At 49.5% G+C, this 57,671-nt stretch carries 47 protein-coding genes and 1 rRNA gene (1 of these 48 running past the window's edge); 13 read left to right on the forward strand and 35 right to left on the reverse strand.

Annotation, left to right across the window (positions count from 1 at the left end; all coding sequences use genetic code 11):
• From D328_RS0122715 to D328_RS0122775, 13 genes are all read right to left on the reverse strand, one after another.
• Positions 1-293: ribosomal RNA gene (locus D328_RS0122715) — 16S ribosomal RNA — on the reverse strand; the annotation flags it as partial.
• Between the two features lie 537 nt (positions 294-830).
• Entirely contained in the window at positions 831-2,384 is a 1,554-nt protein-coding gene (locus D328_RS0122720) for a response regulator transcription factor (RefSeq protein ID WP_018887353.1), read from the reverse strand.
• Positions 2,362-4,140 carry a cache domain-containing sensor histidine kinase gene (locus D328_RS0122725; RefSeq protein WP_018887354.1) on the reverse strand — a complete coding sequence of 593 codons (1,779 nt, stop codon included), beginning with the start codon at positions 4,138-4,140 and terminating at the stop codon, positions 2,362-2,364. Before D328_RS0122725 ends, D328_RS0122720 begins: the two co-directional genes overlap by 23 nt.
• Positions 4,141-4,367: 227 nt before the next feature.
• A complete protein-coding gene (locus tag D328_RS0122730; protein ID WP_018887355.1) occupies positions 4,368-5,237 on the reverse strand; it encodes an inositol monophosphatase family protein in 870 nt (289 codons plus the stop codon).
• A 165-nt stretch (positions 5,238-5,402) separates the two neighbouring features.
• Positions 5,403-6,404 carry a UV DNA damage repair endonuclease UvsE gene (gene uvsE / locus D328_RS0122735; RefSeq protein WP_018887356.1) on the reverse strand — a complete coding sequence of 334 codons (1,002 nt, stop codon included), beginning with the start codon at positions 6,402-6,404 and terminating at the stop codon, positions 5,403-5,405.
• Positions 6,405-6,527: 123 nt separating this feature from the next.
• Complete coding sequence (locus tag D328_RS0122740; RefSeq protein WP_018887357.1) at positions 6,528-6,851, reverse strand: hypothetical protein; 324 nt, start codon at positions 6,849-6,851, stop codon at positions 6,528-6,530.
• 367 nt (positions 6,852-7,218) lie between these two features.
• Positions 7,219-8,313: a D-alanine--D-alanine ligase gene (locus D328_RS0122745; protein WP_018887358.1), complete on the reverse strand. Its 1,095-nt coding sequence runs from the start codon at positions 8,311-8,313 to the stop codon at positions 7,219-7,221.
• 108 nt (positions 8,314-8,421) lie between these two features.
• Positions 8,422-9,435, reverse strand: coding sequence for an amidase domain-containing protein (locus D328_RS0122750; RefSeq protein ID WP_018887359.1), 1,014 nt, complete (start codon positions 9,433-9,435; stop codon positions 8,422-8,424).
• Between the two features lie 117 nt (positions 9,436-9,552).
• Positions 9,553-10,377, reverse strand: coding sequence for a helix-turn-helix domain-containing protein (locus D328_RS0122755; RefSeq protein ID WP_018887360.1), 825 nt, complete (start codon positions 10,375-10,377; stop codon positions 9,553-9,555).
• A 203-nt stretch (positions 10,378-10,580) separates the two neighbouring features.
• On the reverse strand, positions 10,581-11,084 hold the full coding sequence (locus D328_RS0122760; RefSeq protein WP_018887361.1) for a PTS sugar transporter subunit IIA: 504 nt from the start codon (positions 11,082-11,084) through the stop codon (positions 10,581-10,583).
• A 12-nt stretch (positions 11,085-11,096) separates the two neighbouring features.
• Positions 11,097-12,470 (reverse strand): glycoside hydrolase family 32 protein, encoded by a 1,374-nt coding sequence (locus tag D328_RS0122765; protein ID WP_018887362.1) that lies wholly within the window; start codon positions 12,468-12,470, stop codon positions 11,097-11,099.
• Positions 12,467-14,719 carry a beta-glucosidase BglX gene (bglX, locus tag D328_RS0122770; protein WP_018887363.1) on the reverse strand — a complete coding sequence of 751 codons (2,253 nt, stop codon included), beginning with the start codon at positions 14,717-14,719 and terminating at the stop codon, positions 12,467-12,469. The genes D328_RS0122765 and bglX overlap by 4 nt, the downstream gene beginning before the upstream one ends.
• A gap of 19 nt (positions 14,720-14,738) precedes the next feature.
• Positions 14,739-16,145: a sucrose-specific PTS transporter subunit IIBC gene (locus tag D328_RS0122775; protein WP_018887364.1), complete on the reverse strand. Its 1,407-nt coding sequence runs from the start codon at positions 16,143-16,145 to the stop codon at positions 14,739-14,741.
• A gap of 230 nt (positions 16,146-16,375) precedes the next feature.
• Here D328_RS0122775 and D328_RS0122780 point away from each other — a divergent pair, with 230 nt between their 5' ends.
• Both D328_RS0122780 and D328_RS0122785 read left to right on the forward strand, forming a co-directional pair.
• Positions 16,376-16,870 carry an RNA polymerase sigma factor gene (locus tag D328_RS0122780; RefSeq protein ID WP_018887365.1) on the forward strand — a complete coding sequence of 165 codons (495 nt, stop codon included), beginning with the start codon at positions 16,376-16,378 and terminating at the stop codon, positions 16,868-16,870.
• Positions 16,867-17,562, forward strand: a complete 696-nt coding sequence (locus D328_RS0122785) for a zf-HC2 domain-containing protein (RefSeq protein WP_018887366.1) — start codon at positions 16,867-16,869, stop codon at positions 17,560-17,562. Before D328_RS0122780 ends, D328_RS0122785 begins: the two co-directional genes overlap by 4 nt.
• Positions 17,563-17,967: 405 nt before the next feature.
• Here the strand turns inward: D328_RS0122785 and D328_RS0122790 are convergent, their stop codons facing one another.
• The 3 genes from D328_RS0122790 to D328_RS0122800 form a co-directional block, all read right to left on the reverse strand.
• On the reverse strand, positions 17,968-19,881 hold the full coding sequence (locus D328_RS0122790; RefSeq protein WP_018887367.1) for a beta-glucoside-specific PTS transporter subunit IIABC: 1,914 nt from the start codon (positions 19,879-19,881) through the stop codon (positions 17,968-17,970).
• 176 nt (positions 19,882-20,057) lie between these two features.
• A complete protein-coding gene (licT, locus tag D328_RS0122795) occupies positions 20,058-20,903 on the reverse strand; it encodes a BglG family transcription antiterminator LicT (protein ID WP_018887368.1) in 846 nt (281 codons plus the stop codon).
• Between the two features lie 180 nt (positions 20,904-21,083).
• Entirely contained in the window at positions 21,084-22,505 is a 1,422-nt protein-coding gene (locus D328_RS0122800; protein ID WP_018887369.1) for a glycoside hydrolase family 1 protein, read from the reverse strand.
• Between the two features lie 163 nt (positions 22,506-22,668).
• On the opposite strand from D328_RS0122800, the gene D328_RS0122805 reads away from it, so the two are divergent.
• The gene (locus D328_RS0122805; RefSeq protein WP_018887370.1) at positions 22,669-23,649 is read left to right on the forward strand and encodes a LacI family DNA-binding transcriptional regulator; all 981 of its coding nucleotides are present in this window, start codon (positions 22,669-22,671) and stop codon (positions 23,647-23,649) included.
• Positions 23,650-23,829: 180 nt separating this feature from the next.
• Here the strand turns inward: D328_RS0122805 and D328_RS0122810 are convergent, their stop codons facing one another.
• Together D328_RS0122810 and D328_RS0122815 are read right to left on the reverse strand one after the other, a co-directional pair.
• Positions 23,830-25,530 (reverse strand): S-layer homology domain-containing protein, encoded by a 1,701-nt coding sequence (locus D328_RS0122810; protein WP_018887371.1) that lies wholly within the window; start codon positions 25,528-25,530, stop codon positions 23,830-23,832.
• A gap of 208 nt (positions 25,531-25,738) precedes the next feature.
• Positions 25,739-27,199, reverse strand: a complete 1,461-nt coding sequence (locus D328_RS0122815) for a glycoside hydrolase family 1 protein (protein WP_018887372.1) — start codon at positions 27,197-27,199, stop codon at positions 25,739-25,741.
• Positions 27,200-27,716: 517 nt separating this feature from the next.
• Between D328_RS0122815 and acnA the strand changes: the two genes are divergently transcribed.
• The 4 genes from acnA (at position 27,717) to D328_RS31295 (ending at position 33,118) form a co-directional block, all read left to right on the forward strand.
• Entirely contained in the window at positions 27,717-30,431 is a 2,715-nt protein-coding gene (acnA, locus tag D328_RS0122820) for an aconitate hydratase AcnA (RefSeq protein WP_018887373.1), read from the forward strand.
• A gap of 223 nt (positions 30,432-30,654) precedes the next feature.
• Complete coding sequence (locus D328_RS0122825; RefSeq protein WP_018887374.1) at positions 30,655-31,605, forward strand: helix-turn-helix transcriptional regulator; 951 nt, start codon at positions 30,655-30,657, stop codon at positions 31,603-31,605.
• Positions 31,606-31,669: 64 nt separating this feature from the next.
• The gene (locus D328_RS0122830; RefSeq protein ID WP_018887375.1) at positions 31,670-32,521 is read left to right on the forward strand and encodes a zinc ribbon domain-containing protein; all 852 of its coding nucleotides are present in this window, start codon (positions 31,670-31,672) and stop codon (positions 32,519-32,521) included.
• Positions 32,522-32,971: 450 nt separating this feature from the next.
• Positions 32,972-33,118, forward strand: coding sequence for a hypothetical protein (locus D328_RS31295; RefSeq protein ID WP_018887376.1), 147 nt, complete (start codon positions 32,972-32,974; stop codon positions 33,116-33,118).
• A gap of 115 nt (positions 33,119-33,233) precedes the next feature.
• Here D328_RS31295 and D328_RS0122840 read toward each other — a convergent pair whose 3' ends face one another.
• From D328_RS0122840 to D328_RS0122850, 3 genes are all read right to left on the reverse strand, one after another.
• A complete protein-coding gene (locus tag D328_RS0122840; protein ID WP_018887377.1) occupies positions 33,234-34,037 on the reverse strand; it encodes a GNAT family N-acetyltransferase in 804 nt (267 codons plus the stop codon).
• 373 nt (positions 34,038-34,410) lie between these two features.
• On the reverse strand, positions 34,411-35,154 hold the full coding sequence (locus D328_RS0122845; protein WP_018887378.1) for an IclR family transcriptional regulator: 744 nt from the start codon (positions 35,152-35,154) through the stop codon (positions 34,411-34,413).
• A 366-nt stretch (positions 35,155-35,520) separates the two neighbouring features.
• Positions 35,521-36,078, reverse strand: coding sequence for a PadR family transcriptional regulator (locus D328_RS0122850; protein WP_018887379.1), 558 nt, complete (start codon positions 36,076-36,078; stop codon positions 35,521-35,523).
• Between the two features lie 224 nt (positions 36,079-36,302).
• Here D328_RS0122850 and D328_RS0122855 point away from each other — a divergent pair, with 224 nt between their 5' ends.
• Positions 36,303-36,776 (forward strand): tautomerase family protein, encoded by a 474-nt coding sequence (locus D328_RS0122855; RefSeq protein WP_018887380.1) that lies wholly within the window; start codon positions 36,303-36,305, stop codon positions 36,774-36,776.
• Between the two features lie 180 nt (positions 36,777-36,956).
• On the opposite strand, the gene D328_RS30860 is transcribed toward D328_RS0122855, so the two are convergent.
• Positions 36,957-38,861 carry a hypothetical protein gene (locus tag D328_RS30860; RefSeq protein WP_081625339.1) on the reverse strand — a complete coding sequence of 635 codons (1,905 nt, stop codon included), beginning with the start codon at positions 38,859-38,861 and terminating at the stop codon, positions 36,957-36,959.
• A gap of 545 nt (positions 38,862-39,406) precedes the next feature.
• On the opposite strand from D328_RS30860, the gene D328_RS0122865 reads away from it, so the two are divergent.
• Both D328_RS0122865 and D328_RS0122870 read left to right on the forward strand, forming a co-directional pair.
• Complete coding sequence (locus D328_RS0122865) at positions 39,407-40,441, forward strand: alpha/beta hydrolase (protein WP_018887382.1); 1,035 nt, start codon at positions 39,407-39,409, stop codon at positions 40,439-40,441.
• Positions 40,442-40,692: 251 nt separating this feature from the next.
• Complete coding sequence (locus D328_RS0122870; protein ID WP_018887383.1) at positions 40,693-41,805, forward strand: superoxide dismutase; 1,113 nt, start codon at positions 40,693-40,695, stop codon at positions 41,803-41,805.
• A 179-nt stretch (positions 41,806-41,984) separates the two neighbouring features.
• Here D328_RS0122870 and D328_RS0122875 read toward each other — a convergent pair whose 3' ends face one another.
• The 7 genes from D328_RS0122875 to D328_RS0122905 all read right to left on the reverse strand — a co-directional run bounded on the left by D328_RS0122875 (position 41,985) and on the right by D328_RS0122905 (position 48,291).
• Complete coding sequence (locus tag D328_RS0122875) at positions 41,985-42,824, reverse strand: lipoate--protein ligase family protein (RefSeq protein WP_018887384.1); 840 nt, start codon at positions 42,822-42,824, stop codon at positions 41,985-41,987.
• Positions 42,825-43,018: 194 nt separating this feature from the next.
• A complete protein-coding gene (folE, locus tag D328_RS0122880) occupies positions 43,019-43,612 on the reverse strand; it encodes a GTP cyclohydrolase I FolE (protein ID WP_018887385.1) in 594 nt (197 codons plus the stop codon).
• 54 nt (positions 43,613-43,666) lie between these two features.
• The gene (locus tag D328_RS0122885) at positions 43,667-43,918 is read right to left on the reverse strand and encodes a YneF family protein (protein ID WP_018887386.1); all 252 of its coding nucleotides are present in this window, start codon (positions 43,916-43,918) and stop codon (positions 43,667-43,669) included.
• Between the two features lie 105 nt (positions 43,919-44,023).
• Positions 44,024-45,052, reverse strand: coding sequence for an HD-GYP domain-containing protein (locus D328_RS0122890; protein ID WP_018887387.1), 1,029 nt, complete (start codon positions 45,050-45,052; stop codon positions 44,024-44,026).
• Between the two features lie 47 nt (positions 45,053-45,099).
• Positions 45,100-46,893 (reverse strand): tRNA epoxyqueuosine(34) reductase QueG, encoded by a 1,794-nt coding sequence (gene queG, locus D328_RS0122895; protein ID WP_051091196.1) that lies wholly within the window; start codon positions 46,891-46,893, stop codon positions 45,100-45,102.
• A 252-nt stretch (positions 46,894-47,145) separates the two neighbouring features.
• The gene (lepB, locus tag D328_RS0122900; RefSeq protein ID WP_018887389.1) at positions 47,146-47,739 is read right to left on the reverse strand and encodes a signal peptidase I; all 594 of its coding nucleotides are present in this window, start codon (positions 47,737-47,739) and stop codon (positions 47,146-47,148) included.
• 126 nt (positions 47,740-47,865) lie between these two features.
• Positions 47,866-48,291, reverse strand: a complete 426-nt coding sequence (locus D328_RS0122905) for a GNAT family N-acetyltransferase (protein ID WP_018887390.1) — start codon at positions 48,289-48,291, stop codon at positions 47,866-47,868.
• Positions 48,292-48,894: 603 nt separating this feature from the next.
• Between D328_RS0122905 and D328_RS0122910 the strand changes: the two genes are divergently transcribed.
• Entirely contained in the window at positions 48,895-49,506 is a 612-nt protein-coding gene (locus tag D328_RS0122910) for a superoxide dismutase (RefSeq protein ID WP_018887391.1), read from the forward strand.
• 229 nt (positions 49,507-49,735) lie between these two features.
• On the opposite strand, the gene mutY is transcribed toward D328_RS0122910, so the two are convergent.
• Together mutY and acpS are read right to left on the reverse strand one after the other, a co-directional pair.
• Positions 49,736-51,037, reverse strand: coding sequence for an A/G-specific adenine glycosylase (mutY, locus tag D328_RS0122915; RefSeq protein WP_018887392.1), 1,302 nt, complete (start codon positions 51,035-51,037; stop codon positions 49,736-49,738).
• Positions 51,038-51,064: 27 nt separating this feature from the next.
• Positions 51,065-51,463, reverse strand: a complete 399-nt coding sequence (gene acpS, locus D328_RS0122920) for a holo-ACP synthase (RefSeq protein WP_026281340.1) — start codon at positions 51,461-51,463, stop codon at positions 51,065-51,067.
• Between the two features lie 201 nt (positions 51,464-51,664).
• On the opposite strand from acpS, the gene D328_RS0122925 reads away from it, so the two are divergent.
• On the forward strand, positions 51,665-52,492 hold the full coding sequence (locus D328_RS0122925) for an alpha/beta hydrolase family protein (protein ID WP_018887394.1): 828 nt from the start codon (positions 51,665-51,667) through the stop codon (positions 52,490-52,492).
• A gap of 142 nt (positions 52,493-52,634) precedes the next feature.
• Here D328_RS0122925 and nadE read toward each other — a convergent pair whose 3' ends face one another.
• The 3 genes from nadE to D328_RS29620 form a co-directional block, all read right to left on the reverse strand.
• Positions 52,635-53,444 (reverse strand): ammonia-dependent NAD(+) synthetase, encoded by an 810-nt coding sequence (gene nadE / locus D328_RS0122930; protein WP_018887395.1) that lies wholly within the window; start codon positions 53,442-53,444, stop codon positions 52,635-52,637.
• Positions 53,445-53,669: 225 nt separating this feature from the next.
• Entirely contained in the window at positions 53,670-54,104 is a 435-nt protein-coding gene (locus D328_RS0122935; RefSeq protein WP_018887396.1) for a BrxA/BrxB family bacilliredoxin, read from the reverse strand.
• Positions 54,105-54,276: 172 nt separating this feature from the next.
• Positions 54,277-55,986, reverse strand: a complete 1,710-nt coding sequence (locus D328_RS29620) for an ATP-binding protein (protein ID WP_018887397.1) — start codon at positions 55,984-55,986, stop codon at positions 54,277-54,279.
• A 148-nt stretch (positions 55,987-56,134) separates the two neighbouring features.
• On the opposite strand from D328_RS29620, the gene D328_RS0122945 reads away from it, so the two are divergent.
• Complete coding sequence (locus D328_RS0122945; protein WP_018887398.1) at positions 56,135-57,406, forward strand: BaiN/RdsA family NAD(P)/FAD-dependent oxidoreductase; 1,272 nt, start codon at positions 56,135-56,137, stop codon at positions 57,404-57,406.
• Between the two features lie 230 nt (positions 57,407-57,636).
• On the opposite strand, the gene D328_RS0122950 is transcribed toward D328_RS0122945, so the two are convergent.
• Positions 57,637-57,671: the 3' portion of a hypothetical protein gene (locus tag D328_RS0122950; protein ID WP_018887399.1), read on the reverse strand. The gene runs 382 nt beyond the window's last position; the window shows 35 of its 417 coding nt (coding positions 383-417); its start codon lies off the right edge, out of view; it ends in the stop codon at positions 57,637-57,639.

A 57,671-nucleotide genomic window follows, 5' to 3' on the forward strand; every position in this document is an offset into this window, starting at 1 on the left:
ATCGTCGCCTTGGGGAGCCGTTACCTCTCCAACTAGCTAATGCGCCGCAGGCCCATCCTCCGGTGACAGATTGCTCCGTCTTTCCTCACTTCTCCATGCGAAGAAGTGAATTATCTGGTATTAGCTACCGTTTCCGGTAGTTATCCCAGTCCAGAGGGCAGGTTGCCTACGTGTTACTCACCCGTCCGCCGCTAACCATCAGGAGAGCAAGCTCTCCATCAAGTCCGCTCGACTTGCATGTATTAGGCACGCCGCCAGCGTTCGTCCTGAGCCAGGATCAAACTCTCCAATAATGTTATTGAAAAGAGCGATAGCTCATTTTGAATCTGACGAGATTTAATATCTCATTGTTTGAATCTCACTTGCGTGAAATCCGCTCACTCGTTGTTCAGTTTTCAAAGATCAACTTCGTTATTCTTTCCTGTCGTTTTTGCGACAGCTATAAGATCATATCATGTTTCCGAGAGAAGTGCAAGCTTTTTTTCAAAAACTTTTTACTTCTAACTCACTCGTTTGCCGCTCACTTTAACGGCAGAACATTAATTTATCATGTCCGCAGAATAAAAGCAAGCATATTTTAAAACTCTGACTCTGCCTCATCGCCCCGCCTCTATTCATATATGAGAATTCCCTTTAGGAAAAGGCTCCTGCAGCATAATGCCGTACGCCAGAGTTGATTTCCTTAACTTACTTTATCCTCTTTGCTCTATACAAAGAGCGTCTATGAACCACCAGAAACTTATTCCTGGTGGCCCACTTTTGACAAGTCGACAGTTTACATAACAATTATCTCTAAAGAATAAGCCCCATGACTCCCTCTCCTCATTCATTTACAGTTGGGACCTGATATACTCCGAGGGTGTCGTCCCGCTCCATTTCTTGAAGACCTGGCTGAAGTACTGTGCATTCCCACCAAAGCCGAACATCTCGGCCAGCTCGAACACTTTCACATCACCCTCTCGGCGGATATACTCGGCCGCACGCTCAATCCGGTAGCGATTCACATAATGAGAGAAGTTGTCCCCTGTGACACGTTTGAAGATCTTCCCGAGATAATCGGAGTTCATATATAGCATTTCATTTGCTACCCCATTCAGGGAGAGGTCTGATTTGTGATAGTTCTCCTCAATAATTCCGATCATTTTATCAACAGTTGAGGACTGACGATAGATATTACGCTTGTAATAGAGGGCTGTCAGGCGCTCAGCCGCATTCTTGACGAATTCCTGCAACTCGGACAGCGTATCCATCTCGGACAGGCTGGCCATCTGAGCCGTGAAGTCTGTTCGTTCCTCCTGAGGGCACAGTCGGATCATCGCCGCATAGAGCTGCAGTACGTAGGAACGGGTCACCGCAATCTCATGACGCTGTACTGCTAGAATGCTGAACAGACGATCCACTTCCTCTGCCGCTTTCTCCCGATTACCAGCCTTAATAAGCATGCACAGCTCCTCTACATCGAGATCCAGCTCATCGCCTTCCTTCAAGTCACTCGTTGCGAGATCATCCTTGGTGATCAGACTGCCTTCCCCCGTATAAAAGCGGTGACTCAGACACTCTAATGCCTCGCGGTACATCTTGCGCAGCTTTAACATGCGATCGGATTCAGTGACAGCAGCCGTGACCTCCAGCTTGTAAAATTTGTGAAAGGTGCTGCGAACCTCCTCCACTCCGCTCATTAGTTGACTCGACTCCTCAGGACTCTCCAGAACAATAAGCACCTGACCCTGAATCGTCGTGCTGAACAACACCTGGCCTAACACATCGGCGGCGATATTTTGAAGAGCGAACCAATGCTCTGGCTCATGCGGACCCTCCAGTCGCATTAGCACCATCTGCACCTGCTTGTTCTGCAGCTCCAGACCGAATAGGTTCTGATAATATTCCAGATCCCGGCTTCCATATGTCTTGTTCAGGATGAACTCACGCAGTACCTGCGATTTGACATGAGGTAGCATTTTCTCGAAATCCTGCTTCATCCGACTTACGAAGTCGTCCCGGTCCCTCTGCTCTTCACGTTCTATACGCAGTTCATTGATAGCATCACTGATCTGATTCTCATTACATGGCTTCAACAGATAGTGCTTCACACCATATTGCATCGCGCGGCAGGCATAGTCAAAATCCTTGTGGCCTGACAGCATGATGAACCGGATATCCGGATAGGCTTCATGAGTCTTCGCTACGAGGCCAAGACCGTCCAGTCCCGGCATAGAGATGTCGCTAATCACAATATCCGGCTGATTGCTCACAATCTGATCGTAAGCCTCCAGCCCATTGCGGGCCGTGCCTACCAGCTCGGCACCTGATTTTTGCCAATCCACCACTTGAGAGATGCCGTCCAGAATCATACGCTCATCATCAACCAACAGAACTTTGTACATGAATTTCCTCCCCCTTCACATATGGAATACGGACATGAACAGCAGTACCTTGGCCAGGACCACTCTCTAGGCGGATACCCCATGCTTGGCCGAAGGTTAGTTGAATACGTTCTTCAATATTAGAGAGACCGATACCTTGCCCTCGGGTCTTGACCTTGCCGCTATGCAGCCTGGTTATGAAGTCACTGGTCATCCCTGGACCATCATCCTCAACACAGATCTCCAGCGCAGAATCCTGCCGACGAACACGAATGACGATATGACAAGGCTCAATACGTGGTTCAAGGGCATAGTGAATGGCATTCTCCACGAGAGGCTGCAGGGTCAGCTTCGGAATAAGCGCTGTCTCTACTCCTTCTTCCAGATCAAGCTCGAAGTTCAGCCGCTCTTCAAAGCGCGTCTTCTGAATCGTTACATAGCTATGGACAATATCCAGCTCACGCTCAAGCGGAATCAGCTGCTCCTGCAGGTTCACGGCGTTGCGTAGCAGAAAAGCCAGCGCCTCCACCATTTCCGATATCTTGTCTTGCTTGTTCAATTTGGCGAGCCAGTTCACGGACTCTAAGGTATTGTATAGAAAATGTGGATTAATCTGAGCTTGAAGCGCTTTCAACTCTGTTTCACGAAGCAATAGCTGCTTAGCGTAATTCTCGTCGATCAGCTCACGAATACGCCGGATCATTTTAATATAGGTACGATAGAGCAGACTAACTTCATTATGAGATGGAGAAGGCATGCGGCCAAGGGATTCCTCCTTTAGCTTGTCGAGATTCCCTTGCTCGATCTTGCGCATATTCGCGATGAGCTGCTGTATGGGCCTGGTAATGCTGACAGAGAGCTTCGCACCGCATGCTAGTGCTACAAGCAGCATAAGTACGAACACCCCCATGACCAGATCCTTGATCACTTGGACTCTTTGGAACATTTCCTGAAACGGAGTCGTGTGCAAATAGGTCCAGCCTGTATAGCTTGAGGTAGCTTTAGCCGTAAAATAGCTCTCCTGGTCGTAGGATTCAATCCCATAAGGCAATGTGCGCTTCAATTCCGTGCTGATTCCTTTCGGGCTTAACAGGGGGACCTCAGGATAGATCAAGCGTTCTCCGTCTACAATCATCAGCTGTCCGCTATCCGCATCCTGCACGCGTTCATTGACGATCCTGTCGATACGCACCTTAAGCACCAAGGTACCCAATCCTTGCAGGGTAAAGGTCTGACCCGTGTAGGACTTGATCTGACGGGCTGCCAGCAGTGACGAGTCTCCTGGAGCGAACCAAGCATTGGAGCCGCTATTTTCCTGAGCAAGACGGACAAGATGAGAGCGCAGATCCTCAGGAATCCCTTCACGGTTCCCCGCCGCCATTACCTTCCCCTCGTTATCAATTAACAACATGGAATAAACATATTTCTCTGAACCAGCCAGAGAGATCAGGCGATTCGTGATCTTCTTGTGCAACACTGTGCGACCGTAGGAGGACTGCTCCTTCTCAAGCTGTCTGAGATGATCCTGCAGCGCTTGATCTGAGACGACATTGAACGTGAGACGCTCCACTTCCTTGAGCTGATTCTCTATATCTATGGATGACATGTTCAGCACCTGTGAGGTCTTCTTGTACATTTGATCATCATATATGTTGAAGACGTATGTCAGCACAGCAGCAAAAATGGCAAAGCTGGTCAGCATAAGCAGCGTAATGAGCAGCATCATCTTATGATGAATTCCAGCGTTTATGAAAGCGCTTTTTATTTTGTTCGCCATCATACTCCTCCTTCTGCACATCGCTAGGTACAAGCTGGAAGCTGAGGTTACAAGAATAGGGGCACTCACTGTACATTCTTACAATAGCCATTGTCCACGGAGGTTATCCGACGTATATAGATTGGTTACATTCGACGAAAATGTATAAAATCTATAATCTTCATTCAAAATACCCCAAGCCGGACTAAACGGCAAGGGGTATTTTGAACCATCATTACTTTACAACGTTATTCCAGACCTGTTGCATTGTTCTTGTGTAGAACATCCAGCAGCTCGGCATGAATATGCTTGTTGCTGGCCACAATATGGCGTACGGTCAGATCATAAGTCTTCCCGACTGTATCCGTCATGCTACCACCCGCTTCCTGCACCAGCAGGGCGCCCGCTGCCACATCCCAGGGAGACAATCCCACTTCTGTATAGGCGCTTAAACGCCCGGCTGCTACATAAGCCAGATGCAGTGCAGCAGAGCCACCGGCCCGGAGGCTTCTGACCTGCGGAGCCAGTGCCTGAATTGCCCTCATATTCACGGGTAACGCAAATTCACGGTCTGGCGGCGTACCAATAGCGACAAGGCTTGAGGCCAGCTCACGCTCCTCTGATACAGTCATTCGTGTACCATGCACATAAGCGCCCTTCCCTTTTTCAGCAACAAACATTTCATCTCTGGACGGGTCATAGATGACCCCGACGATAACCTCACCCTGATGAGCCAGTGCAATGGATACAGAATAATAAGGGAAGCCATGTACAAAATTCGTCGTACCGTCAACCGGATCAATAATCCATAGGAACTCTTCCTCCTGTGCCGCCTTTAATGCTGCAGCAGCGGCCTCACGCCCCGGCTCTACACCTTCTTCACCCAGAATAGCATGGTCTGGGAAATGGGTCAGGATCAGTCTGCGGATCATCTGCTCTGCTCCCTTGTCCACCTCGGTGACCAGATCCTGTGCAGATTGCTTCGTACTCAGGTGCTCCACCGTTCCCAGTCGACTCTTGATCCATTCACCCGCCTTCGAAGCAGCATTAATGGCTACAGCAGTATAGCTCTTGCTTGTAACGACATAAGGAATCTTCTCTTGTTCTCTCTCGTTCACAGCACTCACTCTACTTTCATATCACATCCATAAGCACAGCAACCACGCTGCTGTGCCCATGATGTTGTTATTATTAATATCAATTCGATTGCTTTGCTTGTACAAGATACGCCACTTCCATAGCAAAGTTTCGCCCGAAATTGCGACAAGCAGCATTTCCTCTCATCAGCCCTCTACCTCAATCGTCGCTCCATCCAGGATACGAATCCCTTCACCCTCGTAGGTTCGAAAATCCTCCATAAGCTTCAGTAGTGCTTCATCCTTGCGCTTGGCCTCGATCATGACATCGAGCTCGGGCGTCTTGGAAGCTATGGCTCGTAGAAATTCAAGCAACGGCTCTATTGAGACATGATCAGCATGACCTCTTGGGTCTTTTGTGCTCTTGGGACTGGATACATGAATCTTGGGTGGCAGGGGCTTATCTGCCAAGGATCCGGCCTGAGCGAGTGGTGTGTGCCATGTCTTCAATATGGCAGGCCACAGCTCCCAGGGCCTCTCTCCGTCATTGTTAACCCATTGATGGTGAATGTCCAGTACCATGGGCAGTCCGGTATGCTCGCAGACGGTCAGCGTCTCGGATGCCGTGAAGGTCTTGTCATCATTCTCCAGCGTCAGCCGCTCCAGCATAGCCCGTTCGAGACGAGCTACCTGCTCTTCGAAGCGTAGCGCTGAGGTCTGTTTGTCCCCATAGGCTCCACCGATATGAATGTTATTCTTCGCTGCTGGCCCCAGGCCCATGGCTTCCAGCATACGAACATGATGCCGGAGATCACGGACGGAACTAGCAAGCACCTCGGGGCGGGGCGTGCTCAGTACAGTAAAATGATCGGGATGAAAGGATACCCTCATGCCCGCTTTCTTGATCACATCTCCGAGTGCGGCAAATGCTGGCCGCAACACAGGATACGGGTCCCAATCCTGCAGCTCCGCATGAGTAGCCAGCGGAATGAGCTTGGATGAGAAGCGATAGACCATAATATCGTGCGCCATATTATGACGCAGCAGCCTTAATGTATTATGTAGATTCTCCTCCGCGATCCGCTCCAGCTTGCGAATAGCAGCCTCTCTGTCCGGGATTTTGCTAAAGCTTGCATACGTCATCGTCCTGGAGGGAGATGCGTTACTGACGGTAACGGACATCGCTACATATCCGAATCTGACTCTCATGCCTTCCACGTCCTTCCGGGTCCATACTTCACTAGCCTGCTCGAGTCATCTATCCACTCCCGAAGCCAGACTGTCTATATTAAGCATATTACCCGGAAAGTAGCGTCTCAATTCCGCCAGATGCTAGGAACCTGACTGGCGACTGAAGAACATTTCATCTGCCAGGGCCGTCTGTACTCTCGATTCCTCTTCGTTCAGCTTGCGGTTGAGCGTCATTTCCACCTCAGTAACCTCTTCACCCTGAAAATTAATCTCGGCAATGCTCGCTACGATGGTTACGATGGCAACAGCAACATTATCCGGACTATAGGCAATAACCTGCTGACCTGTCGGGAAGACGCGCAGCCCGCTTTTCACCATTTTCCCCCGCCCGTATTCCAGCAGCTCGTACAGCTCTTGCTCGCTTTTGAATTTACATACTGAGTTAAACTCTGTCTGGAAGCCCATGAGAATTCCTCCTAAATATGAATACTGTATATTGATTGTAACAGAAAAACAGCTAATCTCCGATTGCCGATTAACTGTAATGCAATAACTTTTATCGAATAGCTGAAGGAAGGCCCCTCTTGCTCCGTGAACTCTGAGTTCAGTATGTGAATATTCCATATCATGAACATCATTTTAGCTTGGTTCGTTCCACGATGTATTATTCCCCACACAGGGCTTGTAGAGAGACTTGAGGATTACATATTATATGGTAGCTGGAACTATGTAGATAGTGTGTACTTCTGCACCTCTTGTATCATGAAAAAAAGGGGAGAATCTCTCCCCTTAACATGCTTAGTAATAAATACAATTAATTAAATAAACAAACTTAGTTACCATGCTCATATTGCAGAGATGATCGCTGAGCATAACGCTCTAACCCCAACCGGATCATATGATCAAGCAGCTCGGGATAGGATACGCCAGTCTCTCTCCACAATAGCGGATACATACTGAACGGGGTGAAGCCTGGCATCGTATTCACCTCATTAATCAGTACGAGACCATCCGATCTGCGGACGAAGAAGTCCACTCGCGAAATACCGCAGCCTTCTATAGCCCGGAATGCCTTCAACGCAGCTTCACGCACACGGTCCACAACTTCCTCATCCAGCACTGCCGGAATGACCATTTCCGATTGGCCATCTGTATATTTCGCTGCATAATCATAATAATCAGCAGAGGATACGATCTCCCCAGGCACAGATGCCATGGGCTCCTCATTCCCCAGCACGCTGACCTCTATCTCACGGGCATCCACGAACTCCTCTACAATGACCTTCAGATCATAACGGAGGGCGAATTCCACAGCCTTCTCCAATTCCTCACGATTACGGGCCTTGGAGATCCCGACGCTGGAACCCAGGTTGGCAGGCTTAACGAAGCATGGATAGCCCAGCTCACGTTCCACCTGAATTAGCAGTTCATGCGGGTCCTGCTGCCATTGAATGCTGGTAGCATAGCAGAAATTGACCTGTTCCAGTCCTGCCTGCGCAAACAGCTTCTTCATGACTACCTTATCCATTCCCGCTGCAGAAGCAAGCACGCCTGCTCCCACGTAAGGCATATCCGCCATCTCAAAGAGCCCTTGAATGGTTCCGTCCTCACCGAATGTGCCATGCAGCAGAGGGAACATAATATCAGGCCCACCACTTTCACCATACAGCTTGCTGAACAAGGTATTCATTGCGTCCTTGCTTGATGAGCTAGCGTTCGGTAGCTTCAGATCCTCAATGGCAGGGAAGGGCTCGTGGATCTCCGCACCTTTCCGCCAATCGCCCTGCTTAGTGATATAGAATGGAATAATAGCATATTTACTGAAATCAAAAGCATTCTGCACGGCATATGCCGTCTGTAATGATACCTCGTGTTCGCCTGACTTGCCTCCATAGACAAGACCGACTGTCAATTTGTTCTCTGCCATGCTTACCTCCGCTTTCTGACCATGCCTGTGACTCAAGTGATATCGAGCCTGTGTGTGTTCTGCTTAACTGCCATCCATCTGGATAGCCCATTTCTGAAACGTGATCGATTACAGATGATCCGCAATATGATAAAAGCGATAGACCGTCCTGTCCGTCCACGCATAAGAATCCCGGTAATCCCAATAACGATGACGCGCGCTAACGGTATGGGCGTTGACCAGCGGCATACCTCCGGCATCAAAAGCCGTGACGATCGTACTATGCTGGAACGTACCATCGCCATCCCAATCGTACGAGATAACATCCCCCAGCATCAGCTGCTCCGGTCGCTCCACAGGTACCGCGTCGAAGCTACGCCCACTAGCACCCAAGTAGCGCTCCAGCGCGTTCGATACCGCCCAGCTGAAGCTCCATAGCTCCTTGCCACTAGACCGACCTCTGTACCACCAGCCCGATTCTCTTTTACCAGTATAGTGGATCGGTGCCCCCCCTGCAAAGAGACATTGCGACACATAATTGGTACAATCTACATCGAAGGCTTCAAACTCTGGATTGTAGCTGTCCCACCATCGATCAGCATAAGCAACTGCCTCTTCCCGCCTGTACCGAATGGGCCGCCCTCCTCCGCTAGCACCAAGCACTTCCTGGTTCAGAAATGGTGGATTGTCTGGCCTCACGATCGAGCCTTGCCCATCCGCGGTCTCTGGGAAGGTTGCCTCTGCCTCCGAGCGACCCTCAGCGGAATCCCTCTCCACCCGCGATATGATCCAGTACCGTCCATCACGAATAAACGTCAGTCGCTCCTGCTCAATTCGGTCCTCACGATGTGTCATGCCACCCTTCACATAGAACACCCGAAGCTGCAGTCGCACATCCACTACAGTCTCCTCCGGCAGTGATGTCACAACGCGGAGCTGACTGGCCCGGGTCTCGCTACGCAGGGGCACCGCTCCACGCTCCCTATACCATTCTGCAAGCCGAGACCGCAGCTCCCCTCGCTGGTACAGTAGGCCCAGATCTGTAATGACGCCATCCTCCCGCACAGGCCCCTCTCCCACCTGTACTCTGTTGTAATGATTCACATAGCTGTATAGCGCTTGTCTCCAACCCTGCCCATCCATGGAGCACCCTCCCCTCTCTCCCCCAAGAACTAAGGCTCCTCTTCTACGAAGTCTATGAGGAAATGGGACGCGTTATGAATGGGATGTATGCAGGTTTCTTTAGCAGTAGTCATATGTTTAGTTCGTATGCGATTTTTTGTATTCATAAGGTGTCTTCCCCATCACTTCTCTGAATGCTTTACGAAAAGATTTGACGTTGGGGAATCCCGTTTCATACGATATTTCGGTCAGAGACTTATTAGTTGTATCTAGTAGGTCAATGGCTTTTTCCAAGGACAAAATTTGCTTGTATTCAGTAAAGGTCTGGCCTGTATATTCATGAAACATACGGGACAAGTAAGCCTCGGAATACCCACAGACACGCGCTGTCTCAGCGAGACTGATGTTCTCCATGTAATGCGCTTTAATAAAGTCCATGATGGTCTTGAGCTTCTGCTGCTTGGCACTGAATAGTTCCGGCTGAAAGTCAACGGCTTGGCCAAAGTGTTGTAGGAGCCAATACTTAAGCTCCACAATCCGGCTCTGTTCGAGAATGTAATCATACCTGCCTGTAGAGTAATGCAGTTCGTATATTTCCATCAAGAGCGTTCTTAATTTGGAGAGCGTAGGCTCCTCAACCTGCCCTTCCTGTGTATTCAATTGTATAATGATTTGTTCATCAGCAAAAAAGGTCTCTGGAAATTGCAGCACAAGAACACGGTTCTCCGAAATACTTTGGGTGGAGTGAGGGACATTGCTGTTCATGAACAGCATGTCATTGTCCGTCAGGATCGTAATCTTCCCTTCATGCCATACCTTCAGTTCTCCGCTGATACAGCAAATCAGCTCCATATTGCTATGAAAATGCATGGGAATAACCCTCTCCATGTCTCTTGCTTGAAAGGTGAAGAGGTTAATCATCTTTCTTCGGTCTATTTCGATATGTTCATATATCTTCTTCATCACGATACCTCATCAGCCAGCCATGATCGGGGGATCTATTGGTTATTAATTTAACTATACCGTTAGAAAATTACTCACGACAAGCTACAATTCTTTGGCGAGCGAACACGAAAAGAAGGCCGTTCATTCCACATGTGGAATAGAAAACGACCTTCCTTGGTCTGCTGGTCACACGACAAGCAACTGATTATAATTCGACGGATTCATGATTTCAAATGCACCGTCATGAATGTGCCACTGCTGACATCGCCCTTTTGTCCGATATAAGTCTCTACACCGGACACGACCTCCAGTCCATCCGGGACAAGGACAGGACTGAGTAGTGACAGCTCAGCAGCCTTGATGAGATGCATATCGAACTCAAGTAACAATTGTCCCTTTTTGACCTTGGCTCCGTTTTTGATATGAAGGCTGAAGCCATTGCCCTTTAAAGAGACCGTATCTATGCCGACATGGATTAGAATCTGGACACCGCTTTTATGTTCAACAATAACTGCATGCTTGCTCTTGTCCATGACATGAGCGATCTTCCCGTCAAACGGGGCGTACACCTTTCCTTCGGCAGGCTCAATCGCTGCCCCTGCCCCCATATGTCCCTGGGCAAAGGCAGGGTCAGGCACCCGATCCAGAGCTACTGCTGTGCCGGGGATGGGGAAAGCAACCTCCAGCGCTTCCAATGTTTTCTTATCTCGCCCCCAATGAAACATATGATTCTCTCCTTATTCTACGGATTCTCGTAATGGATAAATGTTAATCTGACCTTTATTGCCGCCTGCCTCAAGCTGTATGCTTCTCTGCTCGGTATCTTCTAGGAAGTATCGCAGAGAAAATACTTCTTCTCCTTGATTCACAAAGATCTCCAAGCTGGAGCTTTCAATGAATAATTGCAACTCTACAGGTCTATGAGATAATTCCGCTTTCCTATACTCTCTCTCGCTTGTCAGCCAATTCGTCCTCCAGATGGTCAGACTGTTCTCCTCGAAATCATAGCTGATCTCGACACTTCCTCTTAATACTGCTCGGAACGATTCCTTCAGCTCCAAGAAGCTAATGATAATCTCCGCCTGCAAAGAGGGCAGCTGCCATGAGCCGTGCTCCTGTACCTCTGCCTGTACACCTTGCTGCCTTAAGCCCTGAAGCTCAGACAGCGGGATCTGATACAACCTGCCGTTCCTTAATACGATTTCTCTGGGAAGCGTAAGTGCATGGAGCCAGCCCTCACGTACGGTCGGAACAGCTCGCTCCGCATCTTCATTCATGGCACTCATCCAGCCAAACATGATCAGTCGGTCGCGAACCTTAAACGACTGCGGCGCATAGAAGTCAAAGCCTCGGTCAAGCTCTTTAAAATCCTCTATGCTTCCATCAAATTTTCCTGTATCTGATATCTCGCCAAGGATGTACCCGGATTGGTTCGGATTTCTATAGTACTCTCCTTTTTCAGGCAAGCCCTGCGGGGAGAATACGAAGACATCCTGCTCGGCAAACGACAGCACATCCGGGCATTCCCACATATATCCGAACGTATGGTCATGCTCCAGAAATGATCCTTGGTATGTCCAAGCCAACAAATCCTCGGATTTGTATACCAGAGCATCTCCTGTCTGATCCTCTCTTTGGGCTCCAACGATCAGCCACCAGCTCCCGCGATCGTCTCTCCATACCTTCGGATCCCGCACATGCCGGGTGTAACCCGGAGGATGCGGGAACAAGGGACCAAGCTTGCGGAAGCTCTCTCCGTCCTCGGAGATGGCCGCGCATTGGTAGCTTTCCTTCCCCCCGTCCTCTCTGATCACATTTCCAGTGTAGAACAGATACAGCTGGTCCTCATGTACAACACTTCCTCCAGAATAAATGCCGTCCTTGTCATACCATTCCGAAGGCTCCAGCGCGATACCTTTCCTGCGCCAGTGCACCAGATCGTCCGACACAACGTGGGCCCAACATTTATTCCGATGCTCGGTTCCAGTCGGGTTCCATTGATGGAATACATGATATTGACTACGGAAAAAGGCAAGCCCGTTCGGGTCATTCAACAGTCCGTAAGGCGGGGTAATATGGTATTTCAGGTGATAAGCTTCGCTGTTCTTCATGATTTCCCCTCCTGCAATAGCATAAAGCTGAAGGCAAACACGATATCACGCGAGCTTGAACCGATATAGACCTCGAATTCGCCCGGCTCACTTGTATATTCTGAGGTATTTCCGTAAAATCGGAGCATTTCCTCATGAATTGAGAATTGTACCTCTCTCGTCTCTCCGCTTCGCACAAAGATTTTCCGAAAATCCTTTAATTCCTTCACCGGTCTTGCGACACTTGCGAATTTATCCCGAATATACAGCTGGAGTGTCTCCTTCCCATCATGGCTTCCGGTATTCTCGACGGCGATGCTCACATCGACCGTCTCATTGTGGCGCATGCTTTCCCGGCTGACGGACAACAGCCTGTATTCAAATGTGGTGTAGGATTGACCATACCCAAACGGATATAGCGGCTCATTCACTTCATCAATATAACGGGTTGCAAAACGATAGGATCCATTTTCCGGTAAATCGGGCCTTCCTGTATTCAGCTCGTTATAATACACCGGGATTTGTCCGACGCTACGCGGAAAGGTCATCGTCAATTTCCCGGACGGATTGGCTGCCCCATACAACAGATTGCCCAGCGCTTCCCCGCTCATAGTGCCGGGATACCAGGCCTGGAGCATGGCATCCGCCTCTGCAGCCACCTCTGTTAGAATCAGAGGCCTTCCGCTATACACAATGACAACCATTGGCTTGCTCAATACGCTTAATTCACGAAGCAGCCTTAGCTGGGACTCCGGAAGCATCGGGCTTGTTCGTGATCCACCCTCGCCGCTTTGGTAGACACTTTCGCCAAGTGCCAGAACAATGACATCGGCTTCGCTCGCATTTCGAATCGCTTCCTGCAGCAGATCGTCCTCAGCAACGGCTTCACCAGCCAGCTTCTCCTCGTATTTGCCAAGGGCTTCTCGCGCGGCAAGTGGAAGCATGTACGCTCCCCTGCATACCGAGAGTAGGTCGGGGACAATGTGCTTCAGGAGTCCTGTCTTCAGATTAACGGTATCGGCCTCGTCCCCCTTGATCGCCCACATACCAAGGGTAGAGCTTTCCTCAGCATAGGGGCCAATCAAAGCTACCTTGGCATGCTTGGACAATGGCAGCACTTGGTGTTCATTTTTCAGCAGGACTACAGATTCCTCTGCCAAGGATAATGCAGCTTGTCTATGTTCATCCGACAGAACACTACTCTTCTGCTGCTGCAAGGTGTCCTGCAATCCCCGGAATGGGTCCTCAAATAGCCCCAGATCGTTCTTTAACTGTAATACACGATACACTGCTTCGTTCAATAGACTCAGCAAATGCTCGTTCCCTGATATGACCTTCTCTAATTGATTGGCGTAGATCGCCGTCTTCATATCCACATCCACCCCGGCGAGCAAGGCCAGCCTTGCCGCGTCGGCACCATCCTCAGCATAGCCGTGCATGATTAGCTCCTCTATTGCGGCATAATCCGAGATCAATACACCCTCGAACTTCATGTCCCGCCTCAGCACTTCACGATTCAGCCATTCGTTGCCGGTGGCGGGGATGCCATTCAGGGTATTGAATGCAGTCATCACCAGCTTGGCCCCTGCTGCAATCGCGGCTTGATAGCCTGGCAGATAATATTGCCTAAGCATATGCTCCGACATATCCACAGCGTTGTATTCACGCCCGGCGACAGGCGCCCCGTAGGCGGCAAAATGCTTGACGCAAGCGGCGATCTTATGAGGTGGTATAGTACGCTGTCCAGACTCTCCCTGAATGCCCAGCACCAGACTCTCCGCATATTTCATAGCCAGCAGGGTATCCTCTCCAGGCGATTCCATTACTCGTCCCCAGCGGGGATCTCTAACGATATCCACCATCGGGGAAAAGGTCACATGGATGCCCTCATCATAGCACTCCCGTGCGGACATCGCAGCCGCCTGCTCAATCTGCTCATAGTTCCAACTGCAAGCTTGAGCAAGCGGAATTGGGAAGATCGTCCGATAGCCATAGATAATATCTGCCATGAACAGCAGCGGGATTTGATGTGTTGATCTCTTCAAATATTCGGTCTGCAGCCGAATAATCTTATCGGGATCGGTCACGTTCAGGATGGAGCCAGTGTTATATACGTTGTAGCTGCTGTCTAACCCCAACTTCTTCAGAGGTCCCGTTACGACCGTATCCATATCCCCTTCAAAGAAATCACCAGTCAGTTGAACCAGCTGCCCTATTTTCTCTTCTATAGAAAGGCTATTTAGTTTCTTAAGCAGTAATTGGTTGTCCATATCTTCTCTCCACTATATTTTATTGATGTGCTGTTTTCTCTTTGAATCCAAAGAACCAGGTAAGTGCAAAGGCCACAGCAAAACCGATAACACAGACGACAATGTACAGTAGGATCTGCTGATTCAGATACAACAAGATTCCTGGAATCGCCGTAATCGACATCCCTGTTGCCTGAATATCAAAAATCCGTGCGAAAAATCCGCCAACCGCTCCGCCAATCAGTCCCATCAGGAACGGCTTGCCGTACCGAATATTTACTCCGAAAATAGCAGGCTCTGTAATCCCCAATAACGCAGACAACGCAGAAGGATAAGCGATGGATTTGGTTTTTACACTTCTGGCCTTCAGTCCGACAGCCAACGCAGCTCCTGCTTGTGCACAAATAGACGCTGAGCTAATCGGGTTGACCATATTCCAGCCGTTATCCACCAGCATCTGTATTTCAATCAGGTTCAAAGCATGGTGCAACCCAGTAACGACGATAATCTGGTTAATACCACCGTAAATAAAACCACCAATACCAAACGGTAATTGCAATATAGCCGTCACGCCAGCCAAGATTAACACTTCGACCTCATGGAAAATTGGACCGATGATAAATAGTCCTAACACCAATGTGACCAGCAGGGTCAAAAATGGAGTTAATATCAAATCCAGAGCTTCCGGAACGGATTTTCTAATTCTCTTTTCCAGCAATGCTCCCACGACCCCTATGATGAATGCGGGCAGCACTGATCCCTGATAGCCTGCAATTTTAATGAAGCCCAAGAATACAAGCGGCTCTTGCACCTTCTGGGCGACATCCCAAGATGTAGGCAAGGATGGGCTCACCAGCATTAACCCTAGCAATATTCCCAACAATGGCGATCCACCGAACACTCTAAAGGCCGACCAGCAGACCAGTACGGGCAGAAAAGCAAAGGCTGTATCGGTCAATATCTGGGTAAACAATAAGAAATTCGCGGGAATCGTATCCGGTGTAAGTCCAAATAGCTGGAGCAATGCTGGCTGGGTGACCAGCCCACGAACTCCCATGAACAATCCCGTGGCAACCAGCGCAGGGATAATGGGAACGAACACATCCCCGAAGATGCGGATCATTCTTTTGAAGAAGTTATCATCCTGGGTAGAGGCTTGCTCTTTCAAATCCGCCTTGGATGTAGATGATATGTTCTCGCTGATCATCGCTTCATACACCTTGTTCACGGTACCGGTTCCGAAAATGATTTGAAATTGCCCTGAAGTAAAGAAAACCCCTTTGGCCTTGTCAATATTTTCGATAAACTCATCATCAATAATGTCCCTGTCCTTCACAATCAGACGCAATCTTGTGGCGCAATGCGCCATGGAAATGATATTGTCCTCTCCGCCAAGTCCTTTAATAACATCTTGCGCTATTTTTGTGTATTCTTTCTCAGGACTCATCTGTCTCTTCCTTTCCCAATTAACAAAGTTAGTACTTAACAACTTAAGCATAACATGATGACGCTTACAGACAGCGGGGTTATTTTACTTTATTAAGGTCAAATTTTGACCTTTTTATGCTCTGATCCCTCCGTAAGCTGCTATCCGGAAACATTTTCCTATAAAATTCGTTCTTACTTTTGTAACGAATGACAAGCATGCCAGTCATATGTTCGTGAGGATGTGAAGGCGTGACAGACTTTGAGCAGATTTATAATCAATATTTTCGGGACGTCTATCGCTTTGTCTATGCTTTAAGCCGCAATGAAGCCCTTTCCGAAGAGATTACACAGGAGACGTTCTTCAAGGCGCTGAGAAGCATTCATAGCTTCAAAGGCCATTGTAAGCTTGGTGTCTGGCTGTGCCAGATTGCCAAGAACACTTATTTTTCCCATCTCGACAAACAAAAACGTTGCGTTCCGCTGGAGGAGGATGGCCCCTTCCAGGACGAAGACGGCGACCCGGAGAAAATGCTGCTGATAAAAGATGAAACGATGCGCCTTCATCTGGCGCTGCACCACATGAAGGAGCCGTACAAAGAGGTGTTCACGCTGAGAGTATTTGGCGAGCTGTCCTTCGCCGAGATCAGCGGACTGTTCGAGAAAAGCGAAGGCTGGGCAAGGGTAACGTTCTATCGTTCCAAGCAAAAGATTCAGGGGTTGATGAAGGAGGAGGAACAGGGATGAGCAACAGGGTACATGATAACATTATCAGAGATTTGCTGCCTTTGTATGTTGACGGGGTATGCAGCCTAGAGAGCGAGGAGCTGGTGGAGAAGCAATTGCAAGCGTCACCTGAGCTAAGAGAAGAGTTGGCACAACTGAGAGCAGATCTGCGCTTATCGTTGGAAGCGAACAAACCTTATCGTCCAGATGCCGAAGTGATTCGTAAAATATCAGTAAGCTGGAGCCGTTCAAAATGGACGTCCTTTGTGAAGGGCACCCTGCTTTCCTTATCCGTTTGTAGTGTGCTGCTTCTCGGTTACATTGGCCTGTTTCGCTGGAACGTCATCCCTGTCTCATCTCAGGTAATTGCCATTACGGACCTAGGGCAGCTAGATAATGGCCGCATTGCTTATCATGTCACCTTGACGGATGGGTTCGATTCGAATCGTGCCAAATACGAAATGGATGAGGATGGGAACTTTTATGTCATTCCATACCGCCCTGTCTTCCCCACGAAAGCCAAGGCTGGTATTGCAATTCGTTATTATGAGGCCATAGACCATGAGCTGCAAATCTACAAGCAGAGATACGGCGAAGATCGGGAGATCACAGCCCTGTATTATGGCAGACCAGATGACAGCATGTTGGTGTGGAAAAAAGGAATGAAGCTTCCGCCAGCCAGCGATAAGGCAAGGACCTGGTTCCAGGAATAAAGGGGCTAAGCTTCATATCAGAGGACTGTCCCATAAGTAGTTTTCCCCTACACTTGCGACAGCTAACTCCAATCGAAGATTGAGGCAGCACTTCCGCTTAAAGCAGCGGAGCGGACGGACTTATTGTGGAAAAGCGGCAGCGGTCGCCTTTGTCCCCGGATTTTCACCGCTTAGGAGAATAGATAAAATCTGGGGACAACAGCGATTGTAACAACGGTCCGTTCGCGGAGCGTCCATCCAAGCGCACACGTTGATCCTACTTAAAAAACGAAGCCATCCCAAGCAGCCATTTCATGGCTTTTGGGACAGCTCCATTAGCATTGTAAGCTCCAAGTATGTTTTGACAGAGCACGAATGCTCCGATCAAGGCTTTATTCTTCTATATCTCTATAAGTCCATCAAGGCTTAGGCCCTGACGGTATAGAGCAGCTCTTTCTCCTGTACCGTGGAAGCACCGGAGGATTCGATGGAGCTGTAGTTGTGAATGTTGGTAATGATTACTGGAGTAATAGTATCGTAACCCGCCTTGGCAATCTCAACATGGTCGAATTCCATCAGCACATCTCCGACAGATACCTTCGCTCCAGCCTGAACTTGCGGTGAGAAATGCTGCCCTTTGAGCTTCACGGTGTCGATACCGATGTGAATCAGCATCTCAGCACCTGTATCACTTACCAGACCAATCGCATGACCGCTCTTGGACAAGGAGAATACCGTTCCGTTCACTGGAGATACCACACGGCCCTCGGACGGTTGGATCGCCACGCCTTTACCCATAATCTCTTCCGAGAACGCAGGATCATTGACCGCAGACAGCGGCTTCACTTCTCCAGCAATCGGACTGAAAATGTGCTCATCCTGCATTTTCACTTCTTCTGGTGTCTGTACAGCCGCAGTTGCAGCAGACCCACTTGCTACAGCAGAGCTCTCAACAGCTGTAGTCTCGGTAGCAGGAGCTGCCTCTTTCACATCTTCAAAGCCAAGTACATAAGTCAGAACGACAGCCACAGCCATACCAATAACCAGACCCAGGATGGTGTATACGAAAGATGGTCCAATCATGACTGGCAGAGCTGTAATACCTACGATACCACTCATTGCAAAAGCCTTGGCGCCGAAGAAGCTCATGAAGGCACCACCGACAGCTGCACCGATGAGTGCTGCCAGGAACGGTTTCTTAAAGCGCATGTTCACACCGTACATCGCCGGCTCTGTAATACCCATAAATGCCGTAACAGCAGTAGAATACGCTGTGGAGCGAACCCCTTTATTCTTCGTACGCAGACCAACACCGAAAGCACTAGCTGCTTGTGCCATGTTCGCCATCAGCATCAGTGGAATCAGATAATCATAGCCCAGTGTAGCAATAGATCCGATAATGATCGGAGCCAAGGCATAGTGCATACCTGTAATGATAATCAGGGAGAAGGTACCTCCTACAAGCAGACCAGCCAGCAGTCCGGCATTTGCGAACAACCAGGCAATACCATCTGCCAATCCGTTACCTACAACTACACCAAGTGGTCCAACTGCGATCAATGTAATTGGTGCAATGATCAGCAGAGTTACCGTTGGCACCACAATCAATTTCAGGGAAGCATGTGTATATTTATCTACGAATTTCTCAACGTAAGATGCCAGCCATACAGCCAATACAATTGGAATAACCGATGAAGAATACGTTGCTGCCAATACAGGCAATCCAGCGAAGGTCACAGGCTCTCCAGAAGCTAGCAAGGTAATAAGCGTCGGATGGACTATAGCCGCACCAATCGCTGCACCGATATATGGGTTACTTCCCAGCTTCTTCGCTGCACTAAAGCCCAAAATGATCGGGAGGAAGTAGAATGCTCCGTCGCCAATAGCGGACAGAATGGAATGGTTCATGCTGCCTTCGGTCATCCAGCCCATGGAGACCAGCAAGGCTACAATCCCCTTGATCATCCCTGCGCCGACGATGGCCGGCAGGATCGGAGTGAAGATCCCGGAGATGAAGCCCAGCACATCACTTACAGAGCGCTTCTTCTTGACCGGCTCAGTATCGCCTGTGCTTGCTTTTTTCGCATCTGGGGATTTGGACATGTTATTCACCAGCTCGTTATATACCACTGGCACATCGTTACCGATGATAACCTGGAACTGGCCGCCATTCACCATAACGCCCATAACTCCAGGAGTGTTCTGCAATGCTTGCTTGTTCGCAATATTGTTGTCATTCAGGTTGAAGCGCAGACGGGTCATACAGTGTGTGACTTGATCGATGTTCTCTTCTCCACCGACATGCTTCAGTATTTCTTTGGACAAAGCATTTTTATCCATGATGTCTACTCCTTTGAATTTGGATTGGATAGTTCGTAGCATGTGTAGAACTATCCACAGCATGTACAAACAAAAAAACCTAGAACCCCGAATCACCCCGAAGCAATGCAATGCTTGCTTGTCGTGATTCAAAGCCTAGGTTTTGCCTACATTAGTAACAATCCCGTGTTGCTTATTCAATTGGCTTCTCCCCCTACAATCCGCTCAATATGGATCGTGAGGTACAGAATCTCTTCCTTGGACAGATCTCGTCCGTAGATCTTACGAGTATAGCTGCCGATCTTCTCCGCACAAGCAAAAGCTTCCGGATACTGACGACTTACCAGATCATGGAGCATGTTATCCTTGTCCCGCTGCTCAACTGCTGTGCCCTGCAGCACGCGCTGAGCGAAGAACTTCAGATGCGTCAGGAAGCGATAATAACTAAGTGAGTCCTCGTCCAGCTCCACCAGAAAACTGCGTCTGACAATATTCAATATGTCCTTCACGATGTTGGTCATGCTGACCGTCTCGCGCATTTCACCATTCATCCGGGCGTTGACCAAATGCATTGCAATAAAAGCGCACTCATCTTCTGGCAAGGAGACACCAAGCGTCTCTTCGATAATTTGTAGCGCTTTCTCACCAATGGCATATTCCTTACGGTACATCCGCTTGATCTCCCAGAGCAGCGCATTCCGAATCGGAAGTCCCTGTCTATGGCGGTCAATGGCAAAATGGATATGATCAGTCAAGGAAATGTAAATACTGTCGTGCATTTTCTCGGCCAGCACCGTCTCAGCATACCGGACGATTTCATCCGAGCATTCCACATATTCTGCGGGAATATCGGACAGTAAGGTCATCAGCTTCTGTGATACTTCCTTGTTGTCCTGCGAAAAGATTTTCTCGATCTGGTCTTCTTCAATAGTATCGCCAGCATGCTTCTTGAAAGCGATGCCACGTCCCATAACCACAAGCTCGTTCTGGAATGCATCTAATACCGTAACGACATTATTGTTGAGCACCTTCGCAATTTTCATTCCATCACCTTGAACCGTCATAGTATAAAAGGCAAAACCAAAACAGGCATGAATTGAAAATGCCGGTTGCTGGTTTTGCCTGAATGAACAGTAACAATCCAGAGTTATTTGACCGTAACCAATTCTAGCATAACTCTAAGTAAATAACAATGGATGGTGGATTGTTAAAAAGAAGCTCTTCTATTTTTTCAAACTTGCACCGTTAGTAGCAATTACTTCCTTATACCAGTTGAAGGATTTCTTCCGGTATCTTTCCAGTGTGCCCGTACCATCATTGTTGCGGTCTACATAGATGAAGCCATAACGCTTCTTCATCTCTGCTGTGGAGGCACTTACGAGGTCAATACACCCCCAAGGCGTGAAGCCCATTACCTCTACCCCATCCTCAATCGCTTCTCCCACCTGTACAAGGTGATCGTTGAGGTATTGAATGCGATAATCGTCATGTACCGTCTTGTTGCCATTCTCGTCTGTAATCAGCTCATCTACTGCACCCAGACCATTCTCAACAATGAACAATGGCTTTTGGTAACGATCGTAGAACGTATTCAGCACATAGCGCAGTCCTTGCGGATCGATCTGCCAGCCCCACTCACTTGCTTGGAGATAAGGATTCGGTACGCCACCCAGCAGGTTGCCTTCACCAGCAATTTTCTTTTCTGGATCACCTGTCTCACAGATACTCACATAGTAGCTGAATGAGATGAAGTCTACTGTGTTCTTCAGGATTTCTTCATCATCTGGTTCGAAGTGAATGTTGATGTTGTGCTTTTTGAAATAACGGTTCAAATATTTAGGATATTGGCCACGTACATGAATATCAGCGAAGAAGTCGTTCTTGTGAACGGATTCCATCACAGCGATCACATCATCCGGATTAGGAGTCAGCGGATAGGTCGGCATGCTCAGTACCATACAGCCGATCTTGGCTTCTGGCATGATCTCATGGCCGATCTTCACAGCAAGCGCACTGGCTACCAGCTCATGATGAACTGCTTGATACAGATCCTGCTTGGACAGCTGTTCCTTAGGTGTGCTGATCCCGCCGCTCATGAATGGGGCTTCCAGAATCGAGTTGATCTCGTTGAATGTCAGCCAGTATTTAACCTTGTTCTTGTAACGATTGAACAGAGTAGTCACATAGCGCTCATAGAAGCCGACCATCTTACGGTTCACCCAGCCATCATACTCTCTGGACAGATGCAGCGGAGTCTCATAGTGAGAGATCGTTACAAGCGGCTCGATCCCATATTTATGGCACTCGTCGAACAGATCATCATAGAATTGAAGACCTTTCTCGTTCGGCTCCAGCTCGTCCCCCTTCGGGAAGATACGTGACCAGGCGATGGAGGTACGGAATACCTTGAAGCCCATCTCCGCGAACAGCTTAACGTCTTCTTTATAGCGATTGTAAAAATCAATTCCGATCAGCTTCAGGTTGTCCTCGGTAGGCTCCGGGGTTGGTGGAGTCTTGATGCCATTTGGCATAACGTCTTGCACGGACAAGCCTTTGCCGTCAACGTTATAGGCTCCTTCGAGTTGGTTGGCAGCTACTGCGCCGCCCCATAGAAATCCTTGTGGAAATGGTGTGCTCATAATCATGAACCTGCCTTTCGTTAAGTGGATGGATATGAAGCCTATATGACCTCATAGCTCAGGATTTTGCAAAATCAAATGGATTTGCTAGACTTGATTCTAGGCCTGATTCAATTCTAGGTTCTGCAACGCGTTTCATGTCAAGCGACTTTTCCGAAGGAGAATGGAAATGGCTAATTTAGAACAAATCGCGCGGCTGTCGGGCGTCTCCAAAGCCACGGTCTCACGGGTCATCAACGGCTTCCCTCATGTGAGTGCCGAGACCAGACTTCGGGTACAGCAGGTAATCGATGAGATGGACTATGTACCAAATCGTACAGCTGTATCCCTGTCCAAGGGACGGACGCAACAGATCGGACTGGTAACCGGGACCATCAGTGAAGTTATCATGCCGTTCTTGAACGGATTCATTGAGACAGCTAAAAAGCATGATTACCAGACGGTCATTTATTTCACTGGTGATGATCCAGCTACAGAGCTGCAAGCTTTTGAAGATTTAAGGAGTAAGCGGACGGATGCACTCGTGATCGTTACCTGTGCTAACCCACCTTCTCTGCTAAGTACATACAGCAAATACGGCCCCATCGTATCCTGGCAGCGAATGCCCGAGCATGTCATCCCTTCTGTAGCCATGGATCAGGGTATAGGCTACTGTCTGGCGCTCAAGCATCTGCTTGCTACAGGAAGACGCCGTATCGCTCATGCCTTTGGACGCCCTGAAAGTCTCAATACGCAAAGTAGAATGCGCAGCTATGAGAAAATCATGCATGAGCATGGGCTTCCCATCGCACAGGAACTTTATTTTTCTTCTATATATTCTGTTCATCATGGAGAACAATTGATTCAGACTCTGCTTGAGCGCCAGAAGGAAGGTCATGAGCTGCCAGACGCCATATTATGCTCCAATGATTATGTCGCTGCAGGTATTTTGTGCGAAGCACGCAGGCATGGTCTGAGCGTACCGGGTGATCTAGCGATTGTCGGGTTCGATGATAACGAGATATCACGCACACTGGAGCTGACGACGGTACATAACCCGATCAGAGCCCAGGCAGAGCATGCCTTCTACATGCTTGCCCCCACGCTGCTGCATACTGAGCTCAAACAGAGTCAGTTGGAATACAAGCTCATTTTGCGCTCTACAACGTGACGCCACCAGTCTGCTTGGATCTCATGATTACAGAAAAAGACCTGCACAGTGAGTGCTTGAACTCAAGAGCTTGGACTCAAGAATAGTAACTTCTTGAGATGGATCAAGACTGCTGTACAGGTCTCTTATTATTCATTTGACTGCATTAGCTCTACGCGTAACTACACCAGATACAAGTGATTATTTCACTTTATACTGCTGCAAAGACTTCAGGACCTGTGCTGCTTCTTCTACTGTCACCACCTGTGCAGGCTTCAGTTGGCCAGCGCCATTCGCAGGCATAATTCCGAAGCGGCTAACGATCACCGCATTCTGATAGGCCCAATGCTTCTCGGGTACATCCGAATATCCTGTCGTGGAGCCGGGAGACTCCGCTCCCTCTACGCCATTGGACTCCAGCCATTGACCTACAATGACTACCAATTGAGCGCGTGTCACTGCGGCATCTGGAGCGAATTGACCTTGACCTATCCCACGCATTAAGCCTGCCTGGGTCACGGCTTCAATCTCCTGAGTTCGTTCGGTACCCTGAACATCCTCATATAGTCCATATACAGAAGCTGCTACTGGCAGATTCAGCTCTGTGGTCAGCAGTCCTGCAAGCTCTGATCTCGTGATTGGCCCACTTGCTGCTGGTTGCTCCGCTAGTTGCTCTACAACTTCTTCTGAAGTAGTCTCTGTTGAAGGCGTCTCACTGGAATCTCTCTTCTGTGAGAACAGCCAATTGATCATATTCTGATCATTGAAGACAGGCGCCCAGGACCAGTGCTTCATGGCACCGTAGAAACGCTGACTGTCCATAAATTCATCAGTGTATAGCGTTTCCTTCACCTTCGTTGAGCCCAGCTCGGTCAGTGCCTGATAAGCAAGCTTGCTGGTACGGCTGTCCGTAATCGGATCATTCTCCGCATGGACGATCCAGAGGGGCATGTCCACCAGACCTTTCAGCTCCTGCTTGAAAGCATCCACCGGCCCCTTATAGTCTGCAACGGCATCCTTGGCCGCCACTACAATGGCACCTGCGAACAGATCAGGATACTGCATCATGAAACGGAAAGCACCGCCGCCGCCGCTGGATACCCCCGCCAGATAGATACGATCCGGGTCTACCTTACCTTCAGCAACGAGCTTCTGAATCAGCTCATATTGCAGGACGAAGTAATCCTGCATCTTCTTCAGTTGCTCTGCATTGCTATAGATTGCCCAATCATAATTCTTCGGATAATGAACCGCGAGCACAGAGGTATCCTTGCCAGATTCGGTCCAAGTCGTGGCGCCACGATTCTCGGTCAGCTGCTTGATATTATCCGTGCCGACCTCTCCACCACCGTGCAGCCATACAACAAGCGGTTGCGGTCCTGTGGATGCACTCAGCTTCAGTCGATACGGCAGCGTCTCCCCATTGCTTGCTGTGAAAGTTCCAGGCTCGAACTCATCTACAGTACGAATGGATACGCTATCCACCTTGTCTGCATTGAAGGATAGCTCCGGGAACTTCGCATTGGTTACAGCGAATGCGGATACGGTGCCTCCGGGATAACGGAATGGCTTGAAGGTAAGATGGATTCCCTCCTCACTGACAGCGATTTCAAGACCATCATCCTCATAATTGTCCTGCACAATCTCCCCCTGCTCATTTACAGGATAACCGTCATAATTGCCTGTAATATCAAAATCCTCAGCCTGTAGATCAGCATAGCGACTAACATCCGATACTTTGATATCGAAGGACTCCACCATCGTTCCAGCATCCCCGACATACGCCTGGCCTGTAATTTGTTGAACAAACGTCGCTTCTTCCGCAGCAGCAGGTACGATTAGCCCTGCGGTTCCAATGACTGCCGCCAACAGTCCGGTCAAGCTTTTTCTTACCAAATTCATTGCTTATAGCCTCCCTCTCAGGATCACACAGCACACAAAAAAGACGGTCAAAACCAACAAATGGTCGCCCTCATGCGCATCTGCATCTCTTCAGACATGCGATGTGCTTCAGGAGCCATATGTCAGGTTTTGCCCGTCTGTGCGGTTACAATCCTATCGTTGTAATTTCACCTTAACGTAGTATTGGTAGCGCTGTCAATGACTATCTTTACGCCAAATCCTCACCATTGGAGGCAATAACACGCTTGTACCAGTCGAAGGAATCCTTCTTCGAACGGTTCCATGTTCCCTTGCCCTCATCATCCAGATCAACATAGATGAAGCCATAACGCTTGGACATCTCGGACGTCGACATGCTCACCAGGTCAATTGGCCCCCAGCTCGTATAGCCCATCAGTTCAACGCCATCCTTGATAGCTTCCTTCATCTGTTCGATGTGCTTGCGCAGGTAATCAATACGGTACGTATCATGAATAGAGCCATCTTCTTCGACGCGATCGTAGGCACCCAGACCATTTTCCACAATGAACAGCGGCTTCTGATAACGGTCGTAGAAGTTGTTCAGCGTCACACGCAGACCGATCGGGTCAATCTCCCAGCCCCAGTCGGATGCTTCCAGATGCGGATTGCGAACACCACCAATAAGGTTACCTTCACCAACCTCGTCATCCGGATTGGAGGAGCGAGTGATCGTCATGTAGTAGCTGAATGAAATGAAATCCACGGTATTGTTCAGCAGCAGCTCATCATCGCCTGGCTCACGTTCGATTACAATGTTATTCTCAGCAAAATAACGCTCCATGTAATTCGGATATTTACCGCGTGCATGTACATCCGTGAAGAATAGGTTCACCTGATTCTCCCATTGTGCCATGCGTACATCGGCAGGGTTACAGCTGAATGGATAGGTCTCCATGCGAGCCAGCATACAGCCCACTTGGGAGCCTGGAATAATCTCATGTGCCAGCTTGGTTGCTTTTGCACTGGCTACGAATTGATGGTGCAGTGCCTGGTAGGACGTCTGCAGCTTGTTATCCACTTGATCTGTCAATACGCCGCCACCCGTATACGGGCTGATGAGCATGATGTTGATCTCGTTAAAGGTAAGCCAATATTTTACTTTGTCCTTGTAACGCTTGAATACTGTCTCTGCATATCTCACATAATGATCTACAACTTCACGGCTAGCCCAGCCATTGTACTTCAAGGTCAGACCAAGCGGTGTCTCATAGTGAGACAGCGTTACGAGTGGCTCGATCCCGTGCTTCAACAGCTCATCAAAGACGTTGTCATAGAATTGCAGCCCCGCTTCGTTCGGCTCCGCATCGTAGCCATTAGGGAAAATACGTGCCCAGTGAATGGACATCCGGAATACTTTGAAGCCCATTTCAGCGAACAGCGCAATATCTTCCTTATAGCGGTGATAGAAATCAATACCGTCACGCTTAGGGAAACGAGCCTCGACTTCACCGTTCAGGATTTGCTGAATACGCTCGGTAGTCATCTCCATAGCATGAACGCTTCTACGCTGGTCCTTAGGCACCAGTGCGATCATGTCTGCGGTGGACAAGCCCTTACCGTCAGCATCAAATCCACCTTCCAGCTGGTTAGCCGCAGTAGCGCCTCCCCACAGGAAATTTTTGGGAAATCCTTGTTTTGCTGCACTCATTGATAACGACCTCTTTTCTACATTAATATGGGCTTTTCAGGATTCCCGGCAAAATGTGTTGCGTAACTACTTGTCAACTATGCCCGAAAAACAAGAAAAACCTAAATCCAAGGTACAAACAACTCCCCCGGTCTAGGGAATTACTTCTACCATCGATTTAGGTTTTGCCTGATCACCAGTTACAATCCTCGTTCGATGAAATTATAGTAGATGAAATTATAGTAATGACACTCATTCGGAAGCATACTATTGACTCAATCTGTCTACATACTACGTCATAAACGCATTGATCTGAATAAAGTCACATTCATAAAAATACTGGCTGGTTCTGGAACTAAATATAGCGTAGCATAGGCTCTCCACAAAAGCAATTTGACTGCTAATAATGGTGTCTTTAGGCAGTCGAATCAAGGCTAAAAGGCCTTTACGAACAGCTATGAAAACGGTATACTTAACTCATGGTGATTTTTGAAATTATGTTTCATCTGATGAAACAACTTCATGAGGAGGTTCATTCATGCCAGGACAAGACCAGTTCTCTATTGCCCGTAACCTAGAGGTTAACGGACAATCTTACCGCTACTACAGTCTTAAGGCACTTGAAGAGCAAGGAGAAGCAGGCGTAGCTCAGCTCCCATTCTCAATCAAGGTATTGCTGGAAGCGGCGCTTCGTCAGTTCGACGGACGTGCGATTACCCAGGATCATGTCAAGCAATTGACGAATTGGGCAGCTGATCGTGATGCGAACAAAGAAATTCCCTTCATTCCTGCACGTATCGTATTACAGGACTTCACAGGCGTACCTGTCGTAGTCGATCTTGCGGCTATGCGTGACACCGTGAAGAAAGCTGGCGGTGATCCGAAGCAGATCAATCCACTCGTACCGGTCGATCTCGTTATTGACCACTCCGTCATGGTTGATGCCTTCGGTAGCAAAGATGCGCTGGATTACAATATTAATGTAGAATTTGAACGAAATGAGGAGCGTTATCGCTTCCTGCGTTGGGCTCAGACAGCATTCAACAATTTCCGTGCTGTACCCCCTTCAACCGGAATCGTGCATCAGGTGAACCTGGAGTATCTGGCTTCTGTCGCAGCCACGAAGACAATCGATGGCGAGACTGTTGTATTCCCTGACTCTCTGGTAGGGACAGATTCCCACACCACCATGATTAATGGTCTTGGTGTCGTAGGCTGGGGCGTAGGTGGAATCGAGGCTGAAGCAGGTATGCTGGGCCAGCCGCTATATTTCGTAACTCCTGACGTTATTGGCTTCAAGCTTACAGGTAGCCTCTCCGAGGGTGCAACAGCAACAGACCTTGCGCTGACCGTTACTGAGATGCTTCGCAAGAAGGGTGTAGTAGGTAAATTCGTTGAATACTACGGCCCAGGTCTCGCTAATATCAGTCTTGCTGACCGCGCAACCGTAGCGAACATGGCTCCAGAGTATGGTGCTACGATTGGCTTCTTCCCGGTAGATGCCGAGACGCTCGCTTATCTGCGCAGCACAGGCCGCTCCGAAGAGCAGGTAGCGCTGGTAGAACAATATTACAAAGCACAAGGCATGTTCCGTACAGCTGACACTACTGATCCAGTATTCACGGATACCATTGAGCTGGATCTCGCGTCGGTAGTGCCGAGCCTTGCTGGACCGAAGCGTCCGCAAGACCGCATTGAGCTTGCACATATGAAAGAGAACTTCGAAAGCATTATCCGTACCCCTGTAGACAAGGGCGGATACGGCCTGAGCGATGAGAAGATTGCACAAAAGGTTGCTGTAGCTCATCCAGATGGCTCCAAGAGCGAACTGGCTACTGGTGCGGTAGTTATCGCCGCGATCACTAGCTGCACCAATACCTCCAACCCAAGCGTTATGCTGGGTGCAGGTCTGCTTGCGAAGAAGGCTGTAGCACGCGGTCTGGTGAAGCCAGGCTATGTGAAGAGCAGCTTGACTCCAGGCTCCCTGGTCGTAACCGAGTACCTGCAAAAAGCAGGGCTCATCGAGCCGCTTGAAGCACTTGGCTTCCACGTAGCTGGCTATGGCTGCGCGACTTGTATCGGTAACTCCGGTCCATTGCCAGATGAAGTGAGTCAGGCAATTGCTGATAATGACATGACTGTAGCTGCCGTATTGTCCGGTAACCGGAACTTCGAAGGTCGCGTTCACGCCCAGGTCAAAGCGAATTATCTCGCTTCACCTCCGCTCGTCGTGGCTTACGCCTTGGCTGGCAATGTCAATGTCGATCTGCAGAATGATCCGATCGGCTATGATCAGGAACAGCAGCCTGTCTATCTGAAGGATATCTGGCCGACTTCCGAGGAGATCAAGGAAGCGATCAGCTTGTCCCTTAGTCCGGAAATGTTCCGCAGCAAGTACGAAAATGTGTTCACGGCCAACGAGAAGTGGAATGCAATCGATGTACCGGAAGGCGAGCTGTATGAGTGGGATGAGAAGTCCACTTACATTCAGAATCCACCATTCTTCGAAGGTCTGCAGGATGGTGTTCAGGACATTGCAGAGATTCGTAATGCACGCGTACTCGCCCTGCTCGGCGATTCTGTAACGACTGACCATATCTCTCCAGCAGGTAATATCGCCGTGAACAGCCCAGGTGGCAAATACCTGACTGATAACGGCGTCGAGCGCAAGGACTTCAACTCCTACGGCTCCCGTCGTGGTAACCATGAAGTGATGATGCGTGGTACCTTCGCGAATATCCGTATCCGCAACAACGTTGCTCCAGGAACCGAAGGCGGCGTAACCAAGTATCTCCCTACAGATGAAGTCATGTCCATCTACGATGCTTCTATGAAGTATCAGGACGGCGGACAGAATCTGGTCGTTATTGCAGGTAAAGAATACGGTACAGGAAGCTCCCGTGACTGGGCAGCGAAGGGTACCTTCCTGCTGGGCGTCAAAGCAGTCATCGCGGAGAGCTTCGAGCGGATTCACCGCAGTAACCTCGTAGGTATGGGTGTACTGCCACTCCAATTCCAGGAAGGCTATGGCTGGTCCAGCCTTGGCATTAATGGTACAGAGACGTTCGACATCCTGGGCATCGACAACGAAGTGAAGCCTGGTCAGGCACTCACTGTTGTAGCGAAGCGTGAGGATGGTACCAAGTTCGAATTCCCTGTCACGGCTCGTCTGGACAGCACGGTAGACATCGATTACTATCGTAACGGTGGTATCCTGCAGACGGTACTGCGCCAGATGATCAAGAACAACTAAATCTATAATCAGAATTATGGATAGCCCCTGATACTGATACAAAGACAGCAGCAGCTCATTCCGATGTTGGGATGAACTGCTGCTTTTCTTTGTCAATGATTTATACTGTATAGAACAAGCTTAGCTCAATGTCACAAGAGCCACCGGCCAGGGATACTTCAACACTTCAATACTTGAATAATCTATAAAATACACAAATGACACTCAGGAGGTCATCCATACTATGAAAATTGATCGGCTGCTGGCCATTGTCATGCTATTACTGAAGCACCGGAGAATGCCCGCCCGGCAGCTGGCAGATCGCTTTGAAGTCTCCCTGCGTACTATTTACAGGGACATCGATACGCTAAGTCAGGCCGGAGTGCCTGTCGTGACCTATCAGGGCATGAACGGCGGGATCGGACTAGTGGAGGGTTACCGTCTGGATCATACCCTGCTCACCGATCAGGATCTAGCTGCGATCACGACAGCTATTCGTGGCCTCAGTACATCCATGCCAGATCAAGAGCAAATGCTGCTGCTAGACAAAATCACCCAGATCATCCCTCCCTCCAAAACCGAGCAATTTCGCATTCAGACCGAGCAACTGGTCGTAGATTTATCGGACTGGGGTGGACACCGGGAACTACCTGAAATGCTGGGACAAATCCGAGCAACCATTGCCGACAGCCATATGCTCCATTTTAGCTACAGGAATGCTGACGGACAGTCCACTATGCGAACCTTGGAGCCTCACACCCTTGTACTAAAGAAAAACCAATGGTACGTATATGGCTACTGCCACCTTCGCTGCGAATTCCGTTTGTTCAAGCTGTCACGTATGAAGGACGTTCGGCAGGGACCAGACACCTTCATCCGTCGACCGCTCGCTGTGGAGGAGCTGCCTTGGCAGCAGGATTGGGGCAAGCCAGAGCAGCAGGTGGACATCGTTCTCCGCTTCCATCCTAACGGAGTACATCTCGCCGAGGAATGGTTCCCTCTGGAGCAACAACAACAGGACGCTGCTGGCTACACCCGGGTGTACGTATCCATGCCCGAAAATGACTGGCTTTACAGCTTCATACTAAGTATCGGAGCAGTCGCTGAGGTACTGGAGCCTCCTGCCATTCGGCAGCGAGTTCATGAGATGGTGCTGGACATGCAAAAAAAGTATAGCCTTCCACCAGTAACCTGACAGAAAGCTGTCATATTTCAACCTCTACACTATTCATGAATAATGAATACAGGAGGAATTACATATGAATATCCATTGTCAAAGCTGCGGTATGCCGATAGACGACCAAGACCTGAGAGGAAGCGAGCTGAATGGCAGCACCTCCATAGACTACTGCAAATACTGCTATACAGACGGTAGCTTCACCGAGCCAAACGCTACGCTTCACAGCATGATTGAAGGTTCTTTACCCTACTTGGTGGAGGACGGATGGACCGCTGAGAACGCCCATGCGATGCTGCTTGAATTTTTGCCTACACTTAAGAGATGGTCCGGCCCCAAGGGGTCTTCCCCAGCACTCGGTATAATTGTTGACACACTACCAACCTTTGGTATCATGCCTTCGCCGCGTGCACCATGGTTCGTGAAGCTTGAGAGCTTTGTCTTGGGAGGAATCGCAGCACGCACCTCCAACAGCGCAGAGACAGACAATGCGGGCCATGAGGGGCTCATTCCTCGCTTATGGGGTCAATTCACGCAGGAGAACATTCCGGGACAGATCCCGGGATATATTCCAGGTCAACCGATCTACGGCTGTTACACGGACTATGAGGACGGGGTAAACGGTGCTTATACCTTACTGCTCGGCACTAGCATGGCTCCAGCAGACGTACCAATACTACCGCAGGGACTAGTCTCTACATCATTGCCGTCAGCTGACTATGCTGTGTTTCGTACTGCGAATGGGCCCCTCGCACAAGTCGTTTTCGATACCTGGCAGCACATCTGGGCTTGGACCGAAGTAGCTGCACAGCACGGAATCCATCGGACATACACAGGAGATTTTGAGCTTTACGATGGAAGTGGCTCGGACCCACACGTAGAGGCTGACATTTATGTTGCGATCCAGCGCAGCGAAGATGATCCTACTGAATAGCTCCCAGCCCCGGCCTGTACACACAGCACTTTCTGCAAGCCACATACAGCTTATAGACCGCAAATGATATGCCTTACTTCATGTGAAAGGCGCTTCCCCTAGGTCCTAGAAAGCGCTTCTTTTCCAAAGGCCTATAGACCTCTTTGATTACTAGTCAATTCCACCTATATTCATACAACCTTCCCAAGTCCACCACAAGATGATTAAGACCATTTTACCCTTTTCCCCGAAAAGGGTTTTCCTTTATTTAATTATGGGTAAAATAGGGGACACCCTAACGAAGTGAGAATGTATCAGTACAGTGAGTCATCTGGGACCTGTGCACGATACCCTGCTGAAGTAATCTATCTATATCAAAGTAACCTACTCAATCGAACCTACATAAAATGCAGATAACTGGCATAGTCATCTACTATCTTGATTACTATTACGAATCTGGGAGGAGAACGCATGCAGATCATGAACATTACCTTACATACGCTCATTCCTTATAACCATCAATATCCAAGAACGAATCCTGTACAGAACTCCAAGAAGGACGATAGTGACAAGAAGCTCAGCTTCCAGCAAATTCTGAATGAAAAAATGGCAAGATAACGGGTCGCTTCTGCCACTGACCACGCTTACGGAGTATAATGATATGTGCCATCACAACAGTGACTTAAATCCGTGTAGATACAGCAACAGAGCTAACCCTCTCATCTCAATCTGATCAGTGGAGGGGTCCATTCCTGAACTGATAATACGGAAGTTGTAGTGTTGGGACAAAGCCCAGCTGTTGGGCCAGATGATAGGATCCCTGATTGCCGAGTCTGCATGCCCATACCGGCTCCAGACCATGAGCAAGACAATAATCAATTAATGCCGTACATACAATACGAGCTAGCCCCTGCCCACGATATGCTTCCACGGTCTCAATGCCAATCTCCAGGCGCCCACGAATATTAAAAGCTGCAAAGGCTGTAGCCGCAGCTTGTCCATCCAATATCAGACTGAAGCCAATGCCCTTGGACACAAACTGCTCTGCATCTCTCCAAAAATAACGTGGAACGACTGCTCCTTGAGCCTGCTCGAACAGCTTCTTATCCGTCGGAACAGGTACGAGGCCAGATCTTGGCTCCGTTATACGCAGCTCACGGTATCGTGTTGCATCGAACCTAAAATTCACTCGCGTGTGCTCCTCAATATTCCCTTTCCCAGCCTTGATTAACGCTCGAATGTGATCATTCCAGCCATCCGGGTAGACCTGAAGCCACTCTCTCTGCTGGCGCTCTTCACTCTCAAGCCAATACTTCCGCAAAGCTTCATTAAATTCCGGCTGATGCATATCACCCCACAGCAATGACATTCCATAGCCATGGGCAATGTAAAATACTTGCGGGTCCTCAACCCGATCCACATACACCGTGCCATCCACATCCTGAAGTAACACGGACTCGGCAAACAAAGTGTTCATCTTAAGGGTGCCTAATGGCCCTAAAATGCGATCATATTGAGCTGGCTCTAGCCTTATCATGGGTACACTCCTTTGGTAATAGCAAGTTAGATCACGTCGTATTCGAAGGGACTTACATCCCACATCCTGAACCTTGGAGCTGACATTCATGTATTCTTCAGACTTCCCTCTCATACCTGCTACCTGCGTTTATTTCTTACTCGTCTTTTGATAGCGCAAGAGTCAATATGAATCGACTACGAGATGCCTAATCTTCTATAGCAAAAGCCGATTCCCGAGGGGAAGCGGCTGTCGAAAAAAGCTATAAACGTAGCTCCTCTAGTAATCTGTGATACGTAGTCAGGCATACGCGTTTACTTCTCACATATGCTACTAAAATGTCATTAAAGCGCTCTCTTATAACTCGGCTAGGCTCCAAAGCCTGACACCTCTTTTACGGGAGCAGCATACTCATTTCTTTGGCAGCATTCATAATGATCGGTGCAAATTCGTGGAGCGTCTCGGCTGACAGTCGACTCACTGGACCGGATACGGACAGAGCTGCAGCAAGCTGTCCTTTGCGATTCAGAATCGGTGCTGCCACAGCAGCCGCTCCTGGCTCACGTTCCTCAATACTGGTAGCAAAACCGATGCTTCGAACCTCAGCTAGCTGCTGCAGATAGCTCTCATCATCCAGCAACGCTCCCCACTCTGCCTCCTGTCGAAAGCTCTGACGCTCCTCCTCAGTTGCGAATGCTACCAGCACCTTACTGGAGGCTCCAACTGATAATGGCATGCGTGCGCCTACAGGAGCCACCCGCCGGATACCCTGCGTGCTCTGCACCGCCTGAATGCGAATCCGCTCATGTCCATCCCGTAGATATAGACTCACGGTCTCTCCCAGATGATCACGCAGCCGCTCCATTAAGGGTAGCAGCAGCACGGCAGGCTCATCACTCTGTGACATATGCGTGGAGAGCTCCCAGACTTTTATACCTAGTCGATATTTTTCCGTTGCCTCATCCCGAATCACAAAGCCCCGATCCTCCAATGTGGTCAGCAGTCGGTGTACCGTACTCTTATGAAGTCCAATTCTCGCGGCGATCTCCGTCAGTCCAAGATCAGTCGCTTGAGTAAAACACAACAATATATCCAATGCCCGTTCTACGGCACGTACAGTCAATTTACGGTCTTCCACAGTAAACCGCCTCTTTTCCATCTACAAATACTAGTTTCACTCTGTGAAACGTGGTTACATTAATTATATCTCATTTCAACCATTGCTGCTATCGTATATGAACACGGCACGTTATTTTTCAGACTTCTAAGTATATTTCTAGTCATTCTCGACTGCGTGTCACACGCCTGATATACATACAGATATTATGACTTTCAAAATGCTCTTGCTCTAATACAATTTTCACGTTCAGTAGAAACAACATTAGATAATATAGGGGTAATTAGAAAGGGGTAATTATCCGGTATGTACTGAGTGGACCGAAGCGGCATGGAGTGGCCAATAAATTAATGGGGAATGTAGCAAAAAGGCTACACCCCCCAAGAGTTAGGCTCTTAACATCCGCACACTTTCTTCACACCATTCGATTAGACTGATGAAATGTTTCTTTCCGTATTGGTTCGTAATCATCCAATATTTATAATTAACATCCTTATTTTCAAGATGTAATAGCCATTTTTCGAGTTCCTCAAAAACCCGCAAGCTTTCCTCAAGTTTACGCTGATAGGATTCAATATGCATAATACTCGTCTCCGGTGAGGAGTTACTACCAAAAAACACTCTTAGCAATAACTCATTTTTCTTCAGATCAACAACATAATCTGTAGGTTGAGACAGCCAAGCAGACAATGTTCTTCTCCCCTGGTCAGTTATGCTATACAGTTTTTTGTCAGGCTTTCCATCTTGGCGAATGATCTCAACCTCGATATCATTTGTGTCCAAAAGGTCAGCCAAACTGGGATAGATCTGGCCATAGTTTTCATTCCAAAAGTAGCTTGTACTTTCTTCCATGTGCTGCTTGATATCATAACCGGTATGTGGTCCTAAAGTAAGTATGCCTAACACCGCAAATTTAGTGTTTACTCTCGCCGGTCGGTTTGCCATTTTCCATGTTCCTCCTAGATTTAAAGAGCTACTACCGCTATTCGTGACATTGCAATATTTATATCGTATCATATTTCACTTATGTATTTTCTATATATTTAATAAATATATATTATTATAATAATTAGTGTTGACAACGTTTTTCAGACAGAGTTATATTTACCTTGCCGGCAGATTCATATTAATTTCTATATTTTCGGATATATTAAGGAGCGTATTCACACGTGACAATTATTAATGTTAATTCCCCTGTTGGACGAATTTCCGCGAGACAACGAAGCCTTCTAGCCGAAGCTTTAACAGATGCTGTGTTGATTCCTGAAGTTGGACAATTTTGTCCACCTGCAAGGGAAGGATTTCAGGTGCTTTTTACAGAGCGCCCGAGAGATTATATGGCTATTGGAGGAAAGCTGTTATCAGACCAGCCTGAGCGTGATGTGATCACAATCAATATCCTTGTGATGGATGGGGATTGGCCGAATGATGTACGTAAAGAAGTAATTAATAATACTTTCAGGAGTCTTACCAGCATTCTTGAGGTTCCAGAGCCTTCTCCAGCCTGGTGGGTAAGCTTTCAGGTCATTGATGAGGGAAGCTGGGGCTCTCGTGGCGGGGTGCTTTCTATTTTAGACTTGTTAGGATCAGGTGTCTTTACAGATGAAAAAGTACAAGCGATTCGAAAAAATATAACGAACTGAAACCTTCCGGAACAGCGACGTATGCCTTACAGGGCAGACTGCATTCCACAAACAAAACCCACCGAGGCTATTCAGCTTTAACGGTGGGTTTTGCGCTTTTATATCTTCTACTGATTTAACGACATAGTTGCGTTTACTTTACTGTAATAATGCATCATTGGCTGCGTTGATTAATTGGAATTATGTCAGTTTTAAAATGGTAAGCGTTGAGTTAGTAAAGTTATGCAATTGCGCTACAACCGCATTAGCATTTACCACTTGAATAGTTGCAGGAACTGCAGCAACGGTGATAATTACTTCAGCAGATGTTGGCCCTCCGCCATTTCCAGTAAAAGGAAATGCAGTTATAGGTGTCCCATTTACAGTAATGTTAAAATCTGCATTCCCTTGATTATGAATTACTAAGTTAAGCAAGTAGGTTCCAACCTCATTGATCGTGATTGTCGCTGATGGAGCTACAAATGTAAATGACCCACCTACGTTAGCAAATAATCCGTTGAAAATAACCGGGGAACTTGCAGGAACCGTATCCGTACCTGTGCCTGGATCAACCCGGAAAATGCTTAAATAATCAGGAATTCCTGTGACGCCTGTGGCTCCTGTTGCTCCCGTTGCTCCTGTTGCTCCCGTGGCTCCTGTTGCTCCTGTGGCTCCCGTGGCTCCTGTTGCTCCTGTGGCTCCCGTGGCTCCTGTTGCTCCTGTGGCTCCCGTGGCTCCGGTGGCTCCTGTTTCACCTGTTGGACCTGTCGGACCGGTTGGGCCAGTTACCCCGGTTTCACCTGTGGCTCCGGTGGCTCCGGTGGCTCCCGTTTCACCTGTTGGACCTGTCGGACCTGTCGGACCGGTTGGGCCAGTTGCCCCGGTTTCACCTGTGGCTCCTGTGGCTCCGGTGGCTCCCGTTTCACCTGTTGGACCTGTCGGACCTGTCGGACCGGTTGGGCCAGTTGCCCCGGTTTCACCTGTGGCTCCTGTGGCTCCGGTGGCTCCCGTTTCACCTGTTGGACCTGTCGGACCGGTTGGGCCTGTCGGACCTGTCGGGCCAGTTACCCCGGTTTCACCTGTGGCTCCCGTGGCTCCGGTGGCTCCTGTTTCACCTGTTGGACCTGTCGGACCGGTTGGGCCAGTTGCCCCAGTTACCCCAGTTTCACCTGTTGCTCCCGTGGCTCCGGTGGCTCCTGTTTCACCTGTTGGACCTGTCGGACCGGTTGGGCCGGTTGGGCCAGTTACCCCGGTTTCACCTGTTGCTCCTGTTGCTCCTGTGGCTCCTGTGGCTCCGGTGGCTCCCGTTTCACCTGTTGGACCTGTCGGACCTGTCGGGCCGGTTGGGCCAGTTACTCCGGTTTCACCTGTGGCTCCCGTGGCTCCCGTGGCTCCCGTGGCTCCGGTGGCTCCCGTTTCGCCCGTTGGACCTGTCGGACCGGTTGGGCCAGTTACCCCAGTTACCCCAGTTACCCCAGTTTCACCTGTTGCTCCTGTTGCTCCTGTTACTCCTGTTCCACCTGTGGCTCCGGTCTCACCTGTTGGACCTGTCGGACCTGTCGGGCCGGTGGCTCCCGTTTCGCCCGTTGGACCTGTCGGGCCGGTTGCTCCCGTTTCGCCTGTTACTCCTGTTCCACCTGTGGCTCCAGTCTCACCTGTTGGACCGGTCGGACCTGTCGGGCCAGTTACCCCCGTTTCACCTGTTGCTCCTGTTGCTCCAGTGGCACCCGTTGCTCCTGTTGCTCCTGTTGCCCCGGTTGCACCTGTAGCGCCAGTGGCTCCTGTTGCTCCAGTAAATCCTGTAGGTACTGGTCCTACACTGCTTAATACAGTCTGCAGCTTACTATCAAGCAATAATTCTTTCTTGATCGTTTCCTGCAATGTGGACTGGACACTCTGATTCACAATTAACAGTTCACTAATGGTTGCAGGTATTGTCAGACCCGGCAGTGTACCCACTGCATACTGAATCTTCTCTGCTTCCGCATTAATGATGTGTCCCAGGCCCAGCTCTTCCATTGCAATGGACGCTAAAAGTAAGTTAATTGCGTCATCTCTTGTTAAGGTTATAGTAGGACTAATATTAGGTATGTTCGGTTGAGACATGCTACCCCTCCTACACTCAAATTCAAACTTATTCTTATCCTTATTCTATGATGACGAACTACCCTCAGAAGTCCCTTCTGTCCTTATTCCGGTTCGGCATCTGGCATAGTACAGAAGACAAAATATTGTATGTTGCTGAAAATGATTGGTGATATGAATAAAGCCTGTATTTCTCTTTCTCTGTCCATCTGCTGATTTCTGTTCCCTTCAGCAAGTTATAGGCCAATGCCCAACAGCACACTGACATTCTCAAACCAAGATAGCTGGTATGCAGAGAGCCAGCTCTCCTTATTGCATAGCCTCCTCATACACCAGTGCACATATCTTTTGGTATAAGGCCGGTTCAAGCGTTTATATAAATAAAGAGTACAGAGGTAGGCGGTAACCCTTATGACAGAATCAGCCATTTTCGATGCCAATCCTTCACAATTCGCCATGTAAGATTGACTTTCTACCTTCCTGCATTTTACGATGAATAAATACGATCCATGTAGGTGCTGTGACGACAGCACTACAATAGCTTATAGAAGTAAGGAGGCTCCCAGATGATCTTTACACCCCAGCATAGCAAGCATCTGCATGCTACCGCCCAAGAGCCGCCCGTCGAGTTGTCTCCCCGGTTAATCCGATTCAAGCATATAGTCATTGCCTTATTGCTGTCGGTCATCTTCTTTCTGCTCTTCTGCTTCATCGCCCTGCATGCTTATATCGCCTGGGTGCTATCCAATCCAACGGTAGCCCCTCTGTTCTCGAATCCGATGCAAGCCAAAGGAATGGCCTATGAAGAGATTAGCTTTCCCGCCAAGGATGGCAGTCGCATGATGCAGGGCTGGTACATTCCAGCAGAGAATTCCGACAAGACGATCGTCTTCAGTCATGGCTATGGCGCCAATCGTGAAGAGAGCTGGATTCCTATGTATGATCTTGCCCATTACGCGCACCGTCAGAACTTCAATGTCATTATGTTCGACTATGGCTTCGCTTCACAGACCAGCAAGCAGGTCGCAACAGGCGGCAAGGTGGAAGCCCAACAGCTGCTTGGAGCCATTCAGCTGGCCAAGCAGCGTGGAGCACAGAAGGTGGTCGTATGGGGCTTCTCGATGGGCGCAGGCACAGCACTTCAGGCTGGACTGCAGACCAAGGACGTGGATGCCATGATTCTCGACAGTACCTTCCTGCTAGAGCCGGACACACTGTACCATAACATCAAGAATCAGATTGATCTGCCTCGTCATCCGTCACTTGAGATCCTGGAGCTGCTATTCCCGCTTGTCAACGGCACTGGCGTACAGCAGATTCCTTATATGCAAGTCAAGAGTGAGGATTATCCCTTCCCGATCCTGTTCGTGCATGGTACAGAGGATGAGAAGGCACCGTATCCTATTGCCGAGACGCTCGCTGCGAATCAGACGAATCCGGCCTCTGATGTATGGATCATACAAGATGGACTGCATGAGCTGCTGTTCCGTCAGCACCCGCGTGAATACTTGCGGCGTGTGTCCACCTTTTTGAGCCAGGCACAGATCGGAGATGAACCGGTTGATTCCACCACGAGTACAGCAGAGACGAGGGGCATGTGAACAGAGCGACAGTTACGGATTGAGATACACTCGTAGCTGTCGTTTTTTTTGTCTAATGAACTTGCTCAGTGTAAGCAAGGGGGATCAGCAACAGACACACCTCATGCAGCACAGTACATTCAGCCCTCGCATCCATGTTCGTTTGAATTACCCGACTGATAATCCGATTGGATACATATGTCATAGGACAACAGCTACAAGGAATACACTATGAACAGCGTCAATTCGTCCAATCGGGAGGTAATATTCTCATGCTGCATATTTACGGTAATCTGCTGCCACTGCGCATGCTGGAGGAGATCTGGCATTGGAAGCACCTGGAGAGCAGACATGTACAGACGGTGATCTCGGCTGTGCCTGATCTGGAGCCTGCATATGTTCATCATTTGCAGGATTGGGATCATGTGTTTGAGCGGACGCGCTATAAGGCGGGGGAGTTATTCAACCAACTGTGGGAGGAGCAGCTTGAGGCAGAGGAGCAACATGCGCTGGAATTGGGTGAAGAGCTGGAGCAGCTACTGGCTGCCGCACGAAGGCAATCGGAGGAGTTCGTTCATCATCTGTCCCTGCTAGAGACGAGAAGCCGTTCGCTGCGGTACTATCCGTCGGCAGCAGACGTACTTCGTCATGCCACAGAGGACAGTCGGTATTTCCTCAGCTCTACACACCCCTTCCAGCACGAGGGGGCTATCCTGCGTATCTTTGAATATCGCGCCAACAATCCGCAAGGCGAGCGTTCAGTCCCTATCGGAGGACACACGTTACCTCCCCTTCCCTACCCTTACAATGCCCTTGAGCCCTATATCGACGAGAAAACAATGCGGATTCATCACGACAAGCACCACCAGAGCTATGTAGATGGCTTGAACACCGCAGAGAAGAAGCTGGAGGAAGCCCGCAAGACGGGGAACTTCGATCTGGTCAAGCACTGGGAGCGAGAGCTAGCCTTTAACGGGGCTGGGCACTACTTGCATACGATCTTCTGGACGATCATGAATCCCAAGGGAGGAGGCAAGCCGGAGGGAACCTTGGCAGAGCAGATCAAGCAGGACTTCGGTAGCTACGAGGCCTTCAAACACCAATTCAGCCAGGCCGCCGAGAAGGTGGAAGGCGGGGGATGGGCCATTCTTGTCTGGAGCCCAAGGGCTGGTCGTCTGGAGATTCTCCAGGCGGAGAAGCACCAGAACCTGTCCCAATGGGATGTCATCCCACTGCTGCCGCTGGATGTATGGGAACATGCCTACTATCTGAAGCACCAAAATGAACGCAAGAAGTACATTGAGGACTGGTGGAATGTAGTCTACTGGCCTGCTGTGCAGGAGCGCTACAATAAGGCCTCCAAGCTACGCTGGACACCTTATTGACGGCGAGCTTTTTTGGTCAGAGCACACCATTCCCAATGCTTCAACGTTGGTGCAATTACCGAGATTGCCCAAACGAATTTGTCTATGAATGCAGTTGTTTGTGAATGCAGTTGTTCGTAATGCAGTTTGTTCGTGATGCAGTTGCCTATAAATTCAGACGCCTATGAATATAGTGATGCTCATTTGATATCCGTATCATAACGGGCTCTTAGAGCCGTCACCTGTCCATCAAGATCAGATAACCCAGCTTCGGCATCCTTCAGCATCTGGAGGGTGCTTGTTTTTTGTACACTAGTCAGAAGTGATTGTATGTAGGCTTCAACCGATGGAACCCCGGCCAGCTCGGCCAGACTGCCCATCGTCTCTGGTATCACCTGTGGGTAGTCATGCGCCGACCCGTCAGCTGCAGCATCATAGAAGCTTCTAACCGTACGCCCCCGATCCACGCCTGTCCCGGTGACAATAACGAAGGCGGTAATCATGTAGGCCTTGGCCTGCCTCCGCTGCGCGATTCCGCAGAATTTACGCCCGTTAATGCTTAGATCATAGTCCCCTGGGCAAAAGGAGCCTGACACCTCTCCTGCTCTCACGAGCGGATGCCAGGGACGGATCGCATCACCAAGCAGCTGTGCCATCAGCTGAAAATCAGCATGAATCCCGATGCCATGCTGCGGGTTCGGCATGATCAAGGACACATTCAGGACACCGCTATCCAGAAGTACTGCTGCCCCGCCAGATGGCCGGACACAGGCATCCAGACCAGATTGACGTAGCTTCTCTAATGCCACTGTAGCTGCGGGGAGCCGTCGATCACGATGGCCGATGACCACAGCTCCAGGATGCTGCCATAGATGCAGTACGGGACCCAGCTCTCCCCGCCCCACCTTTCTGCCCGTCAGCTCTTCCCAGGCTAACGGATATAGCACACCTCTTGCGCTCAGCTCTGGCGGTGCCACCTGCAACAGAATTTCTGCGGGGAGCGACGATACTCTCTGGTTACCACTGTCTTGTCTAGTCACGCCTCATTGACCTCCTCATCCACAAAGTAGCCATTAAGCAGACAGGAGGCACTCCATCAGATTCAAAATCTGCCTGGGATGCCTCCTGTCTGTTAGATAAATATACTGAATTGCTCCGAACAGCTTAATCGTGATTCAGCTTGTATTAGCCTGTATCTGTACCACGGATGTCCTGTGAGCCTCTGCTTCTGAACTTATTCCTTGATCAGTGACAAGAACTCTGCCCGCTGCGCTGCATCCTGACGGAAAGAGCCACGTACAGCCGATGTAACGGTCTTGCTTCCCGGCTTCTTGACTCCGCGTGCGCACATACACAGATGCTCGCCTTCTACGACCACCATCACGCCATGCGGATGTACAACCTCCGTAAGAATGTCTGCGATCTGGGATGTAATGCGCTCTTGCACCTGCAGACGGCGTGTAACCGCCTCTACTAGTCTTGCCAGTTTGCTGAGCCCTACAATCTTGCCGCTAGGCACGTATCCAATATGGACCTTCCCGAAGAATGGGGCCATATGATGCTCACATTGACTGTAATACACAATATCCTTCACGATGACAAGCTCCTCATGGTTCTCGTCAAAGGTAATACCCAGCGCTTCACGGGGGTCTACTGCATAGCCCGCGAAAATCTCCTCATACATCCGGGTTACACGTGCCGGTGTCTCCAGCAGCCCTTCCCGCTGAGGGTCTTCGCCGATCAGCTTCAGGATTTGCTCCACATGATATTCGATTTTTTCACGGTTCTCTGTTACCTTGTCGTTCACGTAGTCCTTAACTCCGGCCATTGTTCAACCTCCTTACGCCAGATCAGCTGTTGTTGCTGTCTGTACTCATGCTAGTTATTTCCGGCGACCTTGATTTCTACGCGGTCCGGATTGATTTTTGGCAAACTGTTGGCCCTTCATCATCTGCTGTGCCTGTTGCATCTGTTTGCTGTTCAGATTGTAGCCCATCTGCTTGGCCATTTTTTGCAGTGCCGCAGGGTCACTTTGCATTTTCTCCAGTTGCTTGCGGAGATAATAGGCTCCGATGAAGAATCCCCCGACCAGACCTACGATGAGCGTAATAATTGGAATAATGTAACTCCACATTATGAGCTTGTCACCTCTATATGTTCATATGTTGCGTGTGCTTTGGGCTCTACGCACTACGATATCATAGCATTTTCCATCATTCCCGGCAAACAAATTGACGGATCATATCATGACCGAATCAATGAATACAGTCGTATGTGTAGCGAGGTCAACTTCCTTAACCTCCAGATCGCCACTATGATCCTTTACAATCCGGATGACCGGACGACTCGGCAAGCCGCGATGCTGGCGCACAACGACACCTGCTTCCTTCGTGGACAGACGTACTCCACTGCCATTTGGATATACAGAGATGATGCGAGTGAACTCGATCAGCACCTCATGATCCAGCTCCCTGTTCGACATGGCCATGAGTTCCTCGCAAGCCTCGTGTGGCAGCATACCACGTCCATTCAAGGGATTCACAAGATTATCATAGGTATTGGCTACAGCTACAATCTTGGCATAGATATGGATATCATCTGCTGTGAGTCCCCTAGGCAGACCTTCACCATCGACTCGCTCGTGATGCTGAAGCGCCACATGAGCAATCCGCAGATTGAATTCACGCTTGTTCTTGAGTAGCTCAAAGCCCTGCCAAGTATGATGGCCGCGAGTAATATCCAGCAGCTTCGTTTCGGAATTCAGATCAATCTTCCCCAGATCATGCAGCAACGCACCAATGGCAAGCTCCTTCAGCTGACTGCTGTTCAAGCCCATATTAATGCCGATCATCGTGGACATGAGGCAGACATTAACACTATGAACATATTGAGCGTTATCTGCTGTACGAATATCCGTCAGCTGAATAAGCGTCTCTTTATTGCTCATGGCCTCGTCCAGAATCTGGTCCACACTGGCCGCGACCTTGCGCGGACTCCAATCCTTGCCCGAACGCAGGGCACTGAAGGTCTCATTCATTTCGGATATGACTGCAGCCTTGGTATGCTCACTCAGCACGTCCTCAATTTCGACGTCTTCGAGGGTTGGATCTTTAATATACAGCATGGTGACACCAATACGATTCAATGTATTAATCATGTATACCGTTAACTGAACATCGGCGGACAGTAATACTGCCCCATTGCCCGAATACACTGTTTTCCCCAAATATTGCCCTGGCTCCACCTTATCTATGCTTACATATTTCATCGTGTCTTCCCCCGTGAATGAGCATCCGCTCTGCTAATGTCTATATATCAACGGATCGTGCGCGATTGTTCCAGATCCAGCAGATGCGTCTTGACTTGCAAGCCGCCTGCGTAGCCTACGAGCCGCCCGTCTGCTCCGCCTACTCGATGACAAGGAATAATGATGGGCAGCGGGTTCTTGTTGTTCGCTCCGCCTACTGCGCGCACTGCTTTTGGTCTGTCGATCCGCTGGGCAATCGTTGTGTAGGACACCACATCCCCATAAGGTATATCGGCAAGTGCGCCCCATACTTGTAGCTGGAACGGCGTTCCCTTGATATCCAGAGGAAGCTCGAACGCCTCCCTGCTACCCGCGAAGTAAGCCTTCAACTGATCAGCCGCCTCAACAAGGCGCTCTGGTTCTTGTATAAAGGTATAATCACCGATCCATGTACGAGCCCATTGCTGAAGCACCGCCTCCTGCACCTGATACGCTCCGAATTCGACTCGGCATAGCCCCTGTTCCGTAGCGCATAGCGTCAAGATCCCTATGGGAGTGTGCAGCTCATCATAGTATACCGGACTGCTGTCAGGCTGCTGCCGATGCACATTCACGGTACCCCGCGTAGCTTGGCTGGGAGTCTCTGTGGTTGCCTGTGAATACCCGGCTGCGGTGTGCTCATGCTCCGCTACATGTTGAGACTTGGCCCCACCTTCGTCTTTGCTTACTGCTCCGCCTTTTTCCCCTTTTAGACGGGAAATGGCCTTATCAAGCATGTCTAATACTTGCTCATGTTGTTCCTTCTCGGTTGCTAATTGGACTGCTCTCATGGCACTCTCCCCTCCAATCTGACTCAATGACCAGGCAGCCGTACCTCTAAGCTCAGGCCGTGGATCATGCAGTAGCACCTCGGTTAGCTTCGGAACAGCACTCTTGTCTTTGAAATTCCCGAGGGCAATGACTGCATTGCGCTGGATAGGCTTCTTGCCTCGCCAGGCAGCGGCACTCTGTCCGAAGCGCTCCTTGAACTCCCGATTGCTCAGATCCAGCAATGGTAGCAGCAGCGGCTTCACAATCTCGGGGTCCGGTGTCAGTTCTGGATGTCTATCCCAATGCTTGCCCTTGTTCTTGGGACATACGATCTGACAGGTGTCACAGCCGTAGAGTCGGTTGCCAATCTTCTTCATGAACTCCTCTTCCAGAAAACCCTTTGTCTGCGTCAGGAAAGAAATGCAGCGCTGTGCATTCAGCTCCCCTGGTCCGACCAATGCCCCCGTTGGACAGGCATCAATGCACTTCGTGCATTCTCCACATCCTTCAGTCACGGGCTGATCCGGCTGGAAGGGAATGTTCGTCACCAGTTCCCCCAGGTATATCCATGACCCCAGTTCAGGAGAGATGATCGCACAGTTCTTTCCGCTGAACCCGATGCCAGCTCGCTCCGCTACCGCACGATCTACCAGCTCTCCCGTGTCAACCATGCTCTTGATGACAGCACCTGGTACGCGATCTCGTAAATACGCCTCCAGCTTGGACATCGCCTCTCGCAGGACCTCATGGTAGTCACGCCCCCAGGCTGATCGTGATAATATACCGCGATATTTCCCTGGCTCAGAGCGTGGCGGGTCCTTCATTTTGGATGGATACGCGACAGCAATAGAGATCAACGAAGCCGGAACCGCATCATCCAGCGCCGGGTAGACACGTTTCTCGATATCTGGCTCCTCAAAGCCAGACTCATAGCCTTTGGCCCGGTGCTCCTCCAGTAGCTTCTTCAGGGAGAGAAAAGGATCAGCCGCAGCAAAGCCAATCGCATCTATTCCCAAATCAGGTGCTGCTGCTATCACTTCCTGCTTCAGCATCTCCCAGTTCACTCTGACTGCGGTGGCAGCATGGTTCGTATCCAACTTCTTTCCCTCCTTATCGACGCATGTGAACGCATCCATATTTTCACAGATTACACAGAGTCGATACTCACTCTCTCGTGCTCATCCTTCTCTCGTACTCTGTATTCCCCTATGATTCTGTATTTCTAAAATTCCATTTTTTACTGACATTCCATACTTCTCTGGCATTCCATATCCTCAAGCCACAGTGTTGTTAGACTCGCCCCACTATCTCAACAGCTTGCGTTCATCCCAAGGCCAGAACACGAACTCAGCTCGTCCACTGATAAGATGCCTGTCCACACTGCCGAAATAGCGACTATCCTTGCTGCTTCCGTAGTGACGATTATCTCCCATGACAAAAAAACGTGATTCTTCCAGCTTCAAAGGCCCGTAATTGTCCCCTTCGATCATGGACACCGTATAGGCTTCCAGTTGAAGCTTGCCATTAATATATAATTGTCCACTTCTGATCTCGACCGTATCTCCAGGCACGCCTACGACACGCTTGATTAGCAGCTTTCTCCCGTCGCCATCCGGCTGGGGATCACGGAGCACCACAACCTCACCCCGCTGGGGCTGCCAGAAATGAAAGACCCATTTATTCACAAGCACATGCTGGCCCTCTGTTAATGTCGGGTGCATCGAGTAGCCTCGAACCGTAGATAGGTTAACTATGAACAGGTTCATCAGCAGCACGATCAGCATACCGATGACCGCCATCCTCAGCCATTCCTTAAGCTCTGTCAGCCACGGAGCATCTGCGGTCTTCTGGCCCGTGTCTTCCCCGCTCGGAAGCCTGTCCCTTACCGGCGTATCCATATCCTCGCCCCTTCCTAGTGCGCACAGAAGCCGTACAAATAGAAAAGCATATCTCCTGGCCGATTGCAACGGTTAGGGAGATATGCCTTTATGGTAATTTTCACAAACAGCTTGCCAGCCTGCTGTTCAGTTAGGCGCCAAAATACTTAGCTTCTGGAATGCTTGGAGAATCTGATTCGCTCCATATCCCATAGCTTCATACAGTGGCATAGCCGCTTTGTTGTGCTCGTCGCCAGCTACCCAGATCCGGCTAACCTTGCGAGTCTGGAAGCGTTGCTCCATAGCCTCTACCAGAGCTTTGCCGATGCCTTGTCTCCGGTGGTCCGGATGAATGGCAATGCGGTAATAGCAGCCATGGTTCTGGTCAATCGTGCCAATCAGGGCACCTACCAACTTCCCCTCGTCCTCTGCAACCACAATAAGATCCGAATCCCAAGACAATTGACGGGCAAATGCCCCAATAGTATTAGTGTAACACTCTTCAGATAATGCATCTTGCATAAGTTCAGTAACTTGGCTAACATCACTCAACTGAAAGGAACGAATCTGCATAATGTAATATCTCCCTTTTTCGTAGCATAATAAAATGTACACTCATCCGGAACCAGCACACAAGACAAAGCCGGTTGAGCTGTCTATACTATATATGTACTGGATTAATGTAATTTTGCAGTGACAAATGTTGTGCGAATCGACTGACAACTCGCAGAATGTGTCGAAAATGGGACACCCGACCGTGACATGTGGAAAAAGCGGCCTGCCATAAAGAATCTACATTAGATTTCTACTTCAGTGCTCTTTATACTCTCCTAGTATTGTAAAATATTTGTGACAATAAAGTGACAAAAAAAGCCGACTAGGAGGGCTCACTCAATTATTAAACCACAAAATAAGTCATATTTCATCTCATTTTTTGTGCAAACGCTTACTATAAAACACTTACATTTTTACTTATATTTAACCAAACGTTCGTATTTCAAGAAATGTATAGCTTCTCTGTTCCAGGAAATGCTATGAGATGCCTATTCCTAACCTCGGGGTATTTTTTAAACAAAAATGTTGAAAAAATATGTGGAATGCGGTTTAATATAAGTGTCGAGGGTATTATTACATAGGAACACCTTAACAACTATCTAACTCAGGAGGGATTTTATCATGGCATTTGAATTACCAGCACTTCCTTACTCCAATGACGCACTTGAACCGCATATCGACGCGTTGACTATGGAGATTCACCACGACCGTCACCACAACACATATGTAACGAACCTGAATGCTGCACTGGAAAGCGCACCTGAGCTGCAAAGCAAAAGCCTGGAAGACCTGATCTCCAATCTGGATAGCGTTCCTGAAAGCATCCGTACTGCTGTTCGCAACAACGGTGGCGGACATGCTAACCATACGCTGTTCTGGGAAGTGATCGGACCTAACGGCGGCGGACAACCAACTGGCGCGATTGCTGATGCGATCGGCAGCGAGCTTGGCGGCTATGATAAATTCAAAGAAGACTTCACCAAAGCAGCTACCACTCGCTTCGGCAGTGGCTGGGCATGGCTCGTAGTTGGCAAAGACGGCAAGCTGGCAATCACTAGCACGCCTAACCAAGACAGCCCGCTGATGGAAGGTCAGACTCCGGTTCTCGGACTGGACGTGTGGGAGCACGCTTACTACCTGAACTATCAGAACAAACGCCCTGCTTACATTGAAGCTTTCTTCAACGTAATCAACTGGGATGAAGTGAACAAACGCTACGCAGCAGCAAAATAAGCTATGTGACGTGACGAGTACCCTGTCGACCTTGCGAGGTCGGCGGGGTACTTTTTTATTGGTCACTTTTAATCGGTCCTATTTTGTACTTCTTGTTTCATTCTAGCAAGACAATGCAAACAGCCAAGAGCGATCCCATATAGCTTCGGAATGCGCCTCTTGGCTACTCATAATGATGGTCCACACAATTATTGCTTCTACCATCGCTACTACTATTTACTGCTAACAATTATTGCTGAAAATATCCACGAATAATATCCAAAAAGACCTTCGGAAACGCCAGCGTATCCATATCCTTCTCTTGAATCCAACGTAATAACGGTGCAGCAGCAAGCTCCTCACTGCTGTCATGTCCGACCACATCACCCACCACAGCCGAGCTTCCATCCGCTGAGCCACGATCAGGTACCCGTGTATATTCTGTCCTAGACTCCGCAACTCTTTGCTCCGAGCCCGGCATCACTTCAGGCTGTATGCCAGCATGTACGCCTTTGGTCATTGGGGCCAAGGCTTCGATTCGCTCACCCTTCACCAGTGTAGGCTCCTCCATACAACGGTACACCCGCAGGTTCCAGTGAATATGGCTGAAGGTATGCTCTGCTTCACGCAGGAAGCCTAGTGGCTTCAGCCCAATGCCCTCCTCACGCAGACTGCCTGCAAGCCAGTCCATCGCCGGCTCATCCGGTACAGGACCGTCTACACCGCTCGGCGAAGCAGGTACATGGGGCAGCTCCCACATGCGAGCCAGCAGCCCAGTAGCCGGACGCTGACGTACCAGAATACGCCCTGCGTGCTCACCCACACCCTCGATCAGGGCTACCGAGCGCTGCTCCAAGCGTGGCGGCTTGGCCTTCGTCTTCACCGGTAAGGTCTCCTCCCGTCCAGCCAGTCTTCCGGCACAGTGCTCCATCACAGGGCAGGTGAGACAATGCGGCGATTTTGGCGTACAGACGAGTGCCCCCAGCTCCATCAAGGCCTGGTTGAAATCCGAGGCCCGCTGATCGGGAATGAGCTCGCGTACCAGCTCCTCCATCGCAGCACGAGTGCTGCCCTTCATAATATCGTCCTCGATTAAGAACTGACGCGACAGCACGCGCATCACATTTCCATCCACAGCGGGCTCTGGGCGATTGAAGGCGATACTCATGATGGCTCCGGTCGTGTAAGGTCCAACCCCTTTTAGCGCAGCTACAGCCACACGATCATCGGGGACGTTCCCCCCGTGCAACTCCATGACCTGCTTGGCAGCCTGCTGCAGATTCCGTGCACGGGAATAATACCCCAGCCCTTCCCAATGTTTGAGTACATCCTCCTCCGGAGCCTCTGCCAAAGCCTGAATGGTCGGAAAACGGTCGATGAACCGGTGAAAGTAGGGAATCACTGTATCCACTCTCGTCTGCTGCAGCATAATCTCGGATACCCATATGAAAAAAGGATCACGATGTCTTCTCCACGGCAAATCACGTTTATTAACCATGTACCAGCCTAGTAGCTCTCTACTAAAATACCGTTGATGCTCCATTCTATTCATTGTATACCATATCTCCTGTGAACCGTATTATGTCGTCGTCATCCGCTCTACCACGGCAAAAGCCGAAGCCAAGGCCGGCTGATGCGTAATGCTGATATGAACTGTATGTTGCTGTGCCTGCAGCCCCAGCCTATGCCAAGCCTCATCTGAGATACACACCACAGGTCGCCCGCCCTCGGCAGGCAATATACTTATATCCGAAAAAGAGAGCTTGCTCCCAATTCCGCAGCCAAATGCCTTGCTGATGGCTTCCTTCGCCGCGAATCGTCCTGCCACGAATTCAGCAAGTCTGGCTGCACGCTGCTCCGCCAGTGTCCGTTCCGCATCTGTCAGCACCCTTCGCATAAATGCCTGTCCTGTTGAGCGCTCCAGTATGGCAATAATTCTGCCAATCTCAATGATATCGTGTCCGATCCCGTAGATGATGTTCATCACCTTCTCTTCTGCTTCAAAATGTACGACTTGGCTCCTATTTAGCACCAATGGTGGTAGTAAAGCCTTTTCGTTATGAAATAGGCCACTCCTTATTGTAGCAGGTTGCTGTACCTGCTGGCGAGTCTCTTCGCCTTCCAAAAGCTTGCATGCTAAAATGGAATAGAATCCCTTATATTCAAGGAGGTACTGAAAATGCCACAGACATGGATCATCTCCGCTGGACCTGACCAAGCCATCCAAGCCTCATTGTATACGGCTCATAACAGAGCCAAAGCAGTCATCATTATCGCACATGGCTTCAAGGGATTTAAGGACTGGGGCATGTTCCCCTATGTAGCTGAAGCTTTGCGATCTGGCTATCATGTGGTTACCTTTAATTTCTCGCACAATGGTATAGGCCAGGACATGGAGAGCTTCACAGAGCTGGAGAAATTCGCTGTGAATACCTACAGCCGCGAACAGGCTGATCTGGAGTCCGTTGTCCATGCTCTGAAGGACAAGCCTGATCTGCGTGAGCTCCCCTTATTCCTGCTCGGCCATAGCCGCGGGGCAGGGAGCTGCTTCGTCTATGCACTGGATCATCCGGATCAAGTGACAGGCGTCATTTCCTGGAATGGGGTCACGGATCTCGATTTATTTACGGAGGAGCAAAAGCAGGAGATGCGCGAGTTGGGCCGCTCTCATGTTGAGAATACCCGGACAGGCCAGCAACTGCCGCTCGATGTCATCATTCTGGAGGATCTGGAACGGAACCAGGGGCAATATGCGATCATTGATCGGCTTGCAGCTTCTTCCTTGCCGGCTGTACTGATTCAAGGCACTGAGGACAGCTCCCGCTTGCGTAAGGGCTCCGCACGTCTGACTGCCGTTCGGCCAGATATAGAATGGGTGCAGATTGATGGTGGCAGTCATACCTTCAATACAGTTCATCCCTTCGCAGGCACGACGCCGCAGCTCAACCAGGCAATTACGGAGACGCATCGCTTCATGGAGCGATTATTGAACCCATCCCTTACCTGATACTGCCCCTGTCACATCCCCAGCCACCTAAGATGCAGTCTCTTATACCCTAATACAATAGGTAGAGGTATGTAAGCAAATCTTAAAAAGCCGCAAGACTCCAGATGGTTATCCAGAGCCTTGCGGCTTTAATCAACGGTCTTTAGATGCCTGGGATACTTGTCCGCTTATGAGCAGTGCGGGTGAAATAATTCTCCAGAATCTCGCGGGCTTTGGGATCAATATCCTTGCCCTCCAGATAATCGCTATTATCGTCATAGCTGATGCCCAACTCGCCTTCGTCTGTCTGGCCCTCCCACAGCCCTGCAGACGGTGCCTTGTCCAGAATCGGCTGAGGCACACCCAGATAGGCTGCCAGCTTGCGGACCTGACGCTTGTTCAGACTCGACAGCGGCGTAATATCTACCGCCCCGTCGCCCCACTTGGTGTAGAAGCCGGTAATCGCCTCGGAAGCGTGGTCTGTCCCGACAACGAGCAGATTCAGCTCATTCGCCAGTGCGTATTGTACGACCATGCGCGTTCTCGCCTTCACATTACCTTTGCCCTGATACGTCATGGAGCGATCCATCCCCATGGACTGGAAGGACTTCTCGACCTCCAGTGCGATATCATTCACAGGCTGTTCAATATTCGTCTCGGCCGTGTGCTTCAGGTTGAAGGCCTTGGCTACAGAGTAGCTGTCCTCAATATCCTGCTGTGTACCAAAAGGCTGGAATACGCCAAGCGTCATGAACGGCCCTTCCTGCTCCTCATTCAGCTCGTCGGTTGCCCGCTTGCACAGGGCTGTCGCTACGGCACTATCAATTCCCCCGCTAATGGCGATCAGCAAGCCCTTGGAGCCTGTCTTTTGGACGTAGCTCTTCAGGAAATCAACCCGCTTGCGTACCTCTGTCTCCTCATTAATGGTAGGCTGGACGCCCAGCTCTGCAATGATTTGCTCCTGTAAACTCATTCTTACACCTCATTTTTAATTGTTATTTCCTGAGTCTATGCATTCTACACATGACTTTCATTAACCACATATGTGGTTCGAGCCTACACCAATTATAAAACGGAGTCCTGCAGCTGCTCGATGTACTTTCTAACAGGCAGGGGTGAGGGACCGTAATAAATATGTAAAACGCCCCGGCAGTTTTCGATAGACGAAAGATGCAGGAGCGTTATGGAATCCGTTGTCTTAACGGCAGAAACGGTCAAACGCGCTAGTCAGATCCTCCGCAATCTGCTGTGCAGAACGGTCCTCAACCTGATGACGTTCGATGAAGTGAACCAGCTCGCCGTCCTTTAGCAATGCAATGGATGGAGAAGAAGGCGGATACGGCGCGAAATACTCGCGTGCCTTGGCCGTTGCTTCCTTATCCTGTCCAGCAAAAACTGTGAACAGGTGGTCTGGTGTGATATCGTGCTGCAGAGCCTGTGCTACACCTGGACGGCATTGTCCAGCCGCACAGCCGCATACCGAGTTAATGACTACAAGAGCAGTCCCCTTGGCTGTAGGAAGCTGAGCTTCTACCTCTTCGACAGTACGCAGCTCTTGAACTCCCAGCGCAGTCAGTTCATCCCGCATAGGTTGAACCATGTCTCTCATATATTGGTCGAATGACATTGACATGTGTATGTCCACTCCTTTATTTCCGTTGGATTGGTTATTTGTTGACAGATCTCTCTGTCAATAAACTTTGATATAAAAAATCGCCACAACTGAAACTTATTTTCTTACTTATTATACAGGCAAGCTCTTCGAATGCAAAGTAGAACCCGAGTCCTCGCTTGCACGAAATCCTTTATACAGCAGAAACTTCTGCAATTTTGCGAAACTTCACGATGAAAGAGGTTCCCTCCCCTTCCGTAGACTTCACGATGATCGTACCATGATGGCGCTCAGCTATGCTCATACACAGCGCAAGTCCTAATCCGGTCCCCTTGCTCTTGGTCGTGTAGAAGGGTTCAAACAGTCGGTCAATCTGACTTTGCGGGATTCCAGGGCCGGTATCACGCACCTCCAGCTCAACGTAATCGGGGCAGGAGCGAGTGGACAGAGTTAAAGTCCCCTTATCGTTCATCGCTTCCATCGCGTTGCGCGACAGGTTAAGTATCAGCTGCTTCATTTCCTTAGAATTCATATGCAATGAGGATACGCTGTCTGACAGCTTAAGCTCTATACTCTGTCCTCTAAGATTCGCATCAGCCCACAAAAGTGGACTTAGTTCCTGTATAATGCTATGAAGATGCATTTCCTCTTTCTCGACGGCACGATTCTGTGCCAGAGACAGGAAATCCGTAATGATTCCATTGGCTCGATCCAACTCATCCATCACAATTCGGTAGTAGTGGTGTAAGGAGGCGGGACTCTTCTCACGCATCAGCTGCAGAAATCCCCTCACTACAGCCATCGGATTGCGGATCTCGTGCGTAATACCTGCTGCCATCTGGCCAACGAGACTGAGTCTCTCGACATTGCCCATCTCGCTGCGGAGCACCTCCAGCTCTGTCGTATCCTGCGCGGAGATCAGCACACCAGTAATCTCCTGTGTCTGATAGTCACGTAGAGGAGCAAGATTAGATAAGTAGGAGTGCTGACCGTAACGGAGCAGTTCCGTGACTTTATTTCCCCCCATAACGGCCTGAAAACGTCTTCGAAAACCGTTCATATAATGAGGCGAGGTGAACTCTGGTATCTTCTTCCCAATCACGTCTTCCATTTGCAGACTCGCTTGATCCCGCTGGTACAGGCGAAGCATGATCCTGTTCATAAATACAACAGATTCCTTATGATCCAGCACCATGACAGCTAGTGGCAGTGCCTCAGAGATTTGTCTGAACCTGTCGGCTTCATTCAGATACTTCGTCATCAACTGGTCGAAGTCCCTCGATCTCTGCTGACTCTCTGTAACCCTCTCAACGGCATAGACGTGGAGTAGCGGAAGCAAGAGCATCGCAGCCAAGCTACTTAGCAAGATGGCTACACCTGGCAATCGAAATAAATATGTATAATCAAAGGATAGCCACGGAATCAAGCTGGCCAAGCTCCAGTGAATTGCAGACAATGTGGAGATAATCCAATATTGCTGGACGGTGGATCTCATTTTAAAATGAAATGAAACCAGCCATAGCAATGGAATCAGTAGCACACCAGAATGGAGAACCAGATTCGACATCGACAAGAGGTCTGAGGCTCCAAAGTGAAGAAGCATACTGGAGCATAGGAGTATTATGCCCGTTAACGTGTTACCATATAGTACGCCGGTCATCAAAGGAACAATTCCGAGATTCAGAATGACGCCGGGAATTAACTCATGTTGAAATAAGGTGCAGAGCCATATCGACGGCAGACAAGCAAGCAGAATCACCCATTCCAGATGCAACTGACTCTTGCCGCTGCGCTTGAAGTAGCCCGTGATCCATCCCTTGGGCAGTACGCAGAATAGGCCTGCCGTTACAGCAGCTAGAAGAATCTGGAGTACAATGTCCTTCATCACGGTAAAAATGACCATCTCCTCCTCCTAATGGCTGCAACTGATAGTTCGATTAAAACATAGGCAACAATATATTACAATAATATGTAATAACTTCCGAGATTATGTTCAGTTAAGTCGGAAAAATGTATCTTTAGCACTAATGAAAAAGGAAGATAATATAACAATGACATATGAATTGATAGTAATAGGGGCTGGCTCAGCGGGCTTGATGGCAGCTGCTGCTGCTGGTGAAGCGGGAGCACGTGTGCTTTTGCTCGAAAAAGGTGACAAGCTGGGGCGGAAGCTCGGTATTTCTGGCGGTGGACGCTGCAATGTGACGAATGCGAAGGAATTAGATGAGCTTATTCGCCATATTCCGGGAAACGGGCGTTTTTTGCATAGTGCACTGGCGAATTTTAGCAACAAGGATATTGCTGCCTTCTTCGAGCAGTTGGGGATTCGACTGAAGGAAGAGGATCATGGTCGAATGTTCCCGATCACGGATAAAGCCAAGTCTGTAGTTGATGCTCTTGTACGGAAGGTGCGCAGTGTTGGAGTGGATATTCGGACGAACTGTCCAGTAGCGGAGGTGCTGTATACAGAAGGCGCAGTCTCTGGCGTTCGCCTGCGCAATGGCGAGAAGATTCGCTGCGAGAAGGTTATTGTGGCCGTAGGCGGCAAATCCGTCCCCCATACCGGCTCGGAGGGAGATGGCTACGCCTGGGCTGAGCAAGCCGGGCATACGATCACAGAGCTGTACCCAACTGAAGTACCCTTAGTGTCAAATGAGCCTGTGATCCAGAGCAAAGAGCTTCAAGGTCTTTCCCTGCGTGAGGTGTCACTGACCGTGTGGAGTGCCAAGAATAAAAGGATCGTCACCCACGAGGGAGATATGATCTTCACCCACTTTGGCCTCTCAGGTCCAGCGGCCCTGCGTTGCAGCCAGTTCGTCGTGAAGGAGCTGAAGAAGAATGGCGGCGGTAACGTTCTGCTGACCATTGATCTGCTTCCACAGCTTCGTGAGCAGGAGATCTATGACGAAAGCTATGCGCTGGCTGCACAGGATGCCAAGAAGGCCATCAAGAATGTACTCAAAGGGTACGTGCCGGAGAAGCTCGTGCCGATCCTGCTGGAACAAAGCGGACTATCTGGTGACATCACCTATGCCCATATTCCAAAGCAGCAATGGATGGAGCTTGCCAAATGCATCAAGGCCATCCCCGTACGAATCAGCGGGACCCGCTCCATTAAGGAAGCCTTCGTCACTGGCGGTGGCGTATATCTGAAGGAGATTGATCCCCGCAGTATGGAATCGAAGCTCATGTCTGGGCTCTATTTCTGTGGTGAGATTCTCGACATTCATGGTTATACAGGAGGCTATAACATTACGGCTGCCTTCACCACCGGGCATAATGCCGGGACGCATGCAGCTTCTACCTTGAAGGGTCGCGGCTAGTTCCGTGATCAGGTCCAATGTGAGCGCAGGCCGCTGCAGACAGAGAGTCTGTCAGCTACGCTTTAAGCACTAGTATCGTAGGTTCGAATTATTACGGTATGCCCCACTTTATGATACACATCATTAAGCAAGCCCTCTGCCGCCCCATGATTACATCGTGGGAATGCGGTACAGAGGGCTTGTGCTCGTGTTCATAGTTCTAGCTTTCGCCGTTATGTCCCCAGGTGGTCCTATGCCTTCACACTACCCGAAAATCCGTCAACAT

This window comes from Paenibacillus massiliensis 2301065 = DSM 16942 (genome assembly GCF_000377505.1).
Classification (GTDB): Bacteria; Bacillota; Bacilli; order Paenibacillales; family Paenibacillaceae; genus Paenibacillus; species Paenibacillus massiliensis.

What these genes read in the sequence shown, in the direction of transcription:
- D328_RS0122720 (WP_018887353.1), bottom strand. Translation starts at nt 2,384, where the DNA reads ATGTACAAAGTTCTGTTGGTTGATGATGAGCGTATGATTCTGGACGGC.
- D328_RS0122725 (WP_018887354.1), bottom strand. Translation starts at nt 4,140, where the DNA reads ATGGCGAACAAAATAAAAAGCGCTTTCATAAACGCTGGAATTCATCAT.
- uvsE (WP_018887356.1), bottom strand. Translation starts at nt 6,404, where the DNA reads ATGAGAGTCAGATTCGGATATGTAGCGATGTCCGTTACCGTCAGTAAC.
- D328_RS0122740 (WP_018887357.1), bottom strand. Translation starts at nt 6,851, where the DNA reads ATGGGCTTCCAGACAGAGTTTAACTCAGTATGTAAATTCAAAAGCGAG.
- D328_RS0122745 (WP_018887358.1), bottom strand. Translation starts at nt 8,313, where the DNA reads ATGGCAGAGAACAAATTGACAGTCGGTCTTGTCTATGGAGGCAAGTCA.
- D328_RS0122750 (WP_018887359.1), bottom strand. Translation starts at nt 9,435, where the DNA reads ATGGATGGGCAGGGTTGGAGACAAGCGCTATACAGCTATGTGAATCAT.
- D328_RS0122755 (WP_018887360.1), bottom strand. Translation starts at nt 10,377, where the DNA reads ATGAAGAAGATATATGAACATATCGAAATAGACCGAAGAAAGATGATT.
- D328_RS0122760 (WP_018887361.1), bottom strand. Translation starts at nt 11,084, where the DNA reads ATGTTTCATTGGGGGCGAGATAAGAAAACATTGGAAGCGCTGGAGGTT.
- D328_RS0122765 (WP_018887362.1), bottom strand. Translation starts at nt 12,470, where the DNA reads ATGAAGAACAGCGAAGCTTATCACCTGAAATACCATATTACCCCGCCT.
- bglX (WP_018887363.1), bottom strand. Translation starts at nt 14,719, where the DNA reads ATGGACAACCAATTACTGCTTAAGAAACTAAATAGCCTTTCTATAGAA.
- D328_RS0122775 (WP_018887364.1), bottom strand. Translation starts at nt 16,145, where the DNA reads ATGAGTCCTGAGAAAGAATACACAAAAATAGCGCAAGATGTTATTAAA.
- D328_RS0122785 (WP_018887366.1), top strand. Translation starts at nt 16,867, where the DNA reads ATGAGCAACAGGGTACATGATAACATTATCAGAGATTTGCTGCCTTTG.
- D328_RS0122790 (WP_018887367.1), bottom strand. Translation starts at nt 19,881, where the DNA reads ATGGATAAAAATGCTTTGTCCAAAGAAATACTGAAGCATGTCGGTGGA.
- licT (WP_018887368.1), bottom strand. Translation starts at nt 20,903, where the DNA reads ATGAAAATTGCGAAGGTGCTCAACAATAATGTCGTTACGGTATTAGAT.
- D328_RS0122800 (WP_018887369.1), bottom strand. Translation starts at nt 22,505, where the DNA reads ATGATTATGAGCACACCATTTCCACAAGGATTTCTATGGGGCGGCGCA.
- D328_RS0122805 (WP_018887370.1), top strand. Translation starts at nt 22,669, where the DNA reads ATGGCTAATTTAGAACAAATCGCGCGGCTGTCGGGCGTCTCCAAAGCC.
- D328_RS0122810 (WP_018887371.1), bottom strand. Translation starts at nt 25,530, where the DNA reads ATGAATTTGGTAAGAAAAAGCTTGACCGGACTGTTGGCGGCAGTCATT.
- D328_RS0122815 (WP_018887372.1), bottom strand. Translation starts at nt 27,199, where the DNA reads ATGAGTGCAGCAAAACAAGGATTTCCCAAAAATTTCCTGTGGGGAGGC.
- acnA (WP_018887373.1), top strand. Translation starts at nt 27,717, where the DNA reads ATGCCAGGACAAGACCAGTTCTCTATTGCCCGTAACCTAGAGGTTAAC.
- D328_RS0122825 (WP_018887374.1), top strand. Translation starts at nt 30,655, where the DNA reads ATGAAAATTGATCGGCTGCTGGCCATTGTCATGCTATTACTGAAGCAC.
- D328_RS0122830 (WP_018887375.1), top strand. Translation starts at nt 31,670, where the DNA reads ATGAATATCCATTGTCAAAGCTGCGGTATGCCGATAGACGACCAAGAC.
- D328_RS31295 (WP_018887376.1), top strand. Translation starts at nt 32,972, where the DNA reads ATGCAGATCATGAACATTACCTTACATACGCTCATTCCTTATAACCAT.
- D328_RS0122840 (WP_018887377.1), bottom strand. Translation starts at nt 34,037, where the DNA reads ATGATAAGGCTAGAGCCAGCTCAATATGATCGCATTTTAGGGCCATTA.
- D328_RS0122850 (WP_018887379.1), bottom strand. Translation starts at nt 36,078, where the DNA reads ATGGCAAACCGACCGGCGAGAGTAAACACTAAATTTGCGGTGTTAGGC.
- D328_RS30860 (WP_081625339.1), bottom strand. Translation starts at nt 38,861, where the DNA reads ATGTCTCAACCGAACATACCTAATATTAGTCCTACTATAACCTTAACA.
- D328_RS0122865 (WP_018887382.1), top strand. Translation starts at nt 39,407, where the DNA reads ATGATCTTTACACCCCAGCATAGCAAGCATCTGCATGCTACCGCCCAA.
- D328_RS0122870 (WP_018887383.1), top strand. Translation starts at nt 40,693, where the DNA reads ATGCTGCATATTTACGGTAATCTGCTGCCACTGCGCATGCTGGAGGAG.
- folE (WP_018887385.1), bottom strand. Translation starts at nt 43,612, where the DNA reads ATGGCCGGAGTTAAGGACTACGTGAACGACAAGGTAACAGAGAACCGT.
- D328_RS0122885 (WP_018887386.1), bottom strand. Translation starts at nt 43,918, where the DNA reads ATGTGGAGTTACATTATTCCAATTATTACGCTCATCGTAGGTCTGGTC.
- D328_RS0122890 (WP_018887387.1), bottom strand. Translation starts at nt 45,052, where the DNA reads ATGAAATATGTAAGCATAGATAAGGTGGAGCCAGGGCAATATTTGGGG.
- queG (WP_051091196.1), bottom strand. Translation starts at nt 46,893, where the DNA reads ATGCTGAAGCAGGAAGTGATAGCAGCAGCACCTGATTTGGGAATAGAT.
- lepB (WP_018887389.1), bottom strand. Translation starts at nt 47,739, where the DNA reads ATGGATACGCCGGTAAGGGACAGGCTTCCGAGCGGGGAAGACACGGGC.
- D328_RS0122905 (WP_018887390.1), bottom strand. Translation starts at nt 48,291, where the DNA reads ATGCAGATTCGTTCCTTTCAGTTGAGTGATGTTAGCCAAGTTACTGAA.
- D328_RS0122910 (WP_018887391.1), top strand. Translation starts at nt 48,895, where the DNA reads ATGGCATTTGAATTACCAGCACTTCCTTACTCCAATGACGCACTTGAA.
- mutY (WP_018887392.1), bottom strand. Translation starts at nt 51,037, where the DNA reads ATGAATAGAATGGAGCATCAACGGTATTTTAGTAGAGAGCTACTAGGC.
- D328_RS0122925 (WP_018887394.1), top strand. Translation starts at nt 51,665, where the DNA reads ATGCCACAGACATGGATCATCTCCGCTGGACCTGACCAAGCCATCCAA.
- nadE (WP_018887395.1), bottom strand. Translation starts at nt 53,444, where the DNA reads ATGAGTTTACAGGAGCAAATCATTGCAGAGCTGGGCGTCCAGCCTACC.
- D328_RS0122935 (WP_018887396.1), bottom strand. Translation starts at nt 54,104, where the DNA reads ATGTCAATGTCATTCGACCAATATATGAGAGACATGGTTCAACCTATG.
- D328_RS29620 (WP_018887397.1), bottom strand. Translation starts at nt 55,986, where the DNA reads ATGGTCATTTTTACCGTGATGAAGGACATTGTACTCCAGATTCTTCTA.
- D328_RS0122945 (WP_018887398.1), top strand. Translation starts at nt 56,135, where the DNA reads ATGACATATGAATTGATAGTAATAGGGGCTGGCTCAGCGGGCTTGATG.